At 41.0% G+C, this 57,671-nt stretch carries 50 protein-coding genes and 4 pseudogenes (2 of these 54 running past the window's edge); 11 read left to right on the top strand and 43 right to left on the bottom strand.

The window, feature by feature from the left end:
* Window positions 1–906: the 3' portion of a DUF3626 domain-containing protein gene (locus MFF31_RS17270; RefSeq protein ID WP_238192111.1), read on the top strand. Its footprint begins 138 nt before the window's first position; only the last 906 of its 1,044 coding nucleotides appear in the window; its start codon lies beyond the left edge, outside the window; the stop codon is at window positions 904–906.
* Between the two features lie 294 nt (window positions 907–1,200).
* On the opposite strand, the gene MFF31_RS17265 is transcribed toward MFF31_RS17270, so the two are convergent.
* The 7 genes from MFF31_RS17265 to MFF31_RS17240 all read right to left on the bottom strand — a co-directional run bounded on the left by MFF31_RS17265 (window position 1,201) and on the right by MFF31_RS17240 (window position 10,646).
* Window positions 1,201–2,958 carry a hypothetical protein gene (locus tag MFF31_RS17265; RefSeq protein WP_238189539.1) on the bottom strand — a complete coding sequence of 586 codons (1,758 nt, stop codon included), beginning with the start codon at window positions 2,956–2,958 and terminating at the stop codon, window positions 1,201–1,203.
* Window positions 2,959–3,165: 207 nt separating this feature from the next.
* Complete coding sequence (locus tag MFF31_RS25245; RefSeq protein WP_282570506.1) at window positions 3,166–3,288, bottom strand: hypothetical protein; 123 nt, start codon at window positions 3,286–3,288, stop codon at window positions 3,166–3,168.
* A 369-nt stretch (window positions 3,289–3,657) separates the two neighbouring features.
* Window positions 3,658–6,258: an Ig-like domain-containing protein gene (locus tag MFF31_RS17260; protein WP_238189538.1), complete on the bottom strand. Its 2,601-nt coding sequence runs from the start codon at window positions 6,256–6,258 to the stop codon at window positions 3,658–3,660.
* Window positions 6,259–6,386: 128 nt separating this feature from the next.
* Entirely contained in the window at window positions 6,387–7,754 is a 1,368-nt protein-coding gene (locus MFF31_RS17255; RefSeq protein ID WP_238189536.1) for an ABC transporter substrate-binding protein, read from the bottom strand.
* 27 nt (window positions 7,755–7,781) lie between these two features.
* A complete protein-coding gene (locus MFF31_RS17250) occupies window positions 7,782–8,894 on the bottom strand; it encodes an efflux RND transporter periplasmic adaptor subunit (protein WP_238189534.1) in 1,113 nt (370 codons plus the stop codon).
* 13 nt (window positions 8,895–8,907) lie between these two features.
* Window positions 8,908–9,756 (bottom strand): carbohydrate ABC transporter permease, encoded by an 849-nt coding sequence (locus tag MFF31_RS17245; RefSeq protein ID WP_238189533.1) that lies wholly within the window; start codon window positions 9,754–9,756, stop codon window positions 8,908–8,910.
* Window positions 9,757–9,767: 11 nt separating this feature from the next.
* Window positions 9,768–10,646, bottom strand: a complete 879-nt coding sequence (locus tag MFF31_RS17240) for a carbohydrate ABC transporter permease (protein WP_238189531.1) — start codon at window positions 10,644–10,646, stop codon at window positions 9,768–9,770.
* 158 nt (window positions 10,647–10,804) lie between these two features.
* Between MFF31_RS17240 and MFF31_RS17235 the strand changes: the two genes are divergently transcribed.
* Window positions 10,805–11,476 (top strand): response regulator transcription factor, encoded by a 672-nt coding sequence (locus MFF31_RS17235; RefSeq protein WP_238189530.1) that lies wholly within the window; start codon window positions 10,805–10,807, stop codon window positions 11,474–11,476.
* Complete coding sequence (locus MFF31_RS17230) at window positions 11,473–12,948, top strand: sensor histidine kinase (RefSeq protein ID WP_238189529.1); 1,476 nt, start codon at window positions 11,473–11,475, stop codon at window positions 12,946–12,948. Before MFF31_RS17235 ends, MFF31_RS17230 begins: the two co-directional genes overlap by 4 nt.
* A gap of 266 nt (window positions 12,949–13,214) precedes the next feature.
* Here the strand turns inward: MFF31_RS17230 and MFF31_RS17225 are convergent, their stop codons facing one another.
* The 7 genes and pseudogenes from MFF31_RS17225 to MFF31_RS17195 form a co-directional block, all read right to left on the bottom strand.
* Entirely contained in the window at window positions 13,215–13,781 is a 567-nt protein-coding gene (locus MFF31_RS17225; RefSeq protein WP_238189528.1) for a hypothetical protein, read from the bottom strand.
* Window positions 13,782–13,818: 37 nt separating this feature from the next.
* Entirely contained in the window at window positions 13,819–14,568 is a 750-nt protein-coding gene (locus MFF31_RS17220) for a hypothetical protein (protein ID WP_238189527.1), read from the bottom strand.
* A 515-nt stretch (window positions 14,569–15,083) separates the two neighbouring features.
* Window positions 15,084–15,695 carry a hypothetical protein gene (locus MFF31_RS17215; protein WP_238189526.1) on the bottom strand — a complete coding sequence of 204 codons (612 nt, stop codon included), beginning with the start codon at window positions 15,693–15,695 and terminating at the stop codon, window positions 15,084–15,086.
* Between the two features lie 122 nt (window positions 15,696–15,817).
* Window positions 15,818–16,390, bottom strand: coding sequence for a hypothetical protein (locus MFF31_RS17210; RefSeq protein WP_238189525.1), 573 nt, complete (start codon window positions 16,388–16,390; stop codon window positions 15,818–15,820).
* A gap of 418 nt (window positions 16,391–16,808) precedes the next feature.
* On the bottom strand, window positions 16,809–17,471 hold the full coding sequence (locus MFF31_RS17205) for an NAD-dependent epimerase/dehydratase family protein (protein WP_309296684.1): 663 nt from the start codon (window positions 17,469–17,471) through the stop codon (window positions 16,809–16,811).
* Window positions 17,472–17,531: 60 nt separating this feature from the next.
* Window positions 17,532–17,675: pseudogene (locus MFF31_RS17200) on the bottom strand (MarR family transcriptional regulator); the annotation flags it as partial.
* Between the two features lie 250 nt (window positions 17,676–17,925).
* Complete coding sequence (locus tag MFF31_RS17195; protein ID WP_248565512.1) at window positions 17,926–18,066, bottom strand: hypothetical protein; 141 nt, start codon at window positions 18,064–18,066, stop codon at window positions 17,926–17,928.
* A 162-nt stretch (window positions 18,067–18,228) separates the two neighbouring features.
* Here MFF31_RS17195 and MFF31_RS17190 point away from each other — a divergent pair, with 162 nt between their 5' ends.
* Both MFF31_RS17190 and MFF31_RS17185 read left to right on the top strand, forming a co-directional pair.
* Window positions 18,229–18,396 (top strand): hypothetical protein, encoded by a 168-nt coding sequence (locus MFF31_RS17190; RefSeq protein WP_238189524.1) that lies wholly within the window; start codon window positions 18,229–18,231, stop codon window positions 18,394–18,396.
* Between the two features lie 107 nt (window positions 18,397–18,503).
* Window positions 18,504–19,046 (top strand): stage II sporulation protein M, encoded by a 543-nt coding sequence (locus MFF31_RS17185; RefSeq protein ID WP_238189523.1) that lies wholly within the window; start codon window positions 18,504–18,506, stop codon window positions 19,044–19,046.
* Between the two features lie 149 nt (window positions 19,047–19,195).
* Here MFF31_RS17185 and MFF31_RS17180 read toward each other — a convergent pair.
* The 5 genes and pseudogenes from MFF31_RS17180 to MFF31_RS17160 all read right to left on the bottom strand — a co-directional run.
* Window positions 19,196–19,279: pseudogene (locus tag MFF31_RS17180) on the bottom strand (DUF1048 domain-containing protein); the annotation flags it as partial.
* A gap of 118 nt (window positions 19,280–19,397) precedes the next feature.
* Window positions 19,398–19,892: a YdcF family protein gene (locus tag MFF31_RS17175; protein WP_248565511.1), complete on the bottom strand. Its 495-nt coding sequence runs from the start codon at window positions 19,890–19,892 to the stop codon at window positions 19,398–19,400.
* A 130-nt stretch (window positions 19,893–20,022) separates the two neighbouring features.
* Complete coding sequence (locus tag MFF31_RS17170; RefSeq protein ID WP_238189520.1) at window positions 20,023–20,814, bottom strand: Cof-type HAD-IIB family hydrolase; 792 nt, start codon at window positions 20,812–20,814, stop codon at window positions 20,023–20,025.
* 216 nt (window positions 20,815–21,030) lie between these two features.
* Window positions 21,031–21,879: an AraC family transcriptional regulator gene (locus MFF31_RS17165; protein ID WP_238189518.1), complete on the bottom strand. Its 849-nt coding sequence runs from the start codon at window positions 21,877–21,879 to the stop codon at window positions 21,031–21,033.
* A gap of 162 nt (window positions 21,880–22,041) precedes the next feature.
* Window positions 22,042–22,452, bottom strand: a complete 411-nt coding sequence (locus MFF31_RS17160; protein WP_238189516.1) for a GNAT family N-acetyltransferase — start codon at window positions 22,450–22,452, stop codon at window positions 22,042–22,044.
* Window positions 22,453–22,577: 125 nt separating this feature from the next.
* Between MFF31_RS17160 and MFF31_RS17155 the strand changes: the two genes are divergently transcribed.
* Window positions 22,578–23,000: a RidA family protein gene (locus MFF31_RS17155; protein WP_238189515.1), complete on the top strand. Its 423-nt coding sequence runs from the start codon at window positions 22,578–22,580 to the stop codon at window positions 22,998–23,000.
* Between the two features lie 3 nt (window positions 23,001–23,003).
* Here MFF31_RS17155 and MFF31_RS17150 read toward each other — a convergent pair whose 3' ends face one another.
* The 4 genes from MFF31_RS17150 to MFF31_RS17135 form a co-directional block, all read right to left on the bottom strand.
* Window positions 23,004–23,465: a hypothetical protein gene (locus tag MFF31_RS17150; protein WP_238189513.1), complete on the bottom strand. Its 462-nt coding sequence runs from the start codon at window positions 23,463–23,465 to the stop codon at window positions 23,004–23,006.
* A gap of 159 nt (window positions 23,466–23,624) precedes the next feature.
* On the bottom strand, window positions 23,625–24,476 hold the full coding sequence (gene mle / locus MFF31_RS17145; RefSeq protein WP_238189511.1) for an alpha/beta fold macrolide esterase: 852 nt from the start codon (window positions 24,474–24,476) through the stop codon (window positions 23,625–23,627).
* A 438-nt stretch (window positions 24,477–24,914) separates the two neighbouring features.
* A complete protein-coding gene (locus tag MFF31_RS17140) occupies window positions 24,915–25,640 on the bottom strand; it encodes an N-acetylmuramoyl-L-alanine amidase family protein (protein WP_238189509.1) in 726 nt (241 codons plus the stop codon).
* 1,173 nt (window positions 25,641–26,813) lie between these two features.
* Window positions 26,814–26,978 carry a hypothetical protein gene (locus MFF31_RS17135; protein WP_238189507.1) on the bottom strand — a complete coding sequence of 55 codons (165 nt, stop codon included), beginning with the start codon at window positions 26,976–26,978 and terminating at the stop codon, window positions 26,814–26,816.
* A 504-nt stretch (window positions 26,979–27,482) separates the two neighbouring features.
* Between MFF31_RS17135 and MFF31_RS17130 the strand changes: the two genes are divergently transcribed.
* Both MFF31_RS17130 and MFF31_RS17125 read left to right on the top strand, forming a co-directional pair.
* Complete coding sequence (locus MFF31_RS17130; protein WP_238189505.1) at window positions 27,483–27,824, top strand: hypothetical protein; 342 nt, start codon at window positions 27,483–27,485, stop codon at window positions 27,822–27,824.
* A 17-nt stretch (window positions 27,825–27,841) separates the two neighbouring features.
* Window positions 27,842–28,045: a hypothetical protein gene (locus MFF31_RS17125; RefSeq protein WP_248565510.1), complete on the top strand. Its 204-nt coding sequence runs from the start codon at window positions 27,842–27,844 to the stop codon at window positions 28,043–28,045.
* Between the two features lie 192 nt (window positions 28,046–28,237).
* On the opposite strand, the gene MFF31_RS17120 is transcribed toward MFF31_RS17125, so the two are convergent.
* The 6 genes and pseudogenes from MFF31_RS17120 to MFF31_RS17095 form a co-directional block, all read right to left on the bottom strand.
* Window positions 28,238–30,733 (bottom strand): DUF4097 family beta strand repeat-containing protein, encoded by a 2,496-nt coding sequence (locus MFF31_RS17120; RefSeq protein WP_238189504.1) that lies wholly within the window; start codon window positions 30,731–30,733, stop codon window positions 28,238–28,240.
* Window positions 30,734–31,218: 485 nt separating this feature from the next.
* Entirely contained in the window at window positions 31,219–32,100 is an 882-nt protein-coding gene (locus MFF31_RS17115; RefSeq protein WP_238189502.1) for a hypothetical protein, read from the bottom strand.
* Window positions 32,101–32,326: 226 nt separating this feature from the next.
* On the bottom strand, window positions 32,327–32,464 hold the full coding sequence (locus MFF31_RS17110; RefSeq protein ID WP_282570599.1) for a cation transporter: 138 nt from the start codon (window positions 32,462–32,464) through the stop codon (window positions 32,327–32,329).
* Between the two features lie 109 nt (window positions 32,465–32,573).
* On the bottom strand, window positions 32,574–32,777 hold the full coding sequence (locus MFF31_RS17105) for a cation transporter (RefSeq protein WP_238189500.1): 204 nt from the start codon (window positions 32,775–32,777) through the stop codon (window positions 32,574–32,576).
* A gap of 20 nt (window positions 32,778–32,797) precedes the next feature.
* A pseudogene (locus MFF31_RS17100) lies at window positions 32,798–33,123 on the bottom strand (metal-sensitive transcriptional regulator).
* A gap of 65 nt (window positions 33,124–33,188) precedes the next feature.
* Entirely contained in the window at window positions 33,189–33,800 is a 612-nt protein-coding gene (locus MFF31_RS17095; protein ID WP_238189499.1) for a nitrite/sulfite reductase domain-containing protein, read from the bottom strand.
* A gap of 223 nt (window positions 33,801–34,023) precedes the next feature.
* On the opposite strand from MFF31_RS17095, the pseudogene MFF31_RS17090 reads away from it, so the two are divergent.
* Window positions 34,024–35,583: pseudogene (locus tag MFF31_RS17090) on the top strand (IS1182 family transposase).
* A gap of 100 nt (window positions 35,584–35,683) precedes the next feature.
* On the opposite strand, the gene MFF31_RS17085 reads toward MFF31_RS17090, so the two are convergent.
* The 12 genes from MFF31_RS17085 to MFF31_RS17030 all read right to left on the bottom strand — a co-directional run bounded on the left by MFF31_RS17085 (window position 35,684) and on the right by MFF31_RS17030 (window position 52,415).
* The gene (locus MFF31_RS17085; RefSeq protein WP_282570505.1) at window positions 35,684–36,016 is read right to left on the bottom strand and encodes a metal-sensitive transcriptional regulator; all 333 of its coding nucleotides are present in this window, start codon (window positions 36,014–36,016) and stop codon (window positions 35,684–35,686) included.
* A 119-nt stretch (window positions 36,017–36,135) separates the two neighbouring features.
* A complete protein-coding gene (locus MFF31_RS17080) occupies window positions 36,136–37,566 on the bottom strand; it encodes an MFS transporter (protein ID WP_238189497.1) in 1,431 nt (476 codons plus the stop codon).
* Between the two features lie 644 nt (window positions 37,567–38,210).
* Window positions 38,211–38,432: a hypothetical protein gene (locus MFF31_RS17075; protein ID WP_238189496.1), complete on the bottom strand. Its 222-nt coding sequence runs from the start codon at window positions 38,430–38,432 to the stop codon at window positions 38,211–38,213.
* Entirely contained in the window at window positions 38,417–39,334 is a 918-nt protein-coding gene (locus MFF31_RS17070) for a PadR family transcriptional regulator (protein ID WP_238189494.1), read from the bottom strand. Before MFF31_RS17070 ends, MFF31_RS17075 begins: the two co-directional genes overlap by 16 nt.
* Window positions 39,335–39,498: 164 nt before the next feature.
* Window positions 39,499–39,981: a hypothetical protein gene (locus MFF31_RS17065; RefSeq protein ID WP_238189493.1), complete on the bottom strand. Its 483-nt coding sequence runs from the start codon at window positions 39,979–39,981 to the stop codon at window positions 39,499–39,501.
* 268 nt (window positions 39,982–40,249) lie between these two features.
* Window positions 40,250–41,185: a cysteine synthase A gene (gene cysK, locus MFF31_RS17060; protein WP_238189491.1), complete on the bottom strand. Its 936-nt coding sequence runs from the start codon at window positions 41,183–41,185 to the stop codon at window positions 40,250–40,252.
* Window positions 41,186–41,433: 248 nt separating this feature from the next.
* On the bottom strand, window positions 41,434–41,889 hold the full coding sequence (locus MFF31_RS17055) for a hypothetical protein (protein WP_238189489.1): 456 nt from the start codon (window positions 41,887–41,889) through the stop codon (window positions 41,434–41,436).
* A gap of 272 nt (window positions 41,890–42,161) precedes the next feature.
* Window positions 42,162–42,746, bottom strand: coding sequence for a DUF3238 domain-containing protein (locus MFF31_RS17050; protein WP_238189487.1), 585 nt, complete (start codon window positions 42,744–42,746; stop codon window positions 42,162–42,164).
* A 521-nt stretch (window positions 42,747–43,267) separates the two neighbouring features.
* Window positions 43,268–43,939 carry an AlkZ-related protein gene (locus MFF31_RS17045; RefSeq protein ID WP_238189485.1) on the bottom strand — a complete coding sequence of 224 codons (672 nt, stop codon included), beginning with the start codon at window positions 43,937–43,939 and terminating at the stop codon, window positions 43,268–43,270.
* A gap of 254 nt (window positions 43,940–44,193) precedes the next feature.
* Window positions 44,194–48,726 (bottom strand): S8 family serine peptidase, encoded by a 4,533-nt coding sequence (locus tag MFF31_RS17040; RefSeq protein ID WP_238189483.1) that lies wholly within the window; start codon window positions 48,724–48,726, stop codon window positions 44,194–44,196.
* A gap of 321 nt (window positions 48,727–49,047) precedes the next feature.
* Complete coding sequence (locus tag MFF31_RS17035) at window positions 49,048–49,869, bottom strand: NmrA family NAD(P)-binding protein (protein ID WP_238189481.1); 822 nt, start codon at window positions 49,867–49,869, stop codon at window positions 49,048–49,050.
* Window positions 49,870–49,907: 38 nt separating this feature from the next.
* A complete protein-coding gene (locus tag MFF31_RS17030; protein ID WP_238189479.1) occupies window positions 49,908–52,415 on the bottom strand; it encodes an RNA polymerase sigma factor in 2,508 nt (835 codons plus the stop codon).
* A 313-nt stretch (window positions 52,416–52,728) separates the two neighbouring features.
* Here MFF31_RS17030 and MFF31_RS17025 point away from each other — a divergent pair, with 313 nt between their 5' ends.
* Window positions 52,729–54,090, top strand: a complete 1,362-nt coding sequence (locus MFF31_RS17025; RefSeq protein WP_238189477.1) for an erythromycin esterase family protein — start codon at window positions 52,729–52,731, stop codon at window positions 54,088–54,090.
* An 81-nt stretch (window positions 54,091–54,171) separates the two neighbouring features.
* Here the strand turns inward: MFF31_RS17025 and MFF31_RS17020 are convergent, their stop codons facing one another.
* The gene (locus tag MFF31_RS17020) at window positions 54,172–54,675 is read right to left on the bottom strand and encodes a small multi-drug export protein (protein ID WP_238189475.1); all 504 of its coding nucleotides are present in this window, start codon (window positions 54,673–54,675) and stop codon (window positions 54,172–54,174) included.
* A 207-nt stretch (window positions 54,676–54,882) separates the two neighbouring features.
* Window positions 54,883–56,691, bottom strand: coding sequence for a helix-turn-helix transcriptional regulator (locus tag MFF31_RS17015; RefSeq protein ID WP_238189474.1), 1,809 nt, complete (start codon window positions 56,689–56,691; stop codon window positions 54,883–54,885).
* Window positions 56,692–56,893: 202 nt separating this feature from the next.
* On the opposite strand from MFF31_RS17015, the gene MFF31_RS17010 reads away from it, so the two are divergent.
* Window positions 56,894–57,671: the 5' portion of a serine hydrolase domain-containing protein gene (locus tag MFF31_RS17010; protein ID WP_248565509.1), read on the top strand. The gene runs 170 nt beyond the window's last position; only the first 778 of its 948 coding nucleotides appear in the window; it begins with the start codon at window positions 56,894–56,896; its stop codon lies beyond the right edge, outside the window.

The raw sequence follows: 57,671 nt of genomic DNA, 5'->3' as shown, positions 1-57,671 counted from the left end.
TTTCACCCAGATAGATTAGATCCGACCATGAAAAGCGTAGCTGAAGCACTACTTGAGCAGGGAATTTATAAAAGCCAGTTTGAGACCCTCCTATCGAATGGAAGTCTATCAGCATTTTCAGGTGGTGAACGAGACGTTTGGGAGAAAAAAATGTTTGGCGGAGCGTACCAAATAAATGGCTCAACCAATAGCGAACGGCCCAAGTATGAGGCACTCAATGTCATGTTACATCCCGATGGGCCTGCTCCACGTTTTGGATCATGTTATTTCCTTTTATCCACTGAGGTCTCTCAACGTTGCACTTACACTTATTTGGATTCTCACCAACACCCCAAGGAAAAGGGAACGTATGAGGAATTTGACCTCATTTGGGCTGCTCTCATGAAGGATGCGTTCTATAATAATTATGCCATTGGTGAAAAAAATCTAACGATTCAAAAGTTAATCCACCATATGATCGTCAATCTTGAGAAACCATTCCAAAATCCATCAAACAAAGTGCCAAACCGAAATCTTGACCACTATATCGAAGCTCAGGTTCATGGTAACATTTCTCTTAAAGAAGATGTAAAAATGCTTGTTGCCGATCCATCATTTAAAGGCACGGATACAGGACGAATCTTAGAACAGATATGTTTAAAGTATTCAGTTGATCTTTACTGGCACATGGGTTTTACACTTTTGGTTGATGAGGTTCCTATGAATTTTAGAGGTCCTTCGATGCCTTCACTAGCTAAAAGAATTGCGCAAAATGATTTTATTGATGTGAATATGATCGGAACGGCGGCTATGGACTTGAAACGAAATCCAAGTAATTGGAGCGATAGAGGAACCTACAAAGAAGTTCTGCAAGAGTTAAAATTACTGTGGCATGTTTTGGTTCAATATGGAAAACCAATGAAATAGTGAACAAATCCCCGTGAAGATGGAGCAATTTTGCATCCTTCTCCTTCAGTGACTAATCTGCTCGTTAGCATTCCGATAAATTATAATAATATATACCGACTACCACTTTATAACTAACGTTCATCATCTTTCATCTCAGATTATAGAGAAACCCAACGACTAGAAAAAGTCGTTGGGTTTCTCATTCGTTTAAACACGAATAACTGTTATGACGGTGCTCATAGATACTCATAGCCTTACTCCTATTAACTTATAATTCTTAAAAAAATTCAGATCCGTCAAAAGCAATTCCGATTACTGATACGTGGTAAAGAAAAAGTGCGTTGCGCCATTGTCGCCGGTCACACCGGTCAAAGTAGGCATTGCGCCTATGATTGGCAGTACCAAGTTTAGTGGAACCGCACTTTGCCAACCTCCATTAGCGTAACGGATCGTATGCCATGCCTGCCCATCTTGAGTAGTAAAGACGAACTGCGTTTGTCCGTCAGCACCAGAGCAACCACCTATTGCGATGACTCGTTTCTCTACCTGCAACTCTTTTCCTAAATCATTCAACCCCGTCCACTTCCCACCATTTCTATAACGAATTGTATGCCATAGATTTGATTGGTTTGTAGCGAATACAAACACCGCATCCCCGTTGCTTGGACCTTCCGCCCCCGCAATCGTAGTGACGACTCCTGTCCATTTTGTAGAAAGTTCGGCCGAAAGGTTGCCTAGCGGCTGCCAGCTGCCGTTTGCACGTCGAATGGTGTGCCAAAGGTGTCCGTCATTTGTAGTGAAAACAAATTGTGTTGCCCCATCGGCGCCGCCAGTTCCGCTGAGAGCGACTACGTTTCCAGACACCTTAACTTCTTTTCGGAGGTCGCCAATCGGCTGCCAATTTCCGTTTGATTCACGAATTGTGTGCCATAGATGACCATCGCTCGTTGTGAAAATAAATTGTATCGTTCCATTCGGCCCGCTCGCTGCTGCGACTGCTGCAACACCTTTGGAAATTTCAAGCAACTGAGATAGATTGTTCGGCCCCGACCAACTGCCATCCGCTAGGCGAATCGAGTGCCACAATTGTCCAATTTCCTCAGGTCCTCCCCAGATCGTAGCGAAAACTAAATGAGTATCGCCGTTTTCTCCTTTCGCACCTGCTAGAGAAAGGATCGGACTTTCAATACTAAATCTATTAAGCAGATTCTCCAAGGGCTGCCAGCTTCCATCCGAGTTACGCACAGTATGCATGAGACTTTTGGTTGCATTAGACTTGGGATACGAAATTGCAACTAACTGCATGTCTGAAGCGCTAATGTCCGTGCCTCCATTAATAGCAATGCCATCTTTCATAATGGACGCCGGCAACTTGTAGCACATGATAGAGTTAGGATCCGCAACCACCGTTACATTAACGAACGGGTCAAGCGGAGTAAGTACCTGCACTTTTGTCTTCTCGCGAGACCACTTGTAACGATCTGCAAAGTAGGCGATTGCCTTTTCCGAGTCAATGAGATTTACGATCTCTGGGCGGAGATGCTCATGAGGAAAGCCAAGTGTATGACCAGTTTCGTGACGAACGACACGTTGGAATACATATTCTGGCGTGTCCATAGTGAATCCTTCGAGATTCATCGTGGGCTGATCAGAAGTGATTTGTAGAATATCTGTCCCGTTATAGGACCAATATCCTTCACCATCAAAACTGACTCGGACTAGAGGATTGTTAGAAGATTCCGTAAACTGAATATTTCCGGACACGTTCCATGCATTCATGTGGCTAATAATCCGAGCTTTCAATTCAGCAGATGGATTACCGAAAAATCCGACGGTCAGATTTACACCGCTTCTACTCCAACGTTTCGTTGTACGTAAAGCCAATTTAAGGGGATTTGATTGCTCCTCTTGTGACAAAAGTAGAGTTTGGTAGGCTTTTGGTGCATTCTCGGGGTTAATCTCGATCGCTTTCGCTGCCGCTTTGACTTGAAGTTTGGAAGGAAGTTCTTTGAGGGTACACATGAATGAGTCGGATAAGTGAGTTGTTCTGGATGGGGGTATGCTACACATTGCTGACACCTCCAGTTCAAATGATAAAAACACATCTTAAGTATACCGTACCTATCGCGATATTTTTTTGGAAAAATCCATAAGTGAAGTTGAACTTTTCGCTTCCGAGAAATTATGCGAAACCAGCCACGCATCATCATTTTGAAAGCATGCACAATATCTCCTATGAATACGGGAGATACGACTTCAAAGTGTAAATCGTTACAATCATGTATTATTGGCGCCGAGCAATGGACGGAAAATATCCGATACGCCAAAGATTGCTCCAAATAATCCGCCTAATTGCCCGCAGTTCTCTATTGGTACTGCAACAACCCTTTCATCTCCCACACGTTATGCTCATACAGACTGTCGCCTACCCATTCATACTCTTATTTGTTGATAGTCAAAAAGGGATAGAACTTTTGAAAAGTTTATCCCTTTTTTTTATTTTCTTTTGCGCTACCTAAAAAGAAAGCCGTTTGATCATATCTACTTAATCTTTAATTCCAGAAACCAATGGTTGCAGAAAAGATACCGCAGCAGCCTAAACACCTTTTTTAAAGTGTCCAGACTATGGGTACCAGTTTACATAAAGTTCTGCTTTCTTATTGCAACCATCTAAAAACTTTGTTGCAAAAAATCTTAAAATCACCTCCACCAGAATGTACGATATTACTTCCATATAACTTGACTAAATGAGCTAGAAATTTTGCACGACTATTCAACTACAATTCGAATCTTTGCCGATTTGTTTCCAAACTTAACCGTTATTGTTGCGTTTCCTGTTCCTTGAGCGGTAATAACACCATGCTTAACATGAGCAACCGTTACCTTCGACGAACTCCATATACCGTCAGTGGTAATCTTCCTTTCGGAGTTGTCCATGTAAGTTGCGACAGCTTCTAACTGAATTGTTTGGTCACCTTTTAGTGTTAACTGTGCTACAGGTTTTCCGCTTTTATAGATATCCAAATACTTCAGTTGATCGACATCAACACTGATAATAACAGTCGTGCCGTTGTATTTGGCGGTTACGGTCACTTTTCCAGCAGCGATTGCCGTTATTATTCCTTGTGAGACTGACACAATTCTTTGGTTTCCAGTCAACCATTCTGCTTGTGAAGTAACATCTTTTGTTCTACCATCCGGTAGTATCGCAGTCAATTTGATTGACTGCGTCTTACCAGATTGCATCGACAATACCTCTGTGCTCGCCACCAGTTTATTGACAGTGCCGACTTGAACCGCAACGGTTACTGTTTTACCACCATATTTTGCGATCACACTTGTCTTGCCTATAGCAAGTGCATGAACTACCCCACTACTGACTTCTACAATCGTCTGCGAGGGTGAAGACCACTCCGCAGTATTCGTAACATCTATTTTATTACCAAGACTATCCGTAGAAGTTAATGTAATCCGCTTATTCTCGTTCACTTCCAGTGTTATTGCATAGGTATCTGCCGTCAGTTTATCTGCTACTTCCACATCCACAGAAATCGTCACCGATTCTCCGCCGAATAAAGCTGTAATGGTAGTTGAACCAGAAGCGTTAGCAGTGATTTGACCTTTGTAGACGGAAGCAACCTCAGGTTTAGATGAACTCCATTCCGCAATCGTCGTAACGTTCTTCTGAAGACCATCTTTATAGGTAGTTGTCAGGGTGATCGTTGACGTTTCGTTCTTACGAAGTGACAGTTTCTTTTGACTCGGCGTCAATTTCTCAATCACACCAACAGATACTACTATAATCGCCGTCCGTGTGCCATAGGTAACTGTAATGGTCGCTGTTCCATTCTTTAAGCCGGTTAATGTTCCTCTATTCACCTCGACAACATCAGAATTAGAGGATTTCCATTGTCCAAGTGCGGTAACATCGACTACACGATTTCCATTGTACTGGCCATTTGCAATCAATGTAACTGAGTCACCAATCTGCATGTCCACCGCTGTTTTGCTCAGTACAATTTGATTAGGAATATCTACTCTAACTGTCACGATCGCCTGTTTGTCGCCATAGGATGCTTTAATGGTGGCTGCACCTGATTTGTAGCCCGTCACCTTGCCCTTGATAACATCTGCAATAGCCGTATTATCAGACGACCACTGAGCTTTGTCTGTAACTAATTCCTGAGTTCCATCAGCAAATGTGGCATTAAGCTTTAATTCACGGGATTTGTTCAAATCCAGGTCCAAGGAATCCATATCTAGATCCAGACGCTTTGGTACATCTACATCCACTTGAATGATCACGCTTTTGTCCCCGTAAGTTGCCGTGATGTCTGCTTCACCCGACTTTTGAGCGAACACTTCACCATTTACTACATAAGCAACTGAGTCGTTGGAGGATTTCCACTTTGCCTTATCGGTAATGCTTGTTGTTTTCCCATCCATATAGGTCAATGTCAGCTGAAGCTGCTCGGACTTTCCCGTACGCAGGAACAATTCTTGCTTGCTGGCTTCCAGCTTGCGGGAAGCGTCTACATGTACGATAAGAGTATCCGTTTTCGTTCCGTACTTGGCTGTAATTGTCGCAGTACCTGCACTGTATGCTTTAATAACACCCTTAATTGCGTCAGCTACCTTCTCATTGTCGCTTTCCCATTCTGCCTTATCGGAAACATTTTGTGTTGAACCGTCAGGATAGGTAGCGGTCAAGACAAGCTGCTTTTTTTCATTAACTAATAAGTTCACATCCTCATATTCCATATCAACTCGTTTGGCCAGTTCAACAACAGCGTTCGCAATAATGCTTTGGTTGCCATACTTAGCAGTGACTTTAGCAGTACCAGATTTTTTGCCTGTCACCAAACCATTCACAACAGTAGCTACACTATAATTATCAACAGACCATGCTGCCTTTTTCGTTACGTTCTCACTTGACCCATCCACGAAAATAGCTGTTAACTCTATTTGCTGTTCCTGACCTACACGTAGATCGAAGTCAGTAATATCTATAGTCAATGCCTTGACCTTTTTGCTCACTGTTACAGCTACAGGGACCATCTTTCCTAGATAACTAGCGGTAATGGTCGCCGTCCCTTCTTCTTTGGCAGTAATTGTACCCGCATACACTGTAGCAATATTTGGATTGCTGCTGCCCCACTCTGTCTTAATCGTCACATCGCTTGTCTTACCATTAACAAATACCGCTGTCGCAATCAGAGAGAAGGACTCCCCCACTTCAAGCGTTGCTTCATTCTTATTCAAAACAAGCCGTGAAATTTCCACTTCCGATGCCATAGTTAAAGCACTGTTTTGTATAAGCAAAAGCATCAGCAGCATTCCAGTAACAACAGTGCGAAAACTTTTAGACATATCTCATAATCCTCCTTTTTTTTTGCATCAATATTCGAATAGACTTACTGTATCTTCTATAATCCAGAAACAAAGCCTGTTCTGCAAATAAACTCACGAACAAGCTTTGACTGATGATCCGGTTGCTGTTACTCGTTCAAATAGGTTGTGACCCGACTCTGAATCAGCTTCACTACAGTTTCCGCTGTTTTTTCTCCTGCGAAGAATGCGGCCGTTTCGGTTTCCACGATGTCCAGCAACCTTGGATCGCTTCCATGGAAATACCCAGGTTGCCCGATGTAGGCCATCAGTCGTTCCACATCTTGTGCCGTAGCTTCTGCAGGTAGCTTCGCTTTGTCGCTCGATCCATCCGTGGTACCGGAATTCCCCCCTCCCAATGAGGCCTCCTTCAGCTTCACGGCGACGGAAGCTTTATTCATCGGGAACATCATAAACATGGCCGGATTGGACTGCGCCTCTTCCGACAGCAAATAGCTCATAAATTTCCAGGCTTCTTCGGCTACCTTCGATTTGGCGTTGATCGCCAGAATCATTTCAGATGAGAAGCGCAATCCCGCATGCTTGCCGCTCACGGGCTGATTCCAAATTTGCCGCTTAGACATCAGCGCATCCAGCGCCTGCATGGGAGTATGGAACACATCATCGCGAAAAATATCTCGGTCTTCAAAGGCCTTCTCAAGATTGTCGGACAGCATTCCCGCACCGTACATTTCCTTCAACTGATTGAGGAGACCGGCAAATTCCCCGGAATCAAAGTTGGCCGTTTTCTTATCTTGGTTGATGTAATAATCGTAGTCAGACGTCACGATCTTGCGTAGCAGCGCCGTGGGTGCAACGTTACCCATAATTTCCAATTCGCCTGGCAAATCCTTTGCGAGCTCCGCCCCCTGATTTAGCAGATCACTCCACTTCCAGCTCGTGTCATCCACCTTCAACTGCTCCGACTGCAGCGCGCTCGTCACAGTTTGAATGCCAAACATGATCGGTGCGACCACCTTCTTGCCCCCATTGTTGGCTGCATCCATGACATTGCCAAACAAGCTCGCGGGATCGAATTCCGAGTCCTTCTCCATCAGAGCTCCAAGGTCGGCCAGCACTCCCTTGTCCGCATATTGCTCATAATTCAGTTCACTGACAGAGACAATGTCGGCTCCCTTGCCGGACATGAGGTCGGTGTTCATCGCATTCCGAAACTTCTCCAGGTCAGCCGGATTGTATTCGCCTAAAGTACCACCCGTGAAGACCTCAGGCAGCGCTATATACTCCTTGATGACGATATCTACATTTGGATTCTTGCTTTCGTAAGCCGCCTCGGCTTGATCAATCCACCCAGCAGGGTCCTTCTGTACAATTGCCATCGTCACGACCTTTTTCCCCCCGGTCGATCCGCCTGATGGATTTTTCTCACCACCCTTATTCTTCTCATTCAAGCTAGAGCAAGCCGTTGTTGCGACAACAAGCACAAGCAATACAATTCCCCAAGTCCATCTTCTCATCTCACAAACTCCTCTCTGTTCTTCAACCTAAATTCTGACTTTATCGCCTTCATTCACAGGCTCGCTGCTTTCCGTCACAATCTTGACATCATTATCCAATCCGCCCAGTATCGCCTGATTCCGTTCATCCGCTTCTCCAAGCGTGACATAACGTTTCCGAATCGTAAATTGATTGCCAAGCGGCCCCTTCCGTTCTTCCATGATGTATACAAAATGGCCTTGTGCATCGTTATGTACGACTTTTTTCGGCACTGTCGCCATTATTTGTCCGTGCTTCCGCTCCCAATTAATGCCAACGGCTTCACCCCCCTTCAGCTCCGTAGAGGTAACATGAAAGAAAAGCTGCTTCCCGGCTTTTGCACTCGCAGTTGCTTCCGCATCCTTAATTTCGGCCAAGGTAGCTCGAATCACATCTCCCCGATTCCAATTCACATAGAGCTTAACTTCCTCGCCAACCTTCAGTCCGCGAACCAGTTCAGTCGCAACCTCCATCTTCCATTGAAGACCCTGGCTCTGATCCGCAATTTGGACGGCAGGCTTCCCCGCAGCAGAAGGTATTCCAATGGAGGCATTCACCTCAGTCACAATTCCGTCCAGCGGTGCAACTACAAATTCTTGCTTGCTCAAGGCTTCCCGCATTCCACTCAGCTTTCGCTCCTGAATTTGCATTTCCAACTTCAGACTTTCCATCTCCGATCGAGATTGAAGCAGATTCTTTTCCGACGACTGATCGTGGCTGACCTCTTTATACGCCGTCTGCAACCCCTCGAGCCGCTGCTGTTTCAACTTGTACAGCGCCTCTTCATCAAACAGAGCGTTGCGGGCCTCGGTTACATCAAGTGTCAACAGCCTTTGCCCTTTCTTGACTTCATCCCCCACCTCCGCTTCAATTAGCGTCACCTTCCAACCGGAGTTGTCGTATACCGATTTGATCTCTCTCGGCGTCAGTGTGCCTTCGCCTTTGATCACATAGTTCAACTGCTGATTCACCGCCGTCACAGTCTGCACTTTCGGATACGTCAACTCCTGGTAAGTGTTGGAGAAGAAGGTCACAAGCAGCATTAGTCCAAAGAACAGTGCTGCAGCGATGCCAATGTTTCGTTTGCGCCTGTCACGTAGTACATTTCCGGTTTCCATCATTTAACCTGCCTTTCTACCCTTTCACACCCGATAATTGAATGCCTTCAATTAAATCATTCTCTGCATACAAGAACACGAACACCATCGGGAGCATATATAACACGGCTGCCGCAAAGGCCAGCCCCAGCTCCCCTTCATTAATTCGGGACAAATAGATGGACAACGGTTGCTTAAACGCATCATGCAGAAAGATCAGCGGCTGCTCCACCATATTCCAATAATCAACGAACGCTAGAATGACCAGGGCAGCAATGCCGGGACGCGACATGGGGATAATGATCTGCACGAAGATCGTCACGTAGCCGGCACCATCAATTTTTGCGGCCTCCACATAGGTACTGGGAATGCCTATCATGAACTGCCGGAGCAAGAAGACTCCGAAGGCCGAGAAGATGCCCGGAAGAATAATCGCCGCACGGCTGTCCAGTAGACCAAGCCAATCCATAGCCAAATAATTCGGTACCAACGTCACTTGAAAAGGCATCAGCATCGTTATTATGTAAAGGAAAAATAACGTTTCTCTGCCGCGAAATCGAAATTGCGACAGCCCGAATGATGCCATAGCCGCCACGACGACTTGACCTGCCACAATTGGCACCACCAGCAGCAAAGAATTCCAGAACATGATCAAAAACTGCATGCGTTCAAACAACAGTGCCTTGTACTGCTCCAGACTGACTCGGTCGGGTATCCACTTCAGATTGACATAACCGACATCTGTTTCTTTCATGCTGTAATTAAACCGGGTTTCGGCTTCTGTCATAAAGGAATTACTGACTGTAAGCACAAGTGGAAACAGCATGATCAATGCCAGGATGAGTAGAACGGAGAAGCGCGCGCCTATTTTCAATGTTTCCTTCATGCGAACCTCCATTACGACACGCTTTCATGAAATTTCCGTTCGAAACGGAACAGGATCATCACCACAAGGATAATCGCCGCAGCCATCAGAAAGGATGCGGAGGTAAGCTTCTGGTAATCCAAAGCCTGGAACATGTTATTCATGTAATGCTGGAGAAAATAGATGCTTTCATGCGGATAATCTCCCGCAATCAGGTACGTCTCCCGAAACACCTTAAATGAACTGATGATCGACATGATCGCAACAAAAAATGTTGTTGGTGTCAGACAAACCAGTGTAATAGACCAAAATTTCCGGAACGGCCCGGCGCCATCCAAACCAGCCGCTTCGTAGTAGTCCTTCGGAATGTTCTGCAATCCGGCCAGAAACAAAATCATGTTATAGCCAATCGTCTTCCACAAATAGACCAGTAGCACAACAACACGTGCCCAAGGCGTGTTCATCCAGTCTACGTCTGATCTTCCCCATAGCGTCCAGATCGAATTGACTGCACCAGAGTTATCGAACAACAATTGCCATAATAGAACAATCGAAGCCACTGGCACTACAAGCGGCATAACATATGCGGCCCTGAGCCAATTGCGCAGCGGCAATGCTCGATTGAGCATCAGCGCAAGCGCCAGCGAGATCGTCATCACTAGCGGTACACCCATTAGGGTGAACAGCCCGGTGTTCTGTGCAGCAAGTCGGAAAGATGTGCTCTGTAACAGTTCCCTGTAGTTCGCCAAGCCGACAAACGAGCCTTGCGTGGGACTGTCCATCAGGGAATAATAAAACCCGGCGCCAAACGGCAGCAAATAGAATAGGGCAAATCCCGCCAGACTAGGTAACAGAAATAACAAGGCGATGTTCGTATCGCGATAAAATCTCATTTTCAAAATCTTTCTCATGAGCTCCCTCCTCGGAACCCATCATACGGCGGCAATGTGAAATTCGTATGAAAACCGTTTGAATTTCACAAGAAGATGGTTGGTCGGCTCTATTTTCATATAAAATTCATATCAATGTGGTATGATCGAAAAAAATCGCCAATTAAAGAAGGTGTCTTATGTCTGAATCCATATTGATTGTTGAAGACGACCACTATATTCAAGAGTTGATCGCGGAATATTTGAAAGTGCAGGGGTACCATGTGGACGTTGCCAGTGACGGAGCAGAGGGATACCGAAAGTTTGCCGAGGGGACATTCGATCTTGTGCTTTTGGATGTTATGTTGCCGAATATGGATGGATACTCCATCTGCCGAATGATTCGCAACAAGAGCCGGACGCCGATTATTATGATGACCGCTCTAAGTGAGGAGAAGGATCAATTGCAGGCCTTTGAGCTTCTGGCCGATGATTATATTGCCAAGCCGTTCTCTTTCAATGTGCTTGTCAAGCGGGTCGAGGCGGTCTTGCGAAGATCCCTCCCGGAATCGAAACCGAGGGAAGTGCTTTACGGACGCATTCGACTGGACTGCGACAGCTACAAAGCATTTGTAGATGATGCTCATGTTGATTTAACCGTTCGGGAGTTCTCAATTGTTGCCTATCTGATTGAAAATGCAGGGAGAACGATTACCCGGGAGATGATTCTTGATCGCGTATGGGGATACGACTTTTTCGGCGATACGCGACTGGTCGACGCTCATATCAAAAACATTCGTAAAAAAATGGGGATCACATGCATTGAAACGATTAAAGGCATCGGCTATTTGATGGAAGGACGGCTGGCATGAGCAAGTACAGAAGCATAGCTTTTAAAATTTTTGTGCTAACTAGTCTCGTCCTAGTTGCTTTTGCGCTATTGTTGTATGTAACCTTGTATTTTATTTTGCCTTCCTTCTATTTCCAGAACAAATCCGCCGACTTGAATCAGGGTATTACTCGCTTGCTGAAAACCTTGCCGCAAGAAGACTGGACAGCAGCTGTCCAGTCGCTGGATGACTTCTCCATACGTTACAATGCCTTGCTATTCGTGCAAGATAGCTCGGGAAAATCGGTTTATGCTCCCTTTATTACACAAGGTCATTCACTTCCGCTTCAGGAATCGGTTACGACTACGGAAAAGGAAGGCACTGATTCTACAATCATCATTTCTGATCCGGACAATCTGAGTACTCACTTGCCTGCGGAGCCGGAGATGATTTCCTATACGAATCTACCCTTGCCCGGATACGAATCTCGTGGTTATACGTTGTCTGTGCTGGCTTCCCTGCAGCCGATTGATGAAGCGGCGCGAATGCTCCTGCGGCTCCTCCCGTATATGGCGCTTATCATTCTGGTGATAGCTATACTGGGGGCGCTTGTGTACACGCGCCTAATCGCCCGGCCGCTGATCGGCATTAGCCAAGTAGCTAAGCGTCTGGCCCAACTGGATTTCTCTGAACGATCCCGCCATGATTCCCGTGATGAAATTGGCGATATATCTCGTTCTCTGAACGATCTTTCCATGAATTTGCAGCAAGCTATGCAGGAACTTACTGAGGCCAATATGCAGCTGAAAGATGATATTCAGCGGAAAGAGGAAGATGAGGCCTTGCGGCGGGAATTTATGGACATGATCTCCCATGAGTTAAAAACGCCTATCACGGCCGTATCAGGACAGCTTGAGGCGATGCTGCACAATGTCGGACCATACTCGAATCGAGACAAATATCTGGCGCAATCCCAGCACATTTTGAAAGAGATGGAAAAGCTAGTTTACGAAATTCTCGATATTTCGCGATTGGAGAACCATCGCTTCCAGCCAAGTATGGCCGCTGTGAACGTGTCTGCGCTCATTCAGGAAGCAGCTGAGCAGATTCAGTACATATGCGAGTTGAATGGCATTAGGCTGGAGTCCAATCTCGCATCCGACCAATGGGTAACAGGAGATAAACGTCTGCTGTCCAAGGCCATCTCCAATGTAATGAGCAATGCTGTCCACTATACGCGGAGCGGCGAGCAAATCCGTATCGCCCTGTATGCAGATGCGGGACATGTGTGCTTAAGCGTGTTGAACACTGGGGCATTTATAGAACCAAACGAAATTCCCAAGCTGTTCAAGCCATTCTACCGCATTGAGAAATCCCGAAGCCGCAGGACCGGAGGCAGCGGGCTAGGGCTGTATATCGTCAATACCATACTAAATATCCATCAGTCGGAATACAGCTTGTCCAATACCGGGGAGGGTGTGCTTTTTTCCGTTCGCTGGAATACTAATAACTAGCCTAGGGGTAGATTTTGTAGCGAAGTCTCTCCTTCTTCGCAGCATTTTACAGTGAGGAGGGACTTGCACAGTGCTCCACCGATTCCGGCTCGGCGTTATTCTTTTAGGTAAAGAGCTTTAATCGATTCAGTCAGCACGTAGCTTCCAATCTACTCATCATTAATTGGAAGTCGTTTTCAGTTTTTCTGCCAAACTCTCATACATAAGTTCGATCCTCTCTCCCTATACATAGGTTTATTGTAAGTTTTGGATGTCTCTTCTGCCTTCTACAAATGATATGGCGGCGCTTTTCCTACTACAATGTTGTCAGGATGTACGTCAGTCGGCTCATAGTCATTCATGCGGAGAAGAATATACTCAATTTCTTCTAATGGCAGTTGCAATTGTTGGCTGACCTCATAATTTCCTATATTTTGTACAAGCAGATTCCTTGCTCTATCGATCTTGCCATCCAACCAATTATTTTCTAACATCCACTTTTTTACTAGGTCTAGTAGTTGATTTTGGATTTCCTTATTTGCATGCTTATTATATTTAGAAACGGACTCTGATAGATAGTTATATAGATAAATACCTAATGCCTCACGTTGCTCATGTTTCGACATCCGTTGATACTGCTCATAACTTATGCTGATATCTAGTTCGAGGGTATGATCCCTGCTATCAAAACGTCTGGATGTTTTTCGATCAATACTTTCAGGTAAAACACGCAATACAAAAAAGATATCATAAGGAAACTGCCATGTATTTGCTAATTCCTGTAACGGCAGCAGTTCATCTCTCAATTGACCTACACACGTTCCATATGTATCCAGAGTAAAATCTAGTTTCATGTATATCTCCCTTTCCCACACTTAAGGAGTACCCGGATCAAGTAATATCTTTCGAAATCGCTTCGCACCCTTTAGACAAGAGCCACTGCTTCATACCGGTAAACGCCTGTTCTGCATCCTCTTCATAGAAGACGACCACCTCATGCTCGTACGCATAATTCAATCGTACATAGCCACCTAGTTGCAGATAGAATAGGAAGCAAGCATACTGGGTCTCAATGGACAAATCTGGTGGAAAATCTGCTTTACACATTCCGGCAAGATCGGGTAGTGAAAGCTGGTCCTGCCCTTGTGGCAAACGCAAAAAGAGATGGCTTCGAGTGCCCGTCCACGGTTCAAAATAGACAGCCTCCTCTTGATTGATTCCATACACCTGACGATATATTTCGTCTAGCACCAAGGCGTACATCCCTTCGTCTTCCTGCTCCCGTACCTGCAAGAGTATCGCCTTTACATGCTCCGCATGCCGAGGTAGCCAGAGCAGCTCAGCCACCTGGGGATGCACTGCCAGAAAATCACCGTCCACTGTTGTCCCTATAACAATGCATTCGCCGATTTGTTGCTCAGTAATGGGGCTGTCTTCGTCATGCTCCCATAACCCATACTCGGCAAAAGGTTTAAGAACCTCCGTGTCCGGAAGCTGAACATTCAACCACCCTCTGTAAGTCCCTTCGCCGAATCGCCGCAAAAACCGGAGGTAGCCCGGTGGATAAACAGCGGTGCCTTCCTTCGTAAGTGCTTGGTTTTGGCCATCAGACAGTGGTTTTGGCCGAGATACGATGTACATAAATACTCCTCCTGTTACCAATACAATCATAGGCATAGCTCAGTTTGAAATGAATCGGATCTACTTCATGGAATCACTTCAATCATTCATTTGCCTCTTTTATATGCGTTAGCCAATTGGACTAAATACCAGACCGCCACACCCACAAGAGCTGTGAGCACAAGATTTATGCAGCCAAACACGATCAGCGACTTCGCTTTGCCAGGGCCGATCCAGAAAGCGGCCGCGAGCTGGAAGACGGCGGGTAGTAGAAACGCCAGCCAAGAGCCGGTTATAAGCTTTTCTGTTTTGAAGCTCCACCATACCGCCGAACATGATGCAACAAGCAATATCCAAGTACTGATAAACTTTAGCGCAAACATTATTTCGGCATTCCTCCATTTTCCTTAATTATTCATGATTTCAAGTTAACTAGTCTTCTTCCTTGCAAGATCTACTCGATCTGAACCCGCTCCAGTGCAAGAGGAATATTAATCAGAACCTCTTTCACATACTTTGCATTTGTGTAAATCCTGCTATTTGACCACAAGTCCGTATTTACTGAAAATCCACGATTTACGCAAGTCTTGAATCACATCATCGCTAATACGCACAGAAGGCTTTTGCTCCTTCATAGCATCTGTGTCATGCGCCGAGAAGCGAAGCGGCTTTGTCATTTGTTTTATAAAACCCGTTATTTCATCAAAAAACGTATAAGTTAACAGCTTGTGGTCCCGAATATCCTCATAGATATAATACTTCCCTTTTTCATCTTCCAAATCAATTTGAAAGCCTTTAGGAAATGAAAGTAATATACACGGGAGTTCATCCTCTGCCCATTGTCCGTAATAGGGAAAATGAATACCTTCATTTCTCGCAAAAAATCCGGAGTTTTCATTATCAGACGTAACAGAAATGGAATAAACAAAAAAGGGATGATAATCATTTCTTTTTTCCTCAGCCGCAAAATACTGATAAAATGTCTGATACGCCTCATACACCCCATTCTGATCATGTTCTGTCTGATCATAATTGGTAAGACGAAATTTCGTTTGCTTATGTTCAAAAAGCTTCAAAACGCTTTTAAACTCTTCCGGCGTTATGAAGAATTTAAGTTTATAAAATCCGCCGTTCTTTAATTTGTCCATCCCTTTCCCTCACCGCCAAGTATTAAAATGTTATCCCAGACGCCTTAGCTATTTTTGGTTAACTACTACATTGATCATCTCTATTTAATGCTATGAAGCGTGCCTATTCAGCTCATGTATGATCAGAATTCATATTTCCCAAATCGTTTTCTGAGAGTTTCTTCATGTGGTATCCACTCCGAATCACACCATAAAGACATTGATACGAGTTCTGACAGCTTATCTACGGCTTGTGGCGGACTCGTAATGCTAATGAAGTCGTCAAAATCTTGATCACGGATATCCAATGCTTTCCTTAAGTAGTCATCATTAAGAAGCTCTTCTCTGAGTTCTTCATATTCATCCCTCGTCCACTGTTCACAAAAGATTCTTTCAGCCTGAATATCTCCATACTCGAAAAATGACAACTCAAAAATTTCCTCATTTATATATCCGGCGGTCATTACTGGCTCATCGATAAGTTGGGACAACGTTTTACCGATCTTCTTCACCGTACCCCATACAAAATATTCGTGGAGAACGCTGATCCAGTTCTCGTTGCTTTTGCTTACGTACATGACAACTTTATTCTCTTGAGCCTCATTATTTTGCTCGCCTAATACTATGGCATGCTCTTTGCTTAGCTCTCTTAATGCTTCGACAGTCTTTTCAAGGTTTTTCGACTTAATATGCAAATTTGCGAATGATCTTCCCACGAAATAGCCTCCTTTAATCTCATTATTACTCATCCTGATTCTTGTTTATATCCTATAGATTGGTTCTATGTATCTTATTTCCATTATAGTAATCTATTCGACTGTCCTGAGTCATCCTACTTTTCACCTGAATTTTGGAAATGACCTTTGCGAGGGTAAAGATATAACTTTGTCCGTTTAGCACAATCTCCAGCTCCCCCCTCATTAAATTAAACACAGCTTAATTCAAAATAATTATCGAACTTTCATAAATTTACACAAAAGGCCACCGAAGTAATCGGCGGCCTTATTATTGATGATTCAACTATCGTTGTCTGTCTAATTTCATCAAGCTCTTTTTTCTTCTGTTCAACAATTTTAATTCCTTTTTATACATCTCCCCGTATTCTGGATCAACATTCGTGGATTAAAAGGATGATTAGGATTTAGCCAAATTACTAATATCCTTACTCTCGAGAATAGATTGGTCATACCCTTTAGTAACGGTATGGATCATTGCAATACCTAGCTCCTCTAAAGACACTGTAACGTTTGGGAATAGTCTTCTTAGAATAGGAAATAGCCACATAAATGCATAATAAGATTTATGCGTATTTTTTAATCCCTTTATTGGATTAATGTAGGCAGGGCGAAACATGTATGCTTTTTTGAAAGGCAGCTGCATGAGGTGATTTTCTGTCTTGCCCTTCACTCTTGCCCACATCCTTTTCCCTAGCTCTGTACTATCCGTCCCCATTCCCGAAACATAGCAGAACACCATATCTGAGTTCAAGCCTGCGAGCACTTCTGCCATATGCACTGTAAGATTAAACGATAATCGTGAGTACTCCTCCTCCTTCAAACCAACAGAGCTTACACCCAAGCAAAAGTAGCATGCATTATAATTGCTTAATTGAGACTTGATTGCAGATAAATCAAAAAAATCTTTGTGGATGATTTCAGTTAATTTGGGATGTGAAACGCCGCATGGTTTGCGGTTAATTACTAAAACATGTTCCACATCAGCATGCTGCAGGCATTCATGTAATACTCCCTCGCCTACCATCCCCGTAACACCTGTAATTATCGCTCTTATTTTCACGATGGATCCCTCCTTTTCTCAATTAAATTGTTATTAACTATTCGTCTGTCCATAGTGAAACTTGTCTTCCGCTGCCATTAGCCTAGAAGCGACGAGAATAGCCTGTGCGTCTATGTCTAGTATATAGTGATCAATCTGCCGCTTGGATTGTACAAGAGAGGGAACAACGTCAATGTCACTTCTTATTTTATTATTATTGTATATATAGTATGGTTCCTAATTACTTTTGTGTCAACACATTGTTCTAACACATCAACACCCCGCCTTTTTGACCTGGGTGAAGCAGCGAACTTGTACCTAAATGTGCCGTGCGGCAGCATTACTGCCTCTTAAAATAACTTGCATTTTGCTACCTTAAAGCTCTGCAACGTGGGCTCCTGGGCAATTTGAAAAAATTTTATCAACCATCCTCAAAATAAAAACCCTAATAGGTCTTAGAGGCTCCTAATCACACTTATTCCACACGCCCTGCATCATATTGCTTAAAATATCCCATAATGCGCGCTTGGAAAAGAGCCGTTGGCTGTGGATACAGCCCATGTAGAGGTTTTTTACCTCTAACTAGACCTGTCCATACTTGATGTCTATTCAACATGGGATGATTCATTTCATGATGTAACATTTTGAATTGCCAAAATGATTCGTTTGAATGAATTAGTCATCTCTCCCGAATCTATCAGTCATTTCTCTCAAATTGTGAACCTTTCTATCATTTTTACATAGCATGAAGAATGTTAGATAAAGGAGGTGAGCTAATATGTGGATAGACGTAGCGCAAGTGTTGGGTGTGGATCTTTCGTTTGCTTTAGAAATTATCCGGAACTTGATTGAAACGGGTACACTCCCGCCGGAGCTTGAACCGATTCGGGGACTACTGCTTAGCCTGATTAACCTTGGTTTGATTGATGTCGCTGTTGCTTTGTAATGATGAGGAAAAGTGTATCTGCACGAGTGGCAGATACACTTTTCCTATGTTTTATGTAAGCTGATATTTTCCTGTTCTGTACGTTCAGGTGAAAAGAGGTGAGCTAGATGCTAAGAAAATTGTGGTTACAGGAAAAAAAACGCCTGCTAATTTCCTCCATACTATTCTCCTTTGGTCTGTTACTGGGTACACTGCTAGGAAGCTTTGTGAATATACACCCCGATATGTACTACCGTCCGGAACAGGAGATCGAATGGTATAGACTTGCTCTTAATAATATTGCAGTAGCTCTCCTCATTGCTGGTACTGGTTTTCTGCTATCCATTCCTACCATCATCATGCTGTTGTTTAACGGGCTTATGATCGGATTCATCATCATGCTGTCTACGGCAGTGCATTCCTTTCCGACCATTTTGGCCGGTCTGCTTCCGCACGGCATTTTGGAAATTCCAGCCTTGCTGTTAGCTGGGGCCATCGGACTGCGACCGCTAGGCTTCTTTGCACGGGCGATTAAGCTACGCGAGAAGATTCAATGGGGGAAGGAAGCAAGACAAAGTGTAGCTTTGTTTGCTGTCGTAACGGTTATGCTGATCGCCGCCAGCCTGATTGAAGCCCATATTACTCCGGTTATCATGAACTTGACACGTTAAATGTCCCCCGCACTCTATTGGGTACAATAAATAAGGGAACAGCTCCCTCGTGGCAGTCTGCTCCCTAATTATCTTTATTCTCCTTGTACTTTGACATTTTCCTTTCACTTGAATTAATGTTACGGTTGAACAGTTCCCGCCGTGAACATCTACATGTGTCCCTGAATTTTCTTGCATACATATTGATAATCTTTCGGTATAGCCTCCGCTCTTGCCATCTGTTGTTTGTATTCTCGCTTGCTATCTTACCTACCAGCAGCTAGAGTGGCACTGTAGGTTTCAGATAAACGATTCTTGAAGCCGATTAGGTCCTACTTGAATGCAGTTACGGTTATCATTTTATTTATACCATTATTTAAAGAGATATTTATAATAGGCTGGAAATTCGCGTATTATTGAGTAAATATCTCTAATCTCAAAGATGTTGGCATGAGCGGAATACACTTCTTTCATATCCATTTTTCTAAATGCTAATTTTGTCCGAGATACATGAAAATATTGAGTAATAACCATGACGGAGTCTAATTCTAAGTCATCCATAATCTTGCTAGTATTTTGAGCAGTCATATATGAGTTGTACCCGTTGTTATCTTCAATAATTTTATCTTCCGGTATCCCTTTATCTATTAAATAAGATTTCATGACCTTTGCCTCATCGAAACCTTCCTTACCTATACCACCACTTACAATAATAAAAGTAAAATAGCCCCTCTCAAAAAGTTCCATGGATTTATCTAATCTGGCTTTTAACCGCTCAGAAGGTTGTCCATTAACTTCTACTTTATTTCCTAAAACTACAGCTGCATCAACAGCTTTCAATTCATCATTCAACCCATCAATGATCACGAAAGTAGTGTGAATGATAAACCAGATGAAAAAACTTGCTACTACTATTAAAGATCGTTTGATAAAATTAAAGTTCAATCTCTCACCTGCAATCTCTCATTTTTTATCTATAGAAACTTTTGATTGTAATTTACAGTACAAATTTCTCAAGAGCAACAGCAACACCATCGTTATCATTTGATTCGGTAATATGTTTTGCACAATTTTTCAGCTCAATTATCGCATTTTCCATAGCGATCGGATATCCGCACGTTTGAAATAGTCCTAAATCGTTAAAGTCATCACCGAACACCATTACATTTTCTGGACTCACCCCAATATCGCTCAACACATATTGCACAGCATCTTCCTTTGAGGCTGATTTGTGCATAATTTGTACCAATACTCCTCCATCGGTTGCGATTACGTTCACATGGTCGCCGAATTGATCGATAAAACCCCTACATGTGCTGTAACCTACAACCACTATTTTGGTCGGGGATAGTGTACGAATAAAGTCTTTATCCACCACCTGAGGTTTAGAATCATTTGAACGGATACCGAAATGACCATTTTGCGAGTCGGGAATTGGTGTACATGTATACCATAAGTCATTGACCTCGTATGTAATTGACGATTGGGGTGCATGTAACTCGATGAAATTGTAAATCTGTTGGCTAATCTCCATCGAGATACTAATGTGCCGCTGAGTTTGCTTAGACTTGCTTGTTGTAAGAGCACCATTGTAATAAACCAAGTAGTCTACAAAAGGAATTTTCTCTACAAATTGATTAGCCGCCCTAGGCGGTCGTGCCGTGGCTACGATAATATGAATGCCAGAATCATAACATCTTTTTACAGTCTTATAATTTCGATGAGATATTAATTTGTTACTATCGAGCAAGGTTCCGTCCAAGTCCAATACTATTGCCTGTATGTCCAAGATCTGCATCCCCTCTCAAATAAAGCCCGAGTTCTATTTTCCCAATTATAAACTATTACAAGTACACCTGATAAATTCACTATTGAAATACTTTTCCCATAATTTCAACGAAGAAAGGAGCAGCTGCCTCAGCAAGCTGCTCCTTATTTTTAAACTATCGTCTCCCGTTAGCGCAAAACTTAGTTTTCCGTTAGATAATCGAATGAAGTGGAAATGTTATCTCTTTTTAATTGGTATCCAAATTTCCCCTGTAATATGTCCTTGCATTCCATAATACATTTCTAAACTCGGGCCTTCAACCTGTTCGTATTCAGATGTCGGGAACCACTCGGAATATATTCGTTCCCATAGTTTTTGCAAATCGCATTGCGGATCGGGGAAAATAGCCCATGTTAATGCCGGGACAGAAAGCTTTGTAAATCTCTCTGGAATTTCAAGTCCCTTTGGCAAATGATAACATATCATGTAATTGAAAGATTCTGCAGTGTGATCATATAAGGCAGCGTGCAATACGGTGTTACTAAACCGTCCCAGTAATTCGTTCATTAGTTCAACGCTGCCATCATCATCACATTTTTTACGGAATACAGGAACTTCAGAAAATGCTGTTTTCCTGTCCGAATTTATAAGTCCATAAACTCCAAACATCTCAAAAGACCCTTTTTGTTCAATTCGGTAATTCATTTCGATATCTCCTTTTATTGAAATATGAAAGGACATTCGAGGATAGGCTTTGAGAGAAACGCCTTTGTTCCGCGCAGATATCGGCATTATTCCATGAAGATTTTTAAACGCCCGTGCAAACGCAGCTGGCGAATCATATCCATATTTCATAGCTACATCAATAACCTTTGCATCTGTTGTCTGCAGTTCAAATGCTGCCAATGTCAACCGTCGACGACGAATGTACTCAGATAACGATACTCCAGTAATAAACGGAAATATTCTTTGAAAATGATAAGTAGAGCAACAAGCTCTCTGCGCTATTTCATCATATGAGATATTGTCCGCTAGGTTTGTTTCGATATATTCCATGGCGCTTTTCATCCTGTCCAACCAATCCATCGTTTAACCTCCCTTCCAGATAAATTTTATCGCAAATAAAAAATGAGCTCTGTGCATTTTCTGCACAAAAAAGTCATAGTCTCAGCTATATTCACACCCATATAACCAAATAATAAGCTTTCCGCACATTCGAACTAACATTAATACCTCGTATTTCGTGGTTTACATTAATTTTTTTGTCAAAATGATTTCCAAAGGTTCACCCTCCAGCAATAAACATCCCGCATCATGATACCCTAATTTTCTGTAGAAGTGCTGCGCCTCTTCATTAGCTTGAGTAGATGTCATGACCAATTTAAAGCCCATCTGTTTCATTTCCTCTTCCCAAAAGAGGACGACTTGTTTGCCTGCACCTTTACTCCGATAAGGCTCGTCAATCCAAAGCAAATTCATAAACGGTGTGTTGTCCCAAAAATATCCAAATCTCATCCATCCCATTCTACTTTTATCCTCGTTCAGCAAAATATATATTTCATTTGCTCTAATTTTGGGTACTATTAAACTTTCAGCTATATGTCGGTCATGTTCTCGAATATATTCATAATCTGATTCATCGGCTGCTACTATCTTCATCTGTTTCTCCCTTTTCACTAAATTAATTAATAAGCTTGAATAGAATAACATTTCATTTCATTTCAGCTTCTATTATAATATTTTTATAAGGAATTATAACCAAATAATTGAAAAGGTTTGATTATATGAAAGTCACTCGAAATCCAATAGAAATTCACCCTCCTGTAGCCCCTTATGTACATCAGATTGAAGTAACTGGACCTAATAGATGGTTAACATTATCAGGACAATTAGGTATGGGAGTAGATGGGGCTGTACCAGAAGATTCGATAGAGCAATTGGAATTGGCATTACACAATATTCGTAAAAACCTTGAAGCTGCCCAAATGGAGGTTCATGATCTAACAAAACTCGTCTTTTATTTAGTTGGAAATTTTGACGCTGATCAAAGAAAAAAAATTACAAATGACTTCCTTGGCGATCATCGTCCTTGTATGACACTACTATATGTAGTCGCACTTGCTGCACCTGTTTTCAAAGTAGAGATCGATGCTTGGGCATGCAAAGAAATCGTATTAACCGAACAGAACGGTATTCATAACCCTTAATTCTTATGGATAGATAACAAATTCCGTTGCTAAGAAGACAGGTGTGAGCGGATAAAAATACTGAATTTGCACTTCCTGCCCGACTTTTAAATCATGAAGCGATAAAAGTTTTTTTTGTTGATCGTCGACATATTTGAATACACGTGTATCATTTTGGCGTACATACAAGACACTCATATTTTCATGTGGGGGATCAAAATATACAAGATAGTCCATTTTCATCCCACCCACAATGCTATCATTTAAATTTTCCACATCGATTTTAACGATTTCTGTTATTTTAGTTTTGTTCGTTGTAAAAATACGATCATCTTCAAAAAAATCTCTTTCGAAGACATGGGTTGTTACTTCCTTCGGAGGAGTGAAGGGATTCTCGCCTGAATTGGGACCTTTGTTCTTGCCTCCTGTGCAACTTGAAAGTAGAACTAAACCAACAGCGAAGAGAAGAATGTAATATTGGTTCATAATAACCTCCTTAGCGACCCATATGGGGATATATTGAAGTAGACGTTACCTTTTTCAAAAAAGTAGCGGTAAACATCGTCCTAAATTGGTCAACCAATTATATAGTAAAAGAGGTGTGTTCCTTAAGCCATTAGCTTTTAGAACACACCCTTTATAGATTTACCTAAATGGAGTAGGTTTCGAAGTATGCTGTGAAATAGCTTCGACAATTACATCCCAGTCGTCATAATGAAGCTCATGCCCCGTACCTTCCAGTGTCAATAGAGCTGCTCCCGGAATTTCGTTCACAAGATTTTGCCCATGTGCAAAAGGAATGATAGGATCTTCCGTTCCGTGTATAACTAAAGTGGGTGCGCCTATTTCACTCGTCCTCGCTAAATACGATTCTCCACCTGAGACCACGCCGTGATTCTCCATACTGACCAGATTGTTGCTTCTATTCACATCTTCATTAGCCAAATTATTAATCCTTTTCTCATCGAATAGATGTTTTGAACCGATTAAAACTTTTGATCTACCGATTGTATAATTTATTACCGATTGTTTATTCGTCCAGTCAATCGCCTCCGTATTCGAGAAAAATGCAATGACTTTCTCCTCCATTGGAGGAAGATGCGGCGCAAAATTGGACGTTGCTAGCAGGGTAATCGTTATAACTCTCTCTGGATGCCGCAAAGCTATCATCTGAGTCAACATTCCACCCATAGACATGCCTAGAATATGCACTTTCTCAATCCCATAAGCATCCAACACTCGAATAGCATCATCTGCCATGTCTTCAAAAGTATAACCCGGTTGACCAAGTTCGTACGTTGTAGACCGTCCTACATCGCGGTTGTCATAACGAATAACAAAACGCCCCTCATCCGCTAAACGCTGGCAAAACTCTTCTTCCCACCAAACAAGTGAAGATTGAGCTCCCATAATCAGTAAGATAGCAGGATTTGCTCGTTCTCCAAAACTATCCGTACATAATTCAATTCCATCTATTTTTATTAGCTGTTCGTTCATGTCAAATTCCTCCCTTATTGGACAAAATAAAAAACACAGGCTATAGCCTGTGTTTACAGTAATCGAAAAAAGAAATGCGAAATGAACATTACATGTTTCATTCCAATTTCTTTACATTTAGTCTATACGGAATATGGATAAAGTGTTCCCTGTCTCCAACCGTATAAAACTTAAATAGGTTACCATGGAGGCAGATCCTTTTCCGATTACTATGCACACAAAATAGCCTTAAACCACTATTTCATTTCTTATGCAAAAAGTATCGAAAAATTAGTTAACCACACGTAACCCCTCCGTTCGTATTAATTATTGCAATCCTAACATAGGAATAATTTTAAAGTCAATGCTTGGAAACATCTCTAAGTCAGCTTTACCTTCCTTTAGAAGCCTTTGAACTCGGATAGAGCTTGTATAGCTGTACTCAATCGTAAATGGTAATTAACTTATTTGTATAAAATGAGACTTGATTCCATCTACAATCGCTTGTGCAGTCACATTCTGATGTTCGTCGCTCAGCATAGCCGTTTCGTTGCTGTTGTTTGTAAGGTAGCCTATCTCCAGCAAAATTGCCGGGCTATTGGTTTCCATGATTACTTTCCAATCACCTTTTCTGACACCACGATCTTTGAATCCAGTGGCCTCTAACAAATGTTTATGAACCTCATCAGCAAATGCAAAGCTTTCATCTGTATAGTAATAGGTTTCCGTTCCAGATACATTTGCATCAGTGAATGTGTTTCCATGGATTGAGATAAATGCATTAGACCCAAGTTCATTTGCCATTTTCACACGATCTCCTAGACTAACCGAAGTATCTTCCGTACGTGTCATGTGCACTTCGAATCTATCATCCTGTTGAAGTAGCTCAGATACCTTTTTTGTTAATGACAGTGTGTAGTCTCGTTCGTAATTGCCACTGGCTCCTTCTGCACCTGGATCATGTCCACCATGCCCTGCATCAAGGACTATTTTGAAACGTTCTGTACCTGTTGGAATATTATTTACATCTTTATTAGGTGCAATTGTTGAAGGTAATTGTTGATTTACCTCACTAGAAGAATCTACTAAACTAACACTTGACCAAATAACGCCTACCAAAATAATAAAACTTATCAAAAATAGCATGTAGCTGCGATTCGCTCGTGTTCTGCTTAACCTTTTCATTACTGTAATCTCCTTCTATCAGTCGCTTAGTAAAAGTAGTCCTTGTAATCTCTTCGGCCTTTCATCAGTGTACAGCCCAAATATATGATAAGTAAGTTGGACTTGTATTGAACTTGTAAAGTTTTTGAACCTTTCAATTGGTTAAGAATTTGCTTTTACATGCACAACAAAAAAGCCAGTTGCAGATGCATCTGACTCCAAAGGTCTATTGTAGTAAATCATTCATAAGAAAAAACTAAGCGCAGCCAGTAACCCTTATTAAAGCCCTCAAGCGTAATGGAACTGATCAAAAAAGTTAAACACTTGAATTAAGCTACGATAGTGGACAGCAGCCGGTATTCTATTGGAGACAGTTCATTTAGTTTTTCCTCAGCTCTACCATGATTATAGCTCAATTTATGACAGTGACATGATTCAATCCGTATCTACAAGCAGCCTCATTCTCCGATAAACCAATCTCCAAAACTCCATTAACCACTTTAAGTCGAATATCCTTTTTGTACTTAGCCATAAAAAAGAACCGCACCCCCTTCAACTGGACTAGTATATCTTGTGTCCAACTTTTGGGTGCGGTTCATTATAGTAGGCGGTCTATTCATTTTTTATAATTCTAGTTGTAAAGGAAGTGAATAAGTCTCATTTTCATAAATATATTGCATAAGTCCAAAAACAATGGTCTTATCATTATTTACTTTAAACTCTAGTAAATCACCGAAAACTAATTCTTCATTAGGCATTAGTGTAGTCTTTTTTTCGACAGAACTAAATGAATGTGCGTCAGATTTTTCTTGGGAAGTTATCACAGAAACTAAAGGGCTTCCATGTGTAATTAAAACTTCTTTATTAGTTAAATTTATAAATCCCGGAAACCATACAATACTTCGTTTACTTCGGTGGAAAGCATTGCCCGTTGCTGGCAGAAGCTACATCTGACGAGCCTGTATAAACCTATTACTGAATGCAGTCAATGTACTAAACGCGACCTAAGCGTAAAGTTATTATATCTTTGTCTATTAGCAATTCAATCGTTGACACATCTCTGCCCGAACGTTCAAGAATGTGTGCAAATAATAATCACTTCACTAATCCATTTGCATTCATTATCGAACTAGTATCCAAAAAAGCTTCCCCCCTCATGGAGTAACGAGAAGGGAAGCTTGCAATTAGTCAAACTTAATTTTTGGGGATATCATTTAAACTTGGGACATAATCAGCAGCCTTGTTGCTCTCTAACGTTTGTATTTCTTCATTGAAATGAGCATGATTCTGCTGATTGTTTTTCTTATCTGCTTTGTTATCCTCACGGTCATACTTAGGATCTGCATCATTTTTTGGCATAGCAATCACCTCCACTCATAGTTAATATGAGAAAATGACATGCATTTTATCCCATTTATCTGAACTTAATTAATAGATAAGTCCTAATTGCAGCAATTATAATTGCGTTTCTGCTTCAAGTTATTAATTATTTCTCCCTCCTGCTTACCAACAAATCGTTCAACAATTGCAGAAACATTTTGTTCTTTTGTTTGTTTTAAAATAGCTCCATACACAGTCGAATTATGCTAGGTATCTAAAGGGGAAATTTGATAGGACTACTTACCTTTAACTTGTTGAGCTCAACACATTTCGGCACGCATTCACTCTGTCGAAAAAAATGGTTATATGTCCCACAAATGATAAATTCGAACTATTCCAAACAGTAGATTTAACATGATATCTTGTTATTGTAAATCTCGCTTGTCTATAACGTCTAAAATGGGAGGTATACGCCAGGTTTGCAATGGTATGCTCTAGGAAGTATTGCAAGGTTTCTAAAATTTATAAGAAAAGGATCGTGAGATGATGAAGAAAAAATTAGTGCCAGTGATGTTGCTCCTAGCTTTAATCTTTGCCCTTATACCTGTTACCTCAGTTTCTGCATCAGCGTATACAAAATCCATTACTGGCCAAGGCAGATTGGCCATTCACATTGATGCCCAGAGCGATGCTCCTCCTGAATATGGTCCAGTTCTCTGGTATCAGTATCAAGTGAAAAATAGCGCTGGTGTTACTGTGTTTTCTTCGTCGATCGGCGGAACGTCCACCGGTAGCCTTAACAATCTTCCTTACGATACGTATACGCTCTATGTAACAACAAATGCTTGGACTTACGTTTCTGCTATTTATCTTGCATTCTTTTAAAGAAGTTATATAATGATTTGTCAAAAACCCCTCCATTGCCTAGCGCTGCTTACAACAGCAATTTAGGTTTTCTAGAGGGGTTTTTCGTTTTGTCGGTCAAACAGAATCATCTAGTTGGCATTCTTAATCCAACACATGTAATCGACCAACTCCGACTTAGTAAGCTGCATATAGCGCTGACGAACACAGATCCCTGTCTAATGTGCTTAAATGGCATCTAAATCTCGTCTAAAGACTTGTGCGATCTTTTGTAAGGCCTATAAACCTTAGTTACACTAAAAAAATGATTATGAAGCTCTCGGTTCTTTCGGATTTTATTTTGGTGTATACCTATTCCGTCTGGGTCAATTATTTTAGATTACCGTAGCATAAAGTATCGACTTGCTCCAGAAAACATAAGCTAGTAGAAAAAATCATATGTGAACCCCAGAATTAATTACATTATAAATAATATTAGATCGTTCTATGGTGTCGATATCAATTGGAGGTAGTAAAATACTATCATCTAGAAGAGTTAACGAAGGTGTTTTTGCATTAGCTGAATTGGTAGCATTTACATAAAGCACACTACCCCCGACATAATTGGCATCAACAATTTCATCCATTAATTGAGCGTCTGTAAGGATGATTCGATCAGCGATCACATTTCCTGTGGATTCAATTTTTATATTTCCATTGGACAAAGAAATAGAGTCACTTACATCTAAAATTTCATCCATTAATTCACCATCTGTTATTAGAACTTCGCTTGGCGCAGACCCCTTTTTGTTGAAATTACCTGTATCATTTATATTAATATTAACGCTGCTTCCTATTCCATTAGCCGCATCTACTACTTCATCAACTAGTTCACCGCCAATAATTTCAAGTTTATTTCCAGAAACTTTAGCTGATGACGTTATCGAGAGATCAATAACGGTATGGGTAAAATCATCTTCAATATCCACGGTTTCATCAATAAGTTCACCTTCGGAAATTTTCACTTCTTCACTATCCACATTACCAGTATTGTTCAAACTTATTTTTATTATAGAAGAATTAGAAATTTCACTATCCATTGCCTCGTCAATTAATTCTCCTTCTTCAATAAACAACTGTTTTCCATAAAAATTTGAAGAAGCATTAAAATCGATTCGAATAGTTGACGTATAATATTTCTCACCATCTAAGATTTCATCGATTAACTCACCCTCATAAATAGATAATAGGGGACTAATAATATTTGAAGTCCTTACTATACTAACATCTATAGTTGAAGCAGATAGATTTTCCATATCCAGCATTTCATCAATAAGTTCACCATCATCTATGTTTACCCTAGAAAGCGCATGAACGTTTCCAGTATCAACAAATTTCACTTCAATTTCACTTGATTCTATGTCTTCAGAGTCAATAGATTCATCAATTAATTCACCATCTATAATGGTAGTTGATAAGGATGCTACGTTACATGATCTATCAAAATTAATAGTAATTTTACTATTTTCTATTACTCTGCCATCTACAATTTCATTAATTAATTGACCTTTATATATTCTAAGTATCCCCCTATCTGCATCTGTTTTCGATTTTATGTTAGCGCTTTCAATAATATTAACATTAATCTCTTTTGCGTTAATCATAGTGGAACCTGAATCAGGTACGTTTATAACACTTTCAATCAAACTTCCACCGCCAATATGCAGTATAGAGCCATTGTTAGCTAAAGTAACATTTGCTGAATTTGTGATAGTAACATTAACACTACTATTAGAAGCAATAGTACCAATGATTAAGTCCTTAATTAAAGCTGGTTCTATAGAAGATAAATCTTCAATCATATTGCCATTTTCATCGTAGTTTTTTTCTCCTACAATAAGAGTATTTATAAGCTCTACATTAGCGCTATTATCAATATTTATAGTAACTGAGGCGCCCTCACCTATATTTCGAATTAAACTAGGGATAAGTGAACTTGAGTCTTGATCAAAATGAAAATTTTCAAATGTTGAATTTCTAAAGTCTGAAATTGAAATGACAATGTTTGAATTTGGCTCTACATCGATTGGTGATGGTGAAGGAAATGCGGTTTTTTCACCACCATTTTTTTGTATATAAATGCCTTCATACATTTGGGAGGGGGGAGAAGATGGGATAGGTAGTTCTTTATCGTAGGTTACATTTCCAGATCCAGTTTCTTCAAGAATCAATCCTCCGACTTTTTCCACGATTATATCACCGGATCCATCATTAATTAACACTTTTTTGCTAACATTTTTAATTGTTATATGACCAGCATCATCCATTACCTCAATATTACCATCGACTCTGTTGACATTAATATGGCCGGATCGATCAAGTATTTCTACGGAAGTATTTATATTTCTTAAGTCAATATTGCCTGAGCCATCCTCTATCTCTAACGATTGAATAAAACTGGGAGTACCCAAAAGGTCAATATTATTGACTTTTATATCCCCCGATTTGTCTGTTATGGATAAATCACTTATGTTTTTTATATAAATGTCTTTTTCATTATCCGTAATAGATACTTCTCCAGAAAGATCATATAATTCTAGAATGCTTTTTTCATCAATAATTTCGATTTCTAAGTTAGGCGGCAACGTAACTAATAAATCTATAAGATCATTTGTTTCTACCTTTCGATTTATTGATAAATACGCTATATCCAAATCTTGAGTTAAGGTAAAGTTTATATGATCGAGATTGTTACTAGTTGTTAATTTAGCATCTATCGATGTAGCATTAGGAGTGCCTCGAATTGTGAGCTTGTTGATTGAAGAATGAATAACTAATTGTGTTATATTGCTTTGAGGTAAAGACAATTGTTGGGCAGAGACAATAGCTGGAGTTGTAAGGATAGAAGTGAACGCCAAGATAATAACAAGAACTAATGACAACGCTTTCATAAAATTCATCCTTGGTAATATTTAGATTTATTTGCATTATATAATGGAATATCGAAATATGTAAATTGAAGGTTAAAAGTTTTTATGTTGTTAATTATGTTAAAAAATGATCATTAATTAACGCACTCGGATTTCGCTGTTATATCAATCTTTCGCTCGCTACATTTGACATACTTACTCACTTTTTCCCTTAATAACAGTTGGAATGTTCCAAATTCTACTTTCTTATACCGCAGTAAAATGAAAGTGCAACTCATTAACGAATACCGTCGATGCTCCGAGGCAGAACCACTGAAAAAACAAAATTAGAAATTTAACTTTTCGGAAATCGGAACACGTTCTTGTGTTTGGCAGATGACAAGAACATTGTCCGATAACAAAAAAAAGCCCGCGATTGTACGCGGACTTGACTCGGATATTGTAATCAATGCAGATTGTTGACAAAAAACGCGAAATCCATTCATCTACGCAGCATTGCAATTACTTTATTTCACTTCAACTACAAATGAACTGATAAAAGATTTACCGTTTCGTTGAAATTGCCCCCAAATTTTATATGTCCCGGTATTAGGGAAAGTCGTCATGAACTTCGCATCCGGACCTTTCGCTTTTTCCTCCATTGGGTGTACATGCAAGTACTGCTCTGTATCTTCGCTTAAGATCACAACATGCCCAACTGCGCCTAGGTAAGGCTCTAGATCCGTTATCGGATCTTTGGACTTCGCATCCGAAAGTTTGAAGTTTAACTCAATTTCTTTGCCGGCTTCTGGATGATTGTTTTCGAGTGTAATTTCAACACCGTCCACAATCACGGAATGTTCATCCGATGGTTTAATCGGAACTTGTTCAGCGACTAGCCCTTCCACCTTAATCCATTCGGACTTCGTTGTGGCGGATCCGCCAGTAGGAATATAGTCGGCGAATAGCTTATAATCTCCACCGGAAGGGAACGATGTCATAATTTCGAATTGCCCATTCCCCTTATACTCCGGATGGATGTGGTCAAAGTAAGATAAATCTTTGCTAACCGCGATGAGATGGAGCTTCTTCTCGTGATTAATATCGAATTCCCCGATGGCCTTTCCATCCGTATCTAGAATATGTACGGTTATTAAGGTATTCTCTCCGGATTTCGGCGTTTCTTTAGACCATTTCCAATCAGCTTTCGTCTCTAGCTTCTTAGTCTCGCCGGCATGTTCTTCTCCATGAGCTTCTCCGTGCTCACTGGTACTGGATGCAGCAGGTGACACTGCTTGAGAATTCCCGCCATGAGTACCATGATTATCTGTTTCTTGATTACTTTGTTTCCCGCAAGCAGCGACAAGAACTAGTACAGTTAGCAATCCGATCAAATAGATTCGTTTCATTTTAGCCTCCATGATAGGAATAAATTTATACTTTTGCTCTTTGTAGACGTAGCACATTCAGTACAACGGAGACGGAGCTTAAAGCTATAGCTGCTCTGGCGAGCCATGATGCAAGGAATCCGAGCGCTGCGAATGAAATACCGATGACATTATAAGCAAACGCCCAGAATAGGTTTTACTATGGACTCCTTTACCGTACCGTATCCAGGTCTTGAATTTTCTTATCCTATTGGGACATATTTACTTGAGAAGGGTCAAAGTTGACGAATACTTGCTCCATGGCGAAATTTATGTTCGCTTGTGCAACGCCTACAAGCTTATTCAGGCCTTTCTCTATACGGTTGGCACATGCTGCGCAAGTTATGACAGTGCTCTGTAGTGTGGCTTGTTGGGTATAGGTACTACTTGATTAGAACTGCTCATGATCATAACCTATTCCTCTGACATATTACCATCTTAATTATGTGAGGTTTTCATTTCACGACATCGTAGCCCTGTTTCTCAATCGTTTCGACAATGGTGTCCAATGTAATTTTACTGTCGTCATACACCAATTCAACCAAGCCTGCGGCTTTATCAACAGTCGCCTTTGCACCGAGAGCTTGGACTGCACCTTCAATATTACTAACACAACTACCACAAGTCATTCCTTCTACATATAACAGTACGTTTTTCATTTTTAATTCCTCCGTCTCATTCATTTCGTTAATTTGTTAACCGTAAAAGTAGTTCGTCAATCACTTGAAGCTCGCCCAATTGAATCATCTTGACGATACAACTCTTTAAATGACTCTCAAGCAGCATCTTGCCCATGCTATTTAATGCGGACTGAACGGCTAAGATTTGGTTCAGTACATCGGCACAGTACACATCTTTTTCGATAAAACCCTTGATTCCTCTGATTTGTCCTCCGATACGATTCAGCCGCGAAATCAGTTTACCTTTAACTTTATGTTGGCTTTTTCTCTCGTCTCGTGTCGAACAGCAGCACATTTCTTTCAACTCTTGGTTAAGAAAGAGCATCTTCATAACCTTTACAAGTTATTATACTTTACCCCCCTAAGGTATATTTACAACAAAATAATAAATTACTTATTGATGACTTCCTTTAAGTTGATTCGACCGATAAATTTGGAGAACTTTTCTTTTCCTTTGGCATGCGTCCGATAATAGTCGATCATCTCTAGAATAATCGGAATGACCTGTTCCTCTCGGATTTCCGAAAAGAATAACTCGGCTAATTTCGGTTTTATTCCTTTAACGTCTCCTCCAACATAGAGATCATATACATCTCTCATTTTGACAACAGAAATGTCTTTCGTAAGCGGTTCGCTTGTTCCAAGGGCGCAACCTGCATACCCGATTTTTATTGGAATCGGCACTTCCAACCCAGTGATCGCCTCATCCAACCGAAGTGCAAACGGCAAACCGGCTTCATCCGCACCTTTACAGAAATTGCATGCTTGCAAATTTTTTGTGGTAGAACCCGTTGGTAACACCCTAAGACCAGCCTTGGCTAACTCTTCCTCCGCTTCTAAAAGCTTAGATTCATCAACGAATACGTAAAGCTGTTTGAATGGTGTCATTTCGATTGCAGTGCCTGGATGAACAATAGAACCAATGGCAGTGAGTTGCTCCGGTTGAAACGTCGTTCCACCAACTGCCAGTGGCGTTGCTAAGGCTAATTTGCGAAGAGTCAAGCTCCAACACATCCTTTGTAATTAATGGTATTGTTCATGAATATAGAATACCCCCCTACCCTATAATATGTCAAGCGATGATTCAATAAAATATAAAAGGGGCTGTCCCAAAAGGTCATAAAGTGACCTGAGGGACAGTTTTTTTTGTTCTGAATAAACAAAAAGAAATCGCTTTTTGGTAAAATGGAGGTACCACCCAACCATTCCAAAAGGAGCGATTTCTTTGTACATTCAATATACCATGGACCAACTTACCCTGCCAATGGATTTGGAGGATGACATTCCTCAAAATCACCTCGTGCGTATTGTAAATGCCGCTGTGAACCGACTTAGCGACAGGATCTTTGCCTCCGCATACCCTGGTGGCGGCCGAGATAGCTACCACCCCAAAATGCTCACCAAAGTTATTGTTTATGCCTACACCCAGCGGATCTACTCGTCTCGACAAATCGCTAAAGCGGTCCGTGAAAACGTCATGTTTATGTGGATTGCAGGCAGACAACAGCCGGACTTTCGCACCATCAACCGTTTCCGTTCTGAACGTATGAAGACGGTGCTCGAGACCGTCTTCACCGCCGTTCTACAATTTCTGGCTGAGGAGAAATACGTGCGGCTTGAACATTACTTTGTCGACGGAACCAAGATTGAAGCTAACGCCAATCGCTATACGTTTGTCTGGGGCAAAGCGGTGGTGAAACAGAAGGCGAGGCTGCAGGAGAAAGTCCAGACTTTGTTCGCTACCATTGAAGAATCTGAGCGTCAGGAAGAGCAAGAACATCACGGATGGGATCTTCCTGAACTCGGCGAGTCCACACAGATCACCAGCGAAAAGCTGGAAGAGGCTGTAAAGCAGCTAGAGGAGCAACTACAAGAGAAACCTAAGGACAAGCCATTGAAAAAAACAGTTCGGGCAATCCGCAAAGACCTCCTCCCCCGCTTGCAAAAATACGAAGTACAGCAGGAGATTCTCGGAGATCGTAATAGCTTCAGCAAGACCGATACCGACGCTACTTTCATGCGAATGAAAGAAGATCACATGCGTAATGGCCAGCTCAAACCTGGCTACAATGTACAGATCGGAACGGAAAACCAGTTCATTATCGGCTACAGTTTGCACCAGCGCCCGACAGACACACGTTGCCTCAAGCCCCACTTAGAGAAGGTAAAAGCAACTCTGGGAAATATACCGAAAACAGTTATCGCGGACGCAGGATACGGCGGGGAAGAAAATTACGCTTACTTGGAAAACGAACAACTAGAAACAGTGGTGAAGTACAGCACATACCACAAGGAAAAATCGAAGAAGTGGAAGCAAGATATCAGTAAGTTGGATAACTGGCAGTATGACGAAGCCGAAGACATATGGACGTGCGCTGCTGGGCGTAACCTACTATTTCGCTATGAAAGTAAGGAAACGACAGAAAGCGGATATGAGTTACGGAAGCGCCACTACCGAAGCGAAAACTGAGAAGGCTGTCCGCTCAAAGAGGCTTGTACAAAAGCCAAAGGAAACCGAGAAATCAGCGTGAGCCTGAAGTATCCGCGTTACAAGAAACAAATACGCGAGAAACTCAAGAGCGAGGAAGGGTATGCGCTGTCGGTTCGAAGAATGATCGAACCGGAAAGCGTATTTGGACAACTGAAAAACAACCGGGGATTCCGGCGTTTTCTGCTTCGAGGCCTGCCGAAAGTAAGCCTTGAGGTCGGGTGGCTTTCGCTCGCCCACAATCTGCTCAAGAAGGCGGCAATAGACCAAAAGCCAGAAATGGCGGTGCAGGGATAACCTCCCTAGCACCGCCATTTCCTTATTTTCTCCCATTTTTCATCATGCGAGCTGTTTCATGAAGTAAGTATTTATACTTTTGAGACAGCTCCTTCGGTTATCATTTCATTAGTTTATTTATTGTCGTCAGCAATTCATCGATCGCTCCATGTTCGCCTGATTGAATTTTTTTAACTACACAGCCCTTCATATGGTTCTCGAGAAGTAATTTTCCGACGCTGTTGAGAGCCGATTGAACCGAAGCGATTTGATTGAGTACGTCATCGCAGTATGTATCTTTTTCTATTAAACCTTTGATCCCTCGAATTTGCCCTTCAATTCGGTTCAGGCGATTGGTCAAGTTTATCTTTGACTTCTCAGAGTGATGGCTATGTTGATGGTGGTGGTGATGATGTTCATGTCCCGCGGATTCAACCGTTAATTGCTTTTCCAAGGCTTATCCCCTCCCTAAGCACTATTATACCCCCTAACCCTATGTGATGCAAAGTTCTGATAATACAGCAAAATCAGCCGTGAATGACACGACTGATTTTACTTATGTCTACATCATTTTCAATTCTCTGATGTTTTCCCTTTACGGATGAAAATTAACGCGATAAGTGCACCGACGATAGCTATCATAGCTGCTCCAACGAATGCGGAGTGGAAACCCGTGTTTAATGCTGCAATTGGATCGATCCCTTTATCGAGCTCCCCTTTCGTCCAAGAAGAAGATATGGCAACCATGAGTGCTAATCCAATGGCTGAACCAATCTGATAGCTCATATTGGATAAGCCCGACGCCAAACCGGATTCTTCCGGCCTTGCCCCCGACAAGGAGGCCATCGTTGCAGGGATATAAGCCATTGACATGCCAAGTGCTCCGAGTAAAGAAGCCCACAGTACGTTGGTAACGAAGCTTCCTCCTTCTGGCGTATTACCAGCGAACAGCAACAGTGATCCCGCTAATATAAGCATACCAATAACGATATTTCCTTTAATGCCAAACTTGCCAACAAGCCTTCCCATGACTCCGACCATCAAGATCATGATGAGGAACGTCATAGGTACAAGAGCAACCCCGCCCATGAACGCCGAAAAATTTAGAACCTGCTGAAGATACAGATTCAAGAAAAACCAAAGTGGAATCCAAGCACCTGCAAGAGTTGCCAAAATGATATTGCTCGCAAGTAGACTCGGAGCTCTAAATATCCGTAGAGGCACAAGCGGTTCCTTTTTCTTCGCTTGCACGATTAGAAACAGAATGAACAGTACAGCAGCAACAGCCAATAAACCGAATGTTTGAGCTCCCCATCCATTATGCTCCGAAGTAACAATTGCATATACCGCCAGTACCAATGCAGCCGTGACCGTCAGTGATCCTAAGAGATCGATGCTGCCCTTGCTTTTCGTTCCTTTTGGAAGGACCTGCAGACTATACAAAATAGCGAACAAGCCAACGGGGATGTTGATCAGGAAAGTCCAATTCCAACTAAGCCATTCCGTGATGACTCCTCCGAGGAAAACCCCGGCAGTACCACCTGCTGCCGCGGATGCTCCCCAGAAGCCGAAAGCTTTGGTTAACTCCTTAGGGTTAGCGGCAAAAAGTTGCATGATGATGGTCAATGCAGCTGGAGCGATTAGTGCAGATCCAAATCCTTGAAGAGCGCGGCCGATATTCATCGACTCCTCAGACCAAGCTAATCCGGCTAACAATGATGCGAGCGACAGGATAACGAACCCGAGTATAAACATTTTGCGTTGACCGAATAGATCGGAAAGTCTACCACCAAGCAACAACAATCCACCGAAGAAAATGACATAAGCATTAAATACCCATTGCAGGTTGTTTTGCGAGTAACCAAGTGCTTCTTTAATTGCTGGGAGAGCAACCCCAATGATAGATGTGTCCATGATAACCATGAACTGGGCCAAGCATAGCAAGAACAATGCCTTCCATCTTAACGGATTCGCATTTATCATAGCATTTGAATTTCCTGACATTTCGTATTCCTCCTTGATATAGTTTACATTCGTATAGTATACCCCCCTACCCTATATTGTCAACAACTTTTTCCAATATTACTGCTGCCGTTTGATCATGAATAATATTGATTTGAATAAAATCCCTTCAATTGCGGTGGTTTTTCCGTATCGAAGCACGCCAAACCTGAGAGCTTCTTCTCAATCAATTGCTCTGTTTCAGGCCTTCCAATGCTCCTTTTTCCATGTTGTTCTTCCAGGAGATGAGCTTATCATTGAGTATTTGAACGGGTTTCTCCAGTGGACCAAACATCGCATTGATCCCCTATTCGATTAACAATTATCATCGGGAATCAGTACATTTTGCTAACATTACACACTTCCAAGATTATGTACCGATAAAATAAAAAAACCGCGATTAACGCGGTAATTAATCAGCTATTATTCCTAGCCGTTCCATATGGTTACAATACAAGTAAATTGTAAAAATAACTGTGCAAGCGATTGTAAATAAATACGTCTTAATTGAAAAACACTGATTTATGGAACTAGAAGTCAATCAACTTCCCGGAGGGTTCAAAAATTTTAGTATTCTATCTGCTTGGTTGGCAATTAGGTGGCCCGTATCAGGCAGCAGCTCGATGCTAGCTTGTTGAGCAACTTGTTTAACTCTTACTTGCATGTATTAATTGATCAGAATCGCCAAAAAGCATTAAAATCGGCATAGTTAATTGATTAAGTGACTGATCACTAATTAGCGGAATTTTTGCCGTGCGTGGTTTGAAATATTTGAAAGTAAGTGATGCAAATACAAGATCTTCGCCCAACACGGATAGCGATGATGAAGAAATATTACTATTCGCCTGTCTTTCTAATACAGAAGCCATTTTTCAGCTTCTTCTTTACTACCATACAATCTGAAATGATTGCCTTTGTTTGTTTCCATGGCCATTTCTTTAAATCTGCCTTTTTGCTTTGTCTCTTGAGGAATAATAGTAGCAGCTTTTATACCATAGTTTATAAATTTCTGAATAATATCACCAGCTAATTTAGTTTTAAGTTTAAAGAAGTCTTCTGACAAAACTGCATTGTGTATCATAAGCACACTTGTCTCATGTTCCCAGCATAAAGCTATTAGATCAAGTGCATCCTTCTCTGTACTTAAAGGTTCAGTAGTAGAAATGAGTTCAATATATTTTTTACTCTCTATTTCTCTAATTTGATAGTTCATTTTATTTTTGTCCTCCATAATTTCATTTTCAAACAACTTCTGACGGGTATCACGAACCCAATTAAGCTCGTTATTGTAGGTAGAAATAATGTTTTCTGAAATCATTTCCCATATTAAGCTTTCCCTAGTGCTTCTATTAGGTGAATGAAGAGCACGCCTGTATTTCTCATTCTGCATAATCAATTGCAGTTTAATTTCATTTTCATATTTTGTGAGTACATCACTTAATTCTTGATTACTTAACATATCTGACCATGCAAGCTGCACCAAAAATGTCTTTTTTATCTCGGGAGCTTCTGATGATGACACAAGCCATTTTTTCAGTTCTGTCAGTCCTTCTTTTGTTATGGAATATATTTTTTTTGAAGGAGAGTTCTCCTGATGTACCACTTCACTGCTAACAAGATCTTCATTCTCCAAATTCATTAGAGCTTTATAAATTTGATTATTATTACCGGACCAATACATGAAAGAGGAATCCTCAAAAATCTTTTTTAGTTCATATCCTGTTGAGGACTTCCAACTCAATATTCCTAATATTGCTAATTGGATTGACACCACTTCACCTCGTTATAAATAACATAGGTTAACAGTAACATATGTTATTGTAGTGGTCAATCTATCAATTTTACTTTTCAAGTCATAAGTTACCTTTGGTATTAAAATAGAAAAACAGACCGACAACTGTTACTGTTCGGTCTGTTTTTCTACTGCGATTACTTTTATGTTTCTGCTATAAGCTCGTTTACTCTTGAGGCAAATACATTCCAATTGGTATCATAACCAACATCATACGTCCACCCGCTAGAACGTAGCTTCTGGCCTAAATGAATGTAAGCGGTCCGTTGCTTATCGTTTAAGCTAACATCCAAGACTTCATCACCAACCTTGAACACTTTTAGGTATTCATATAATTTCCAGAGGAGCTTTTTCTTATCATCATCGTTTTCCATTCCATGATGTAATATAATCGTATCTATCGCATCATCTAGTTTCTGGGTAACAAGAGTTTCATTTTTCCAATTATTATCTACTTGATACTGTATAGTTAGTTCAAGTTGAGCTAGGTCGCGGTAAATATATGCATTCAACAATTCATATGTTATTTCTTGACTTTTGATGTCATCTTTATGATTCATATATAATAATATATTCCCAAATAGTGATACTATTAAAATTACTTTAAACCAGTCTAGTTTCTTCATACTTCCTCCAACTTTCGTTTAAATCATTCTTTTTAACGTTCACAACTACTAATATAAGTGCTCCATCAAATTGAAGAGAGATGATATAGGTTATTAATACCATTTCAGTACTACTATAATACCACGTTTTGGAACTAGCTTGCCCGTTAGTTAAGTAAAGGACTGCCAAGTGGCAGCCGTCTCGATGCTGAACTATCTTCCCTCGTCATTGTAGTAGAGACTATCTATCGTAAGAACACCTTAGTTATTTGCCCAACAATAGTGTACTCTAAGCTTCTGGATATAATGCTGTCGATAAGTAACGTTCTCCAGTATCCGGAAGGAGAACGACTATATTTTTATCTTTATTTTCTGGTCTTTTCGCAAGCTGAACAGCAGCATAGACTGCAGCCCCTGAGGAAATACCAACGAGCAAGCCTTCACTCTTGGCGAGCTGACGAGCAGTCTCAAATGCTTGCTCGTTTTTGACATGAAAAATTTCATCAACTACCGATCTATTGAAGTTATCTGGAACAAAACCAGCCCCAATTCCTTGAATTTTGTGCACGCCTTTGTTCCCTCCTGAAAGTACCGGAGAATCTGTCGGTTCAACAGCTACAATTTTTATGGATTGTTTACGCTCTTTGAGAAATTCACCGACGCCAGAGATTGTCCCTCCGGTGCCAACCCCAGCTACAAAAATATCCACCTCTCCATCTGTATCTCTCCAAATTTCTGTAGCTGTGGTTCTCTTATGAATTTCAGGATTAGCAGGATTTTTGAATTGTTGAGGAATGAATGAGTTAGGAATTCCCGCAGCTATTTCTTCTGCTTTAGCTATTGCACCAGACATTCCTTCATTTGAAGGAGTGAGAACTAATTCTGCACCAAGAGCAAGCAGTATTTTCCTCCGCTCCAAGCTGAAACTTTCGGGGAGAGTAATAATTAACTTATAACCAAGTGCAGCAGCTGCAAAAGCTAGACCAACCCCAGTATTTCCACTCGTAGGTTCAACAATTATAGAATTTGGATTAATAAGCCCCTTTTCCTCAGCATCTTTTATCATCGCAAAACCAATACGATCCTTTACGCTTCCGGCTGGATTAAAATATTCCAACTTAGCAATAATTTTGGATTCAACAAGGTGCATTTTTGAGAAATTTGAAAGTTCTAGTAACGGAGTATTCCCAATAAGATCTGTAAGATTCTTCGCTATTTTCGACATCCAGCAAAACCTCCTATTAAAATAATTCCAACTAAGTTGGTTTTATATTATAACGTTATCATCTGTGTAAAATAATTACAATCATCTCTCATGCAAATCACTTCAACACATCTTGCAATGCATACCTGAATAGTTCGAAGCAACTAGTGTCATAAATTATTAATAAAAAAGGACGTTCTCGTCTAATGAAACGAGCGTCCTATATAGTCATTTTAAAAAGAGCTCCTTACTCGCCCTCGTTTTAAATACTAGGGCTGCCAAGGAATGATTGTTGTTTGCAAATTGCTAAGTTCGATATTGCTATCCCAAACTTGAATCCCTAATTTATATTGACCATTCCAATAATAAGGTCGAATATAACTTTGGTCCCTCACGTTCACATTAAATGATTGAGGTTGACCATTATTTGAGGTTACCCCTGCTAAATATCCTGTATCTATCCCGTAATTGCCGTTTGGCGGTTTAAAGTACATGATAAGAGAAAAATTGCCTTGGGTCGCTCCCTGTAGAAAAGTAGCAATGCCTGAAAGCTCGAGATTGAATTTATAATCGATATATCCTAATTCAATTTCAATATATCCATTCGAAGTTGTAGATGTGGGCGATGTTGTTGAACCTTCGGCAGAGGATAAGGCGCTAAAATTAAATAGCAGAAAAACCATAATTAATAATACTTGGATAGATCTCTTTGCATTTCTAGTCATAATTAATCTCCTTTTTAAAAGAAATGATGAATCCGTTTCTTGTTATAACTAATGACGTCACTAAAATCAATTACCCTCCCGTCCTACTATCATTTTATGTTTCGGCAATACCTTATCATTTCCCCTTTGTCGAAGTAACCTAAAATTTGTAATTCAAAAAAATCTTTTGAATCCGTGCAAAACAAAAGCAGCATATCACCATTGAAACTCGCTCTAATTCACTCCACAGTTAAGTTATTGAAAATTTTACAATCAGCACAGGAAACATGATGTTACAATGTTTTATTAAATCTATATTCCATTTCCCCACCTAGAGCTTCAGGTGTATCACCAGTTTCTCTGAAATCATGTGTGTAAATTTGTTCAAACGGTCCAAAATTCACTTGCTTATAAAATTCAAAACAAGGGAATCCATCATGTGCACCTTGAATATCGATAATACCATTACCTTTGACTTGTACAGTTAATAGATAGTCAACGGCAGGCGCATAGGCATTTAATGGATTACTAGCACTTGCAGTCATTTTAAACTTGACACAATCGATATCCCAATGAATATTAGTACACGAAATACCTTCTGTACTAGCTTTTCCTGTTCTTCTATTAACAGAACCATCTGGAGACGTGACTCTTTCTGTTGACACCCCAGTATTCGCATGTACGAAGATTTCTTTTTTGTGAAAATCTACAACCACTTCTTGTTCAATTCTGGAACGCATAGTGTTTACAGCATTTGGAGTAAATTCACGCGAGTCACCTTCGAATTGGACTACGTTTCCCGTTTGATTATCTATCACAGGTTCAGTCCATGACATAGGAATAAATACACTTGCTCTTATTTTAATGATAGTAGTCATAAAAAACCTCCATAATTTATTGATTTTTTATTAGGTTAAAAAAAATTTTGTCTCCCATAGCGAACGAACCAGTAACTCTTATTTGATCAACATAGCCTATTTCGTTTTCTAACGACTCCAGAATCGCTATTTCGATAAAAGTAGCTCCTTTTCTACTATAAAACTGCATTTAACGCTTCTAGAATTCGTTAGAATGAAAAAAGAGCGTTTTTTTGTGCAATAGGCATCATAGGTTTCGTTACAAGGGTTGACTGCTCCGTGCCGGACGAGAAGCACTCCTGAAACAACAAAAAGATGCTGCCCTAAAGTAGATTACTCTGCTTATGGAACAGCGCCATTTAATGGGCTAATCATCTTTGTCATCCGACATATCTAATAACACAAAATCACCATTTATGATGAATAGATCTTGTCCCTGAGCGATTTATTGGTACCTATATACACTGTTTCACCCAAATAGTCGCCAATCTATGGCTGCAACACTCATTTTCATTAAGCAAAAGCATTTACAACGTTTATAATTATCTATTTATACTTAGCTTCATTTTTTTAGCAAAATATATTAATGCTTTTTCTGAACAGGTTTTGGACAATTCCACTAGCATCAAACTTTTCGCTTCTTCAATGGACATGTCATCCCTGTTGGCATTCACCGAAATCAACCATAAATCCGATGGCGTGTAACACATGCTGCTCCAACCTGAATCACTTTCGCTTTGTTTCGATGCTCCAGTAATAACTACATCACCATAGTTTTGAAGTTCAACAAGTGATTTTTCATACTCTTTTTTATCCTCTTTAGCATTCAAACCTGCTTTTTTTCTTAAATCTCGTGAATCGATAATACTATGTTCCATTATTATTTTATAAAGATGAAAAGCCGACTGTGAAATAAGACCATTGCGATATCTTTCTTCTACTGTTTTGTTAGAAGTAACTATTTTCTTGAATGTTGGAAATAGCTCTTTATGAATAAAACACGCTTTGTCACCGAAAAACTTCCCATACGCTGCAACACCTTCTTGAATGATCATAACTCTCCATTGCCATGGGTCGGAGTCGTTACCTGTGTGCCAATCATTGTTTACCGCTACAGTTGTTAGAGATGGATATTCAGATACAAAGTTTGAAAAGGGAAAAATCTTATACGTCTCAACTAATTCAATAAATTCTCTGTATGTTGTAACTTCCATTGTCAGCAACTCCTTTATTTCAGAAGAATTTCAGGATCTAACTTCACTAAACTTCCTGTGGAAGCTTTAAAATTTACTATTCGATACTGTAACAGTTTTTCCTCTTTTTAGCATTATCACTAACTTACCCATGGACTAGCAAGTTAGCTATCATTAGCATGATTTAATCCCGCTCCCTCGCAAATGGAATAGGAGCCATCCTCATCCTTTAGCAGGATTATGAATGACTCCTATTACTTGATTTGAAATTTATCTTAGTTAACAGTTACTGTCACATTGCCGCTGCTGGCTGTGCCAAATCTATTTGTCAATTCCACTTTATACGTATAGGTACCAGCTGGCTTGTTTGTAAGAGCGTAGGAGGCTGTTTGGGCTTGTGGCGAATTGTCCGTCAGCACACCTGTATAAATGACATTATTGTTTTCATATAACTTCCACGACGATCCGTTATTTCCCCACCATATGTTCCATTTCACCGTATAATTTCTTGCATTTCCTTGATTAGTATGACTTAACGAAGGACTAGCGGGAATTCCCGTTGCAGGTAATGCGATTGGAATTGTCTGAACGACAGCAGAATTGCCGCTCTCTCCAGCAATATTGCTTGCGGTAATGACATAATAATAGGTTGTGCCATTCGTTAAGCCGACGTTATTGTAAGACGTCGTTGTCAAATTACTGACGACGGTAGTGAACGGTCCACTAGCAGCAAACCCTCTTTTAACTGAATAATTTGTCGCACCAGATACAGCCGTCCACGAAATTAACGCACTCGTATCACCTGGCAATGCAACAACACCTGTCGGCGCTGGTGGAATCTGAATAGATGTTATTGGTATTGCCTGTACGACAGCGGAATTGCTGCTTTCTCCAGATACGTTATTCGCTGTGATGACATAATAATAGATTGTGCCATTTATTAAGGCAGTGTCATTGTGAGTTGTCGTTGTCAAATTGCTAGCTACTGGAGTAAACGGTCCGCCGCTTGCCGTCCCTCTTTTGACTGTATAATTTGAAGCTCCAATTGTTGCGTTCCATGACAGTTGAACGCTCGCATCACCTGGCATTGCAAGAACATTAACGGGAGGATTAGGTATCGCAATTGGTGTCGCTTGTACAACAGTAGAATTGCTGCTCTCCCCCGCCCCGTTTCTTGCTGTGACTACATAGTAGTACGTCGTACCATTTGTTATGTTAGTGTCTTGATATGACGTTGAAGCTAGATTAATGGCGATCGGAGTGAATGGCCCGCCGCTTGCCGTCCCTCGCCTCAAAGTGTAAGTTGCTGCTCCAATTGAAGATGTCCATGATAACTGTATAGTGCTGTCTCCCGGTAATGCGATAACACCGGTGGGTGCTGGTGGAATTGTCGTTGCTGATCCGTTCAATATCCCATTATCCAAATTAGAAGTTGCGCTTCCAGAAGTATTTTTCGCTATGACACGATAATAGTACCTACCGCCGCTCGTACCTGTTGAATCGGTGTATGTCGTACCCGTTATGGAGGTAGCGATCGTCGAGAATGAGCCATTAAACGTAGTAGAACGCTGAATATCATAGCTTGCTGCATGGTTGGCAGTCCAATTCAAGCGTAATAGACTCGGCTCCGACGTTACCGTGAGGGTGACAGGAAACGGTTCAGGCAAGTGCGGCGTGACGGTAATCGTATCCGATCTACGGTTTGTGCTAGTACTTGTATTGTAAGCAATCACTTCGTATGTATAGGCAGTTCCGTTGACTAGATTCAAGTCGGTATAGGAAGTACCCGTCATACTAGGTTGAATGGTCACTCCATTACGGATAATCGCATAGTTGCCTGCTCCTGCCGAAGCGGTCCAAGATAACTGCACCTGTTTGTCAGTCGACTTCGCAGACAATATCAGTTTTCCCGGTGAACTAGCGCTTGGTGTCACTGTCACCCAATTAGAAGCGGTTTTCAATTCTGCTGGATACTTGTAATCGTTTGCTACTAGCTGATATTGATATTCTGTTCCGTTAACAACTGTTGTGTCTACAAAATGGTTAACGTGCGAAGGTCTCGTTATAACTAAACTAGTCACTCCGTTTATTTTACGGTAAATAGCGTAGCTCGAATGATTGGCGAGAATTCCTACTGATTTCGTCCAGCTCAATTCCACTTTCCCGTCAGCCGGATCTGCCTTAATCCAGAAATTTGACGGCACCCACGCACTTACTTCTGGTGAAAAATTGCTCATTCCCCCGCTTGAAACAGCTGTAACGACATAGTAGTACGATTTTTTAGCATTTGCGGGAAGAGCGTACGTATATTGGTTTGTCGTTAACCCACTTGTTAATGTGGTGTAAGGCCCTCCAGTTGATTCGGACACTTTCACTTCGTAGCTTGTTGCTTCTGGGACATTATCCCACTTGAGTGATACTTGATTATTTTGAATGATTGCTTCCGGCAAGTTGGGTGCAACTGTTACTTTGGGATTAAAACCTTTGGTCAGCGTTAATGTGAACGGGGTCGTTTTGCTTGATTCCCCATACTCGTTTGTAGCTGTGATAACAAATCGGTGAGTACCTACTCCTAGCGATGTTAATCCATAACCGTTCACAGCACCGTCAGGCAAGCTTACTCCTAGATCGTGAGATATACCTAGCTCAGAGGGCTCTACGATTCCATTACCATTCGGATCATTCCACGGGTAGGCTTTTATAACTGCATTCGGTAAATTTACTGCTCCTGAACTTCCTTGCAAATAAAAGTTGTCAACCGGATTGAACTTGCTTATATCAATCGTAGGAGCAAAGTTGCCTGTCGCAACGTCATTTCCAGATACAACCAACGCATACGGCTGCGGACCATAAGGGACGTTATATCCAGTAACACGCACGCTATAAGTTCCCTCTGCTGGAGCTTGAAAATAAACATTTTCGACATTGTTTAACCGATCGAATGAAGCGCAGGATGTGCTGGCACTATTGCTCGTAAAGCAATTTCCTTTATAAGCAGAACCATCTGGAGCAACAACTTGCAGATCCAAATCATTGACCAAATTTCTTCCAACATACAAAGCGCTTGGAGAATCCGTCCATACAAGTGTGAATTTAAGAACTTGGCCACTCTTAGCCTGGAATTGATAATTGGATTGCTGACCTGTACCTACACTCTTTTGTGAATCGTCTACAAATACATTTTTTCTTCCGTTAGTCGGGAACAGCGTGTTCTGCAAATCTACCTTGCCCCATCCTGTTTCTCGGCTCATCCAGCCATAGCCGATATCCTGAGCCCCATTAATAATTGAAGCTTTGAGTAAAGCTGAAGAAGGAACAATTTGTTTTATATCGGTGTAGTATTGTCGTACCAATGCCGTCGATCCAGCCACAATTGGTGTAGCCATAGATGTACCGCTGCTATATCCGTAATTCGCATCAAACTCTGGCTTATACTTGCCTTGTGGAGCGAGAGAGGATCTCGTTGATAACACTAACGTACCCGGAGCTACTACATCCGGTTTGATCCTACCGTCCGCTGTCTGGCCTCGTGCAGAGAAGTCGGCCACTAGCGAAGGGTTATTTGCAGGCCAAGGACCTACGACATCGGGGCGATTATTTTGCGTAGCTCCTACAGTAATTACATTTTTGGCTAGACCAGGGTCGCCAACGGAATTAGAATCCGGCCCGCCATTGCCCGCTGCAAATAGAACGGTGAACCCTTTGTTAGCGAATGCATATTGATCCGTTTCTTGGGCGAGTTCACTATAGCTATTTCCGCCACCCCAAGAATTGGTATGGATGGTTGCACCGTGAGAAGCTGCTTCAGCAAGCGCGTTGTTGAATGGGTACGGAATTTGTAAGCCAGATCCGCTGTCCATTCCTGCTGATTGAAATACGAGCTTGGCGGCAGGCGCAACGCCTTTGTTTGTTCCACTTGACTGTACACCTGTGCCAACAATCGATCCAGCAACATGGGTACCATGCCCGCTTAAATCCGACCACTCCGTCCGTGCGTAAGCAATTGGTGCCACTTGCAGTCGGTCTCGCAAATCTGGATGCACGGTATTAACGACTCCCGTATCTAACCCGGAATCCATTACACCGATAATTTGACCTTCTCCGTTTAACCCGCTCGCCCAAGCGCCTCCAGGTGTACTTGCTTTTACTATTTCTGTAGCCATAGCATTATAGGTCGTGATCGGTTTAACTTCTTCAATAAAAATTACATTATCGTCTTGGCTGAGCGTATTAATTTCCGACTTGGGGAGAGTAGTAGCAATAAACTGCTCGTTAGTTTGCTTTGCTTGGAGTTTAAGGATACCAAGCTGTCCAGCTACTTCGGAATTTTTGCCCTTCAAAACGGTAATTCGAGCCTCTATCAATGCCTTATTCGAAATATCAGGTGAGATCTTCCATTCTGGTAGATATGAAATTACTCGGCTTACTTTATCGAGACTTGCTACTCTTTCAGCTTGAAGTCCAGACATACTGACTAAAAAAGCAAAGTCTGGGATGTAACCATCTACTATTGCTCCTTCGGAAGCTAGTGATTGCTTAGTAGAATCATCAACTGGCCCTGAAAATTGAACGATAAAAAGTTTGTTTTTTGAACTGTCTTCGGATGGAAAACTGAATTTCTTTTCGATTGTTTGATCGTTCATCAGCTCTTCTGTCCCTGCTTTTAAATAAATCTGCGGTTGCTCAGGTGATGCCGAAGATCCTATACTATTCGTACTTGTTACTTCATTGGATGCAAATGAACTAGGCAGCATCGTTGTAAACAACATACTAGTTATGACGAATAAAGATAACAAACGCTTTTTCATTAAACTCACTCTCCCCTGACTAGTTATTCGCAATTCATGCGATTCTCGCAAATTGTATTTGCAAGGTTTGCTAGATTCCCCCCTCTCCTAATAAACTTTCTTTCAATATCCAATATACTATTTTTGATTAAATTAACAATATAAAGAATAAAAAGATCTAGAGAAGGTCATTGGATCGACTTACTCCGGATCTGATTACATTTGTTAAAAAGGATAGTTCTCTGATATGAATAACGGAATACTATACCCCCACAAAATAATAGCCGGCTCTCCGTAAGTAAGGAAAACCGACTATTTACTGAGATGCATATGCAATATACGCTAGCTGAAGTCCCCTATATGTTCTTCAACCCACTGGGCGAATTTGCGTGGCTTCCGACCGGTAACCTGCTCTACGGTTGGAAGCACCGTGTACCCATATTCGGGTGGATTATCATGCCATTCGATGACAAAATTGATGACTTCGTTTTGGATGCCTGATTGGTGCATTCGCTCACGTGCTTGCTGTCTGGTAAGTTCAACGAAACGGATTTCACGATTGATCACTGAACTGATGGCGTGTACTTTCTCCGGCACGGTCAGCACTTCGGGTCCTGTCAATATATATGACTTGCCGGCATGACCTTCCTCAATCAGTGCAGTCGCCGCAACACTAGCGATATCAGCTTCATGAATCATGGCACTTAATGTGTGCCCGAATGGCTCTCGAACTACGCCTTCGTTACGAATAGAATCAGCCCATCCAAGCGCATTGGACATATACTCAACGGGGTGGAGATGAGTCCACTCAAGACTACTAGCTTCTATGGCCTGCTCCATAGGACCTTTCTCACCATTCCATAAAACAGTAACTCGCCGTACGCCCGCTTTTATGGCTAGCTGAACGATCTCAGGTCCCGTTGTTAGCGGGGCGAAACCTTTCCCCCCATCAAACGTGATCAGGTGAATGCCGGTAATCCCCTGTAATACTGGTTCAAGAGTCTCCGGTGCAGAAAGGTCTCCGTACACAACTTCAACCCCTTCAGGGAGATTCGCTTTTGCTGGGTTGCGCGACAGAGCACGTACACGCTGGCCTGCTTGGATAAGTTCATTGACTACGTGACGACCAACATTTCCAGTTGCTCCGGTTACTAATATGGTCATAGTTATTCCTCCTGCATCGTTATGAGATTTGTATTGTACTAATTTCGGCGTATGCGGATGATTGTGCCGTCTAGATCGTGAAAATCGAAATAGTCCCCCTCTTCCACTGGGAGGGCGGATCGGTCGAGAATTGTACCGCCTATGCGCTGTACTAACATTTTCGCATCCTTCAAACTCACGGTTGACATTCGAAGTACGACAAACCTGTCATTGAATGGATTTGCTAACACTCTTAACTCAATACTAGGTGAAAGGAGCTTGCTGAATCCGTTATGATGAGAGCTCTCTACCTTAATCTTTTGTTTTTCTATCAATCCCAAAATAGCTTCCTGCGTGCGTGTTCGTTGCGTGCTTTCTAGATAAATACAGTTAATAATAGGTAATATGGAACTGCCGCTTTGGATTGGTGCTGCACTCGGATAATTCAAAGGTCCGTTGCTCAGCATTAGTGCATTGCCACCCCATTCACGGAAAACAAGAAATCGCATATCCAATCCGTTATCCGGTTTGATCGTTATATTTAATCCGAGTTCAGCCAATCTCTCCAATGATTGAGAATAATTTGATGAACGCATCTGGAACCGTGGTTGATCCAAATAAATGCGAGGGTCAAGTAAGACCAATTTGACTCCTTCCGCTAATTGAATGACGAAACAAGGGCCGTCCTCCAACCCCGGAGGCACTTCGAGACCAAAAAGCTCTGAATAAAACATGACACTGTTCTTCAGATGCCTAACATAGACATAGACAGCTTCTATCTCATATTCGGCAATCTCGGTTCGTTCATCTTCTTCATTCTCCGTTCCAAAAAGAAAATACGGGTGCGGTGGTAATTGAATGGGCAACCCTGGAGTATTATCGACACCGCGTTCAACAAGCATGCCTACAAGTGATTCAAGTCCCGAGATAGCTTGCGCCTCGGAGTTTCGAGCCTCTTGCAGCAATTGAACGGCTTGCATCCTATGATCTCTTACACGCAAATCAACCCCAGCTGGCAGAGGGAAAAGCTGACATAACTTAGCAAAAGCAGCTTCCACTTCTGCAAAATGGTTAGCAGCAGTCATTGCGGCAATCGACCATTTCTCGTCTACTCCGTCGAATAATCCGTTTGCTGCTTTTCGTAATAGTACAGCCGCTGATCCACGAGCTTCCTGCATAACTGACAAATATTCGGCGCAGCCCCGAGCATCTACTTTGTCTCGTTCTAGCAATTCTATCCACACATCGTAAGCGGCTAAGCCGTTAACGTATTCATGAAATGTCACTTCGCCACCCCGTGCATGCTTTATTGCAAGCTGAAGTGTACGATATAAAGATGAAGCTTTGTCGATCTCAAAAGTATCGTCAATTGCATGGATATAATAGGGAGCAGTTCGGCCAAGAGCAGAATATGATATCGTTACTTCTTTACCGGCATCTGATACGTGCAATAGCTGCCGTTCATCATCGTAGCCATAAACAATTACAAATTCGTCCGTAAACAAATTGTCGTTATTGATTATGAGCGGAAATCCTTTACTTATAGATGTACGAATCATATCCATAATAAAGTTCAGTTCACTCTCATCTTTAGGGGTATGGGGCTCACCGATAAATCCGCCTGAATACCGATTATGCAATCCCAAATTCAATAATCCGTTAGTCATTGTTGTATCGAGATCGTACACGCAGCTTCCTGAATCGTCAGCTAGAAAACGATTAATCTGAAGCTTAAATGCATAACCAGTAAAGCCCATAACTTCTTCGTAGGTGAGCTCCTCCTTATCAACGAAAGACATGCAACGATGGATACAATCAATGAGAGGCGACGCAGGCTTACTTCGTCCCATTAGCGGTTTACCCAAAAGCTTCTTCCCTTCCTTGAAAAACTGCTTTTGTTTGGATAACCAAGCCGACGGATGCAGACGAACATGCTCCTGCTGCATTTTTTGGCGAGCACGTGAAAGTTGTTTGTATACATTGTCTTTTGATGTGACAAGACTTTCCGCTATTTCTTCCGGCGTCATTTGCTGAAAGAAGTAGGCTTCAACGATTTGTTTCTCCCGTCGACTTAAGCTTGACATAATTAAGTGAACTAGCTCCCTTATTTCTGATCCCACCACCAGTTCCTCAGGTCCTGCAGTGGATTTAGTTAAAGGAGATTGACGAGAAAGCCAATCGAGCATTCCATCCACCTCTCCCCATACAAATCGTTGCTGAGACACATTGCTCATTCCCAAATTAGAGATCGTTTGCTCCCTGTGGTATGCGGACCCGGTTCTAATATTTCGTAGCGCCTGATTCCTCACGATCCGCCGGAACCAAGCTTCGAACCGACTAACATCGACCAAAGAACCCATGTTCAGAAAAGCGCGGATGAGAGCTTCTTGTACAATGTCTTCGGCCAGGTGTTTATCTCGCGCAATCGTATTCGCCCACTGCAATGCTCTGCGGCGATGTGTTCGAACCAATTCGTCCCAAGCATCCTTACGTCCTGATCGTGCCATTGCTACGAGTTGTTGCTCTGTAGGTTCTCTGCTTTTAGACACATCTTCACTTGCGCTCATGTCCATTTCTCCTCCGTCTGACCAGTGTCACTATCATATGATCCATTTAGAAGCTAAAACCTGACAAAATCATAAAAAAATTTTCTTATTCATGATGGTTTTATGTTGGCTAACAATCTCTTTAAAGACGAATATAATGAATTGCAATTAATTACATTTTGTCATAATGGGACCGCTAAAGATTACTTTCTATTAAAATGTATCACTATGACTAAATGGCATCTTGTCGATATGACAACTTCCTCTTCATACTTTGGGAGACAATTCACAACTAATATGACTTGTCTATAACAAACCTAAGGAGGAAAAGTAATTGAAAAAAAGATTAACAATTGCACTAATGGCTTCTATGTTTGCTTTATCGTTGTTTGGATGTTCTAATGGGACTTCCCCATCATCTTCACCATTACCAAGTACATCAGTAGTTGAAGGAACCGAGGCGGAGAAAGCCAAGAAGAACGAACGAACTCCAGTTCAGTGGCTTCAAGAACATGCCATTTCATTAAAGTCGACGGACCCTCAATCTTCATTAGAAGATTTAGCGCAGTTAGATGGAATGATCGGATCTGCATCCGTAGTAGGATTAGGTGAAAACACACACGGCATGAGTGAACTATTTATGATGAAACATCGTATTGTCCAATATTTGGTTACTGAGAAGGGTTTTACGAACCTTGTAATGGAAATGGATTGGGGAACTATTTTGAAAATAAATCATTACGTCTTGACCGGAGAAGGTAATCCTAGTGATCACCTCCTTCCTATGTTTGACACCAAAGAAATGACAGATATGTTCAGATGGATTTACGAATATAATGCTGACCCTAAACATGAGAAGAAAGTTCGAATTATTGGAATGGATATACAATCAGTAGATGAAGATGTATATGATAAAATCTCGGAGTACGTCAAACGAAACAAAACTGATCTTCTTCCAAAACTACATGAAGAGCTGACAAAACTTATCCCAGTAACAAGTGATATTAACAAATATGTATTGCTGGCTAAGGTAGATAAAGAAAAGTATGCTTCTAGTGCCAAGCAAATCATTGCGATGCTGGAACAAAATAAAAATGATCTTTTCGATAAGACTGAAGAGTACGCATGGATATTGCAAAGTGCCCGTGTAATCGAACAGTTTACTACTATAGGTTCTGGGAAAGTTGATCCGGATTTTTTCTTAAAACATGATATCGCTATGTATGAAAATGCGAAGTGGACTCAAAATCAATTTGGAAAAACGATAGTATGGGCACATAACGGACATGTCTCGAGAGACAATATCCTTTCTATTGTATATCCAAAATTGTCCGGTCAGCATCTTTCAGATCATTATGGAGACGATTATGTTACCATCGGAACGTCTGTACATGCAGGTAAATATAACGTATTAAATGATAGCAGTGATTTTGGACCTTATGGAACAGTAAAGTCAGATGACCCCAAAAGTATAAACTACACACTTGGGCAAGTCGATTATGATCAGTATGTTGTAGATTTACGTAAAGCAAGTGGCTCGGTAAAAACGTGGTTAGACGAATCTCTTCCTATATTTATTGGGGTAAATTCAATTGGTCCGGATAGGCCATACTATTTGAATATTTCACTCGGCAAGGCATATGACATCCTCCTTCATATTCAAGAAGCAACTCCATCGCAGTTAAATTGGAAGTAGGATGTATCTCATTTGATTCAAAAAAACAGTGCCAGTATAGGGTATTAGACCTGTACTTGCACTGTTTTGTTTGGAACATCTTTATTTTGTATATAGGTCTGAGCGAATAAGCTCGAAAGAGTCTAATCCGAAATGGGTTACTACTCCTATTACAATTGACCAGAAAGCTAGACCAATTGTCATCCACAATATTACTTTATTACGTGGAGCAAGGAAGATCATAGCGAATGCCGCTACTATATCTGTTCCAATAAGAATTGGACCAATAATAGCAAGTCCAGGCAAACCATATTTCACAAAGACTTTATGAGCTCGCTCGTACTTTTTCCCTTTTTCTTTTCCTTTATCATCTGGCCCGTATTTGGCAGCACGTCTTCTAGCCCGCCATTGATTAAATCGATCAAACAACATTACGATAAGCAATACAACTATCCAATTTCCTAGAAAACCGAGAATCGTTACAATAATGGGGTCTAATCCTAAGTAGATACCAAGAGGGACAACAACTACAGATTCAACCCATGGGATTGCCGATAAAAGAAATACAGCAATATAGGACCATTCTTCTAAATATTCCAGTAGCATAAAATTGATATTCTCCTTTATATGATCTTCTATTCAATGATGTTTTCCCTCAACGTTGAGATCCCCAAATTGTACCAACTATATTATACAAATTCAAGGTATTCCCATTACATTTCCAACAAAATATAGTAAAGCACCGACGTTGAATAGATCGTTTAAATGAATGTTCCGATATTTTTGTTTGCATCATAATCGAAGTACTTTAATTTAAGTGATTAACTGATCTAATCTGGCCTTTTTTATTGCCTCTTCTTTATTACTTACTCCGAGCTTTGTATATAACGCAGAGCAGTAATTACGAATCGTCCCTTCGGACAAAAATAGTTTTGCAGCAATAGATTTATAACGTAGTCCATCATTCAAATGCTTTAAAACCTCCATCTCACGTCTGGTGATCCCATACTGCAAATCACCTTGTTCATTCACTTTCTTGAACGTCTTCACCCGCTGATGATTCAACTTATTGATTACCTGGGCAACTACACTTTGATCAATCCATGTTCCACCACAGCTAATTTGCTTAATAGCTTCAACCATCTCCCGAGGATGGATAGATTTAAGCATATAACCGTCTGCACCGAGTTGCATAGCTTCAATAGCTTGCGCAGTATCTTCGAAAGTGGTTAGAAGGATTACTTTAAGGTTGGGCCATCGCTTCTTCATTTCACTTAGAACCTCTAGTCCACTCATCTCTGGCATTCGAACATCCATTAGTACGATATCAGGTAATTGTTGCTCACAACTCTCCAATGCACATAGCCCATCTGCAGCTTTTCCCACTACATAGAAGTTTGGATGCTGCTCCAAAATATGTTCTAAGCTATCTGTTATAAGAACTTGATCATCGACAAGCAGTAATTGAATGTCCTCTTGTGTGATTGCAGTTCGAAGTGGGACTGTACAAACAACAACTGTACCTTCATACAGACCAGAATGGACGTTTAAACTTCCCGAACATTCGTTTAGACGGTCTCTCATACCAGATAAACCAAATCCGAATTGGAGATCAGCAATCCCATTACCGTTATCTTCGACTTGTAAACGAATGTTTTGGCGCTCAAAATGTAGTTGTATCCGAATAAGTGTCGCTTGTCCATGACGTGCTGCATTTGTTAGTGATTCCTGCAAACAACGATACATACAAAAAGTCACTTGCTTCATGATCGGAAGTTCATGCCCAATAAGACGAAAGCTAATTTCTATTCCTGTTGAAGCACTAAACTCTTGCGAAAGCTTCTGCAATGACTCACCTAAGTAACGATGATGCTCAGTAGTGGTTAACGTAAGCAAATGTTTGCGAATATCCGTTAATCCATTGCGAGATAGATTAATTAGCGTCTCGATCCGATCAATTTGATGCGGAGTTGCGGAAGTACGTAATGACTCCATTCCAATGACAAGTGATGTTAATGTATGACCAATTGTGTCATGTAGCTCGTGAGATAATCGATTTCTTTCTTCTATAAGCGTAAGTTCTTCAATCTTTTTGAGGTGCTGTTCTAACACTCTGTTTTGATCTTCGATTTTTTTAATCAATTTGTGGCTTTGCATGAGAATTTGGAATGCGTATCCCATAATAAATACTGCAGCATGATTAAGGAAGAAATAAAGTAGAATTGACTGAATAGATTCGCCAACGATTAATCCATTAATGGCTGGAATTATAAAAATACAAGGAAATGCTGTCCACAAATACAAATTCCGATCACTACTCATACCAATTATGAAAACTATAAGTGCAAATTGAAAAGGAGATTGCACCCACTCGGAGGAAAGATAAATATGATAGGTACCAACCAATACAATTTCAGAAATCAAATACCACTTTCTACTTATTTGTTTAATGAATAAAGGAATTGTGAGAATGATTGCCGTCATAAAAATCATAAAAACATTTAACTTCAGAGTCCATGAAGAATAAATAACAATGTTAATTGAAATATTCACTAAACATATTAAACGAATAATGACTATCATCCAATCATACCAATACCAATCTTTTATAGTCGCCCACATGTTTATCTATCCCTCCCCCCCTTTATGGATTGAAATTTCATTTTACTTGAATGGTTGTCATATCAGGTAGTGATAAAATGTCATGTGATTATTAATGGGTTGATTTGTGGAAATGTCACTTTAAATCATTATATTTTCTGAGGTAAGTTGGAGTTGCAGGAAATTACAAAGTCCTGACAAAATTCCAGTACAAGAAGGAGAAATGATGATGAACAAAGTTTCTGTTGTTACAGTTTCCTTAATGATTGCAGGGGCTCTTTTATTACCTTTACAAGGCAGTAGTTCTGCGAATACGGTAGATCAAATAGTTAGCCCTCAAATCCAAAGCTCTCATGTCAAAGCCAAACGCATCATCGATGAAGCTGTAAAATACAAAAATATACCCGGTGTTATTTTCGTATCGTCAAACAAAGGCTCGAAATGGTCATACGCTTCTGGAGAAGCGAGCATTTACGATAATCGCCCTGTGAAAACCAACTTTACATTCCGTATTGGTAGTATAACGAAGACTTTTGTTGCCACAGTAGTACTTCAACTTGTCGATGAACAGAAACTGAATCTTGACGATACTGTAGAAAAATGGCTTTACTCTAATACGAATACAGTATTAGCTGGGATGATTGTTGAGAAGGTTACTGGTCAAACTTACGATGAACAAATAAGGGAACGTTTTATTGGTCCTCTCAAACTGTCAAACACATATGTAGCAGATGACTTTTCATTTATTCCAGGGGAGCACGCAAGGGGTTACCACAAATTAGATGGTAAATTAATAGATAGAACAGAAACAAACCCCTCATGGGCAAACGCTGCTGGCTCTATGATCTCTACAGGGGATGATCTAAATACGTTTTTTATTGCTTTACTTGGTGGGAAGTTATTAGAACCATCAACATTAGAACAAATGTTAACAGGAGTCGAAACCCCCGTTGGTAATTACGGATTGGGAATAATGGAAACTAAGCTAGCCAATGGCGTTA

This window comes from Paenibacillus sp. L3-i20 (assembly GCF_022180385.2).
In the GTDB taxonomy this organism is placed as follows: domain Bacteria; phylum Bacillota; class Bacilli; order Paenibacillales; family Paenibacillaceae; genus Pristimantibacillus.
Note: the sequence above shows the minus strand (reverse complement) of the source record. Positions and strands in the feature narration are given on the sequence as shown.

What these genes read in the sequence shown, in the direction of transcription:
- MFF31_RS17265 (WP_238189539.1), bottom strand. Translation starts at nt 2,958, where the DNA reads ATGTGTAGCATACCCCCATCCAGAACAACTCACTTATCCGACTCATTC.
- MFF31_RS17260 (WP_238189538.1), bottom strand. Translation starts at nt 6,258, where the DNA reads ATGTCTAAAAGTTTTCGCACTGTTGTTACTGGAATGCTGCTGATGCTT.
- MFF31_RS17255 (WP_238189536.1), bottom strand. Translation starts at nt 7,754, where the DNA reads ATGAGAAGATGGACTTGGGGAATTGTATTGCTTGTGCTTGTTGTCGCA.
- MFF31_RS17250 (WP_238189534.1), bottom strand. Translation starts at nt 8,894, where the DNA reads ATGATGGAAACCGGAAATGTACTACGTGACAGGCGCAAACGAAACATT.
- MFF31_RS17245 (WP_238189533.1), bottom strand. Translation starts at nt 9,756, where the DNA reads ATGAAGGAAACATTGAAAATAGGCGCGCGCTTCTCCGTTCTACTCATC.
- MFF31_RS17240 (WP_238189531.1), bottom strand. Translation starts at nt 10,646, where the DNA reads ATGAGAAAGATTTTGAAAATGAGATTTTATCGCGATACGAACATCGCC.
- MFF31_RS17235 (WP_238189530.1), top strand. Translation starts at nt 10,805, where the DNA reads ATGTCTGAATCCATATTGATTGTTGAAGACGACCACTATATTCAAGAG.
- MFF31_RS17230 (WP_238189529.1), top strand. Translation starts at nt 11,473, where the DNA reads ATGAGCAAGTACAGAAGCATAGCTTTTAAAATTTTTGTGCTAACTAGT.
- MFF31_RS17225 (WP_238189528.1), bottom strand. Translation starts at nt 13,781, where the DNA reads ATGAAACTAGATTTTACTCTGGATACATATGGAACGTGTGTAGGTCAA.
- MFF31_RS17220 (WP_238189527.1), bottom strand. Translation starts at nt 14,568, where the DNA reads ATGTACATCGTATCTCGGCCAAAACCACTGTCTGATGGCCAAAACCAA.
- MFF31_RS17215 (WP_238189526.1), bottom strand. Translation starts at nt 15,695, where the DNA reads ATGGACAAATTAAAGAACGGCGGATTTTATAAACTTAAATTCTTCATA.
- MFF31_RS17195 (WP_248565512.1), bottom strand. Translation starts at nt 18,066, where the DNA reads ATGTTGAATAGACATCAAGTATGGACAGGTCTAGTTAGAGGTAAAAAA.
- MFF31_RS17190 (WP_238189524.1), top strand. Translation starts at nt 18,229, where the DNA reads ATGTGGATAGACGTAGCGCAAGTGTTGGGTGTGGATCTTTCGTTTGCT.
- MFF31_RS17185 (WP_238189523.1), top strand. Translation starts at nt 18,504, where the DNA reads ATGCTAAGAAAATTGTGGTTACAGGAAAAAAAACGCCTGCTAATTTCC.
- MFF31_RS17165 (WP_238189518.1), bottom strand. Translation starts at nt 21,879, where the DNA reads ATGGATTGGTTGGACAGGATGAAAAGCGCCATGGAATATATCGAAACA.
- MFF31_RS17160 (WP_238189516.1), bottom strand. Translation starts at nt 22,452, where the DNA reads ATGAAGATAGTAGCAGCCGATGAATCAGATTATGAATATATTCGAGAA.
- MFF31_RS17155 (WP_238189515.1), top strand. Translation starts at nt 22,578, where the DNA reads ATGAAAGTCACTCGAAATCCAATAGAAATTCACCCTCCTGTAGCCCCT.
- MFF31_RS17150 (WP_238189513.1), bottom strand. Translation starts at nt 23,465, where the DNA reads ATGAACCAATATTACATTCTTCTCTTCGCTGTTGGTTTAGTTCTACTT.
- mle (WP_238189511.1), bottom strand. Translation starts at nt 24,476, where the DNA reads ATGAACGAACAGCTAATAAAAATAGATGGAATTGAATTATGTACGGAT.
- MFF31_RS17140 (WP_238189509.1), bottom strand. Translation starts at nt 25,640, where the DNA reads ATGAAAAGGTTAAGCAGAACACGAGCGAATCGCAGCTACATGCTATTT.
- MFF31_RS17135 (WP_238189507.1), bottom strand. Translation starts at nt 26,978, where the DNA reads ATGCCAAAAAATGATGCAGATCCTAAGTATGACCGTGAGGATAACAAA.
- MFF31_RS17130 (WP_238189505.1), top strand. Translation starts at nt 27,483, where the DNA reads ATGATGAAGAAAAAATTAGTGCCAGTGATGTTGCTCCTAGCTTTAATC.
- MFF31_RS17120 (WP_238189504.1), bottom strand. Translation starts at nt 30,733, where the DNA reads ATGAAAGCGTTGTCATTAGTTCTTGTTATTATCTTGGCGTTCACTTCT.
- MFF31_RS17115 (WP_238189502.1), bottom strand. Translation starts at nt 32,100, where the DNA reads ATGAAACGAATCTATTTGATCGGATTGCTAACTGTACTAGTTCTTGTC.
- MFF31_RS17105 (WP_238189500.1), bottom strand. Translation starts at nt 32,777, where the DNA reads ATGAAAAACGTACTGTTATATGTAGAAGGAATGACTTGTGGTAGTTGT.
- MFF31_RS17080 (WP_238189497.1), bottom strand. Translation starts at nt 37,566, where the DNA reads ATGTCAGGAAATTCAAATGCTATGATAAATGCGAATCCGTTAAGATGG.
- MFF31_RS17075 (WP_238189496.1), bottom strand. Translation starts at nt 38,432, where the DNA reads ATGGCTTCTGTATTAGAAAGACAGGCGAATAGTAATATTTCTTCATCA.
- MFF31_RS17065 (WP_238189493.1), bottom strand. Translation starts at nt 39,981, where the DNA reads ATGAAGAAACTAGACTGGTTTAAAGTAATTTTAATAGTATCACTATTT.
- cysK (WP_238189491.1), bottom strand. Translation starts at nt 41,185, where the DNA reads ATGTCGAAAATAGCGAAGAATCTTACAGATCTTATTGGGAATACTCCG.
- MFF31_RS17055 (WP_238189489.1), bottom strand. Translation starts at nt 41,889, where the DNA reads ATGACTAGAAATGCAAAGAGATCTATCCAAGTATTATTAATTATGGTT.
- MFF31_RS17050 (WP_238189487.1), bottom strand. Translation starts at nt 42,746, where the DNA reads ATGACTACTATCATTAAAATAAGAGCAAGTGTATTTATTCCTATGTCA.
- MFF31_RS17045 (WP_238189485.1), bottom strand. Translation starts at nt 43,939, where the DNA reads ATGGAAGTTACAACATACAGAGAATTTATTGAATTAGTTGAGACGTAT.
- MFF31_RS17040 (WP_238189483.1), bottom strand. Translation starts at nt 48,726, where the DNA reads ATGAAAAAGCGTTTGTTATCTTTATTCGTCATAACTAGTATGTTGTTT.
- MFF31_RS17035 (WP_238189481.1), bottom strand. Translation starts at nt 49,869, where the DNA reads ATGACCATATTAGTAACCGGAGCAACTGGAAATGTTGGTCGTCACGTA.
- MFF31_RS17030 (WP_238189479.1), bottom strand. Translation starts at nt 52,415, where the DNA reads ATGAGCGCAAGTGAAGATGTGTCTAAAAGCAGAGAACCTACAGAGCAA.
- MFF31_RS17020 (WP_238189475.1), bottom strand. Translation starts at nt 54,675, where the DNA reads ATGCTACTGGAATATTTAGAAGAATGGTCCTATATTGCTGTATTTCTT.
- MFF31_RS17015 (WP_238189474.1), bottom strand. Translation starts at nt 56,691, where the DNA reads ATGTGGGCGACTATAAAAGATTGGTATTGGTATGATTGGATGATAGTC.